Here is a 41252-nt window from a genome sequence, read left to right on the forward strand (position 1 = left end):
ACAGTGGCGGCAACGGCCGACGGACCACGCATTTTGACGCCACGGCCGGAGTAGACCTGGCGCACCCATACAAGTGGGCACACTGATAAAGGATCGAAGACTGATAACCCCTGACAGACCTGGTGTCTGAATCAGCCTTTGGCCCAACAGAGTCTGTGCCCACGGAGGAGGAAACCCCCTATGTCCTCGCATTTTTCATCACCTACGGACGGAAAACCAACAATCGGCGCATGGTCGGAAGTCGGTACGCTTCGTGAGGTCCTGGTATGCGCGCCGGGCCTTGCCCATCAGCGGCTGACACCGAGGAACTGCCACGACCTCCTTTTCGACGAGATGCTGTGGGTCGATCGCGCCCGCCACGACCACCACGATTTTGTCCAACAGATGCAAGACCGTGGCGTGACCGTTTTGGAACTCCACGATCTGCTGCGGGAAACCGTGGAGATCGATGAAGCCAGGGAGTGGATTCTCGAGCGCTGGTTGACGCCGAACTCGGTGGGCCTGGGGCTGGCGGAGGAACTCCGCGGGTGGTTTTCGTCGTTACCCTCGGAGAGACTGGCCACCCTGTTAATCGGTGGTCTTGCGTTTACGGACCTGCCGAAGGAATTTAACCGCTCGGTGACCAGCGCGTTGTTTGGGCACCGTGGGGAGCTGGAGTTTATTCTGCCGCCGCTGCCGAATACCCAGTTCACGCGGGATACGACGGCCTGGATTTACGGCGGCGTGTCGATCAACCCGATGCATTGGGCGGTCCGCGAGCGCGAGACGATCCTCCTGACCGCGATTTATCGTTTCCATCCGCGCTTTGTGTCGCGGGATTTCACCGTGTGGTACGGCAATCCCGACGAGAAGAACGCGCTGGCCACTCTTGAGGGCGGCGACATTATGCCGTTGGGGTCGGGCATTGTGCTCATTGGCATGGGGGAGCGGTCGTCGTGGCAGGCGATTTCGCAGCTCGCGCGGAGTTTGTTCCTCCAGGGTGCGGCGGAGCGGATCATCGTGGCGGAGATGGCCCCGGCCCGCGCCAGTATGCACTTGGATACGGTCTTTACTTTCTGTGACCGGGATGTCGCGACCGCGTTTATGAATGTGGTGGAGGCGATTCGGCCATTCACTTTGTTGCCGTCGGATAAGCCACGAGGTTTCCAGATTTACCGCGAGGAGCGGTCATTTATTGACACCGTGACCAGCGCTTTGGGGTTGGATGAGCTTCGTATCGTGCCGACGGGTGGCGAGGCTTTCGCCGCCGAGCGCGAGCAGTGGGACGACGGCAATAACGTCGTGGCCCTGGAGCCGGGGGTTGTTATGGGATACGACAGGAACGTCCACACCAACGCGCTCCTGCGGGAAGCCGGCGTCGAAGTGCTGACGATCAATTCCGCGGAGCTCGGTAGAGGGCGAGGCGGAGGACATTGCATGACGTGCCCGATTCTGCGCGATCCCGTGGAGTATTAGACGCTTATATTTCGCGTTTGACGCGAGCTGGGTTCCCTGCAGCGAACGTGTGCGAGGGGATATCCCGCGTGACGACGGAACCCGCGCCGATGACGACATTGTCGCCGATGGTGACATTGGGGCAGACGATGACGCCGCCACCGAGCCACACGTTGTTGCCAATGGTGATCGGGCCAGCACTTTCGACGCCGGCCTTTCGCGCGTCGTGATCCTCCATGGGGTGAAGCGGAGTGAGCAATTGGCAGCGCGGACCGATTTGAACGTGATCGCCCAGCGTGATGGGGGCGGGGTCAAGGAATACGGCGTCAAAGTTGATGAAGCACCCATCGCCGATGGTGATGTTGAAGCCGTAATCGCACCAAAACGGGTGTTGGATAAATGACCGTCCGAAGCTTTTAAACAGGTTGCTGTAGAGGCCGTGGCGCTGCTTGATGTCGAGCAGGCTTTGGTCATTTATTTCGGCGAGTTTGCGCAAACAGTCGAAGTGGGCCTGGACGAGTTCAGGGTCGCTGGCGTCATAATCCTGCCCGGCGATCATCTTTTCGCGGTTGGTTGTCATGGGCTCTCACCTCGTCGTTGTGCGTGGATATGTTTTGTGGGCGCTGGTGTTTCTGTGTGGCTGTATCCGCACTAGTGGAGGCCAGTGTAGCCCGTCGTCTAGCTCAGCATTGCCGCTCGGTCATGGGGGTCATGGGGGATTCAGTGGTCAGCGTTGCCAATTTCCGCGCTGAGCCGAGCGACGTGGAGTGCGAGGTACGCTCGTTCATCGTCGGTAAGCTCTGTGTCCAGCCGCAATTCCAGGACGCTGGCCAGCCGGTCCGCGCACAACACGGCGTCGGGGTGTGACTGTCCAAGGCTTTCGCGAAGTATTGACATTCCTTCGTTGAGCTGGTTGCCATTGCGGACGCGAACGAAGAAATATCGCATGTGGGTGATGAACCGAGCTGCGTTGACGGACTTTCGATCCATCGTTATCCCCAGGGATGAGTCCACGATGTCGAAAAGCTGAGAGAACAGCCCCGTCATGGTGTAGGTATCGCTGAGGTCATCGGTATGGAAAGCTGCGTTAACCAAATGCAGCGTTATTGCCGTGGCTTCGGCATGGGGGAGTGGAGGTTGGCGCCGACGAGCTAACCAGGCGTTAGTTTCAGTGAGCATTCGCTCGGCGACGCGGTATTCGTCGGGATATAAATGCCGAACTTCGGCTTCCAACGGGTGGCCGTCATTCGCGTGTGCGTCGGCTAGCCCCTGCCTTGTGACCGACATCTGAATGTGATCCGCCAGAGCAATGACCGTGGCTGATTCCGGATGCGGAACGAGGGAACCCGCCACCCCATCGACCAGATTGGTGGCGAGGTCCACGTAGTCCAGATTTAGCGACGCCAGCAGGCTACCCATGTTGTCGACATTGCGACCGTGTTCGGGAACAAAAACCTGCTTCACCTTGGACTTATCGACGGGTTGCCCGGCTTTCTTTCCGAACCCCAGACCCCACCCGGTGAGAACAACCTCCCCGCCGTCGTCGCGCGTGGCCAGCACGACGTTGTTGTTCAGTACCCTTACGATTTTCACGGTAGCTCCTGCACCTGGCGTGCGTTATTTCCTCAGTGGACCTGTCTCCTTAGTGGTGCTGTCGTTTTATCGTTTGAGGCTCTCACCATTGGTTGCAATGACGTTCTTATACCAGTCAAAGGAATCTTTGCGGTACCGCTGTAATGAGCCCGAACCGTCCGAATTCAGGTCGACATAAATAAATCCATACCGTTTACGAATCTCGGCAGTGGACGCAGAAATCAGATCAATACAACCCCAAGACGTATATCCCATGACGGGAATATCATCTTTAATCGCTTCCTCGACCTGCACGAGGTGGTCGTTCATGTAGTCAATCCGGTACTGATCATGAACCGTTTTTCCATCAGGAGCGGAAGCGTCGTCGACCAATTCATCGACGGCACCGAGGCCGTTTTCCACAATGAAAAGCGGTTTGTGCCACCGGTCCCACATTGAGTTCAGCGCATAACGCAGGCCTTCGGGGTCGATAGCCCAGCCCCACTCGCTGACTTCCAGCTCAGGATTGACGACGCCACCCATAATGTTGCCTTCGCCGCGTTCAGCGTTGGGATCAGCGCTTTCTGCCACCGACATGTAATAAGAGAAGGACACGAAATCGACCGTGTTGTTCTTCATGACGTTGAAATCGTCGTCGGTGGTGTTTAGGTTGATGTTGTTTTCCCTGAACAGGCGCTTAAGCGTGTGCGGGTATTCGCCGAAGACGTGGATATCGCCGAAGCAGGCGTCGAGCTGTGTTTCGTACTGTGCTTTTAAGGCGTCGGCAGGTTTAGGCGTCAGCGGGTAGCGGGGAATGCTGAGCACCATGCAGCCGATCTGGTTATTCGGATCGATCTCGTGCCCGGCCTTCGTGGCCCGCGCGGAGGCCACCAAAATGTTGTGAACGGCCTGGTAGATATCGGTATCGGGGACATCCTCGCGGGAGGCTTCGATGGCTCCACCGATGAATGGCTGGTGAAGGATGGAGTTGACCTCATTGAAAGTGAGCCAGTACTTCACGCGGCCCTTGTATCGGTTGAAAACAGTCCGCGCATATTTTTCGTAGAAGTCAATGAGCTGGCGGTTCTTCCACCCGCCGTAGGAGCGTGCCAGATTGAGGGGCGTTTCGTAATGAGAAAGGGTGATTAATGGCTCAATGCCGTGCTTTTCTAATTCGTCCAGCACTTTGTCGTAGAAAGCGAGCCCTTCTTCGTTTGGCGTATCGTCATCGCCGTTAGGAAAAATGCGAGACCACGCGATAGAGAAACGAAAGACTTTAAATCCCATTTCGGCGAACAGAGCAATATCGTCGGCATAACGATGATAAAAATCGATCGCATTGAGTTTGAGATTATCGTCGGTAGGTTCCTCGGTAGGAGGCGCCATCAGGCCCTGTGGCAGGACATCTTGAATGGATAGCCCCTTACCGCCTTCGTTATATGCTCCTTCAATTTGGTTAGCCGCTGTGGCCCCACCCCATAGGAAACCTTTGGGAAAAACGGATTGGTTTTCGTGGGATAGAGACATGTGTTTTCCTTTCGATGCTGTGTCTCAAAGGTGTGCGTGTTCTGTTTTTACTGCTGCGGTCAATCCGCCGTCGGCCTACGGCGTGACGGTAAACAACACATCGTGGCTCACGGAACGACCAGCGGAAACGTCGAGTGAAACGTCGGCGAGCTTTCGTGAGTTGGTGACCACAACCACCGTCGTGTCGTCGTAGCCGGATTCGGTGATGGCCCCAAGATCTGCCGTTCCCAAAGGCTGCCCGGTTGTCACATGGTCCCCCCTCGACACGGATGTCGTGAAACCTTCACCGTTCATTTTTACCGTATCGACGCCGACGTGAATAAGAACCTCGACGCCCGATGCCGACCGGATCCCGTATGCGTGACCTGAACGCGGAGCAGCAATCACGGTCCCCTCCATCGGAGAAGTAATGACGCCGGACGACGGCTTGATGCCAACGCCTGTTCCCATCGCGCCCGAGGCGAACACTTTGTCCGGAACATCTCTGAGATCAATGACAGTTCCTTCGATGGGGGAGACCACTGCAGCCGACGCTCCGACGTCGGTGGTGGGGGACTCTGTGGAAACTGCCGGAGAAACTGTGGAGCCCGGGTGCTCCGTCGGATCTGTTTCGTGCTTATCCGAGTGAGTTGGTTGTGCAGTAGGTCCCTGCGCGACCGGCTGTGGTTCATGTCCCGGGGCAGCGCTGGGCTGATCGAATTTCTTCTCAGCGTATGGAACAAGGAGCCAGCTCGTGATGAAAGCAATCGTGATTGCTGTTCCGGAACCGATGAGCTGCGCCGTGAATGAACCGATGCTCGTAGTAGCGGGTAAAGCCAACAAGGAGGGGAACACATAGGTGCTCAATGCATTCCTTCCCTGCGCGATGATGGCACCGCCGATTGCGCCACCAACACAACCTGCATAGAAGGGGTATTTTAACGGCAGGTTCACGCCGTAGATGATTGGCTCAGTGACCCCCGCAAGGAAACCCGAAATTGTTCCGGCCCCTGCTACTTTTTTACGCGCGGAGTTTTTAGAGCGAATCCAGACTGCAGCTGCTGCAGCTGCTTGGGCGAGTACTGCTGCCATGAGTGGCGCACCCATTATTATCCGACCATCGACCGCGAGCTCATTGAGGAAGATTGGCTGAAAAGCCCAATGTAATCCGAAAATAACCAGGACCTGCCAGAATCCACCCATGATGGCCCCACCTAGCCACGGAGCAACGTGAAACACACTATTCACGCCCTGGGCAATGATTTCCGACAACCACGCCATCGCGGGACCGATGGTGAGCAGCGTTAATGGCACCATGACAGCCACAACAAGGAGTGGGGTAAAGAAGTTGCGGATCGCGCCGGGGAGAGTCCTCTCCAACCAGTGCTGAAGATAGGCCGCTATCCATACCGCGACAATGGGAGCCAAAACAGACGACGTGTACGTCGCTGTTTTCAACGGTATGCCCAAGAAGTGCACGTCGTCCCGGGTCCCAATTTCGACAATGGCCGGATAGACCAACGGGGCGACCGTAGCCATCGCGATGAATATGTCGGCTTTAAACTTTCGGGCTGCTGTCACAGCTAGGAACAAGGGGAGGAAGTAGAAGAAGCCGTCAAATGCAGCGTTGAACACGCGATACGTGTCGGAGCTTTTCGACAACACATCTAAGGTTGTGAACAAGGTCAAAAAGGCCTTGCCAAGACCCAACCCTGCTAGGCACCAGACGATGGGGCTAAATAGCGCAGAGATGAGATCCATGAAGGCGTTGACCGGGTTTTTCTTTCCGGAATCATCGTCATCGATCTCCGCGGCGGAGTTGTCGGTGTCACTCGGGTCAGTATCTCCCTTAACGCCTTTTACCTGCATCTTGGGTTGTGCAATGACTGCTTGGTACGCAAGTGGAACTTCATTGCCGACGACGACCTGATGCTGCCCGCCGGCAACAACTAACGTCACAACGCCAGGTGCGGCTTCGATGGCGTGCTTGTCTACTTTCTCCGCATCGCGGATCTTGAACCGGAGCCGTGTTGCACAGTGGGTGACGCTTCGGATGTTCTCGGGCCCGCCGAGTGCTGGAATAACGTGCTCCGCTAGAGGCACAAAATCAGTTTTTGTGACCATGACTGTCCTTCCGCATGGTGTTTCCTTCCGTAAGGCGCTTCTTCTTTCGCGCATGAAAAAAGACCCGAGACGGGCCACAACGTGTCGACATTGCGTCCGTCTCAGGTCTTGCCCCCATATCCCCTGGGGTAACAATCCTGTGGATCTATGCCCCTAGAGTGCCACACGCCTCACATTGTTACAAGGATTGTGTTGCAGAACACAAAAAGCACTCTGTTCTTTTTACTTGAGCGGTATCTTCGTTTGATGGCAGGGTACTCGGTGGGGCTTGGGGGAGAGAGCGTGACGATCGTCCCTGAACTAGACGTTTTCGCAGGTGATGTGTATTATTTCTGAACGGTGTCTTTCAACGATATGAAAGACGCTGAAATCTGCCTAGTCAGTCGGTTTTAAAAGGCCTGACAAGGCGGTTTTACCTGCATAAACGTAGTCAACCAGATGCTTGCCGAAGCATCGGGAAACGTGGAGGATATGGCCAAGAAGGAAGGCGCCATCGAGGTTGAAGGCCGCATCGTCGAGCCTTTGCCCAACGCGATGTTCCGTGTAGAGCTGGACAACGGGCACAAGGTGCTCGCGCATATTTCCGGCAAAATGCGGCAACACTACATCCGTATTCTTCCCGAGGACCGCGTCGTGGTGGAGCTGTCTCCCTATGACCTGTCCCGTGGACGTATCGTCTACCGCTACAAGTAAGCAGATTTAGACCTATCAGCCTCCTCATCTCCGTAGGGCGGTAGAGCTTCCGCGGCCCGCAATTCAGCGGCCACCGCACAGTTCGAAAGACAATTGCCTCGTCAACAGCGTGTTTGACCAGCTTGTTTCCGCCCCACGAAACAGCCTCTGGCCACGGTGGCCGGAGCCTTGTCACAAGCTTCAATGCGCTACTCGGCGCCGACCGAGCACCATTGACCAATCGTCAAGGACGAATGGGGAGAAAACCACCGTGACAACCGGAAGGATTTTGCCATATGGCACGCCTTGCAGGAGTTGACCTCCCGCGCAACAAGCGCATGGAAGTCGCTCTTACTTACATCTATGGCATTGGACCAACCAGTGCTAAGCAGCTTCTTGAGAAGACAGAAATCTCTCCTGACCTGCGTACCGACGCTCTGACCGACGATCAGGTCGCGAAGCTTCGTGACGCTATCGAGGCCGAGTACACCGTCGAAGGTGACCTCCGCCGCCAGGTTCAAGCTGACATTCGTCGGAAGATCGAAATCGGCAGCTACCAGGGTCTCCGCCACCGTCGTGGCCTGCCCGTTCGCGGTCAGCGCACCAAGACGAACGCTCGTACCCGTAAAGGCCCGAAGAAGACGATCGCAGGAAAGAAGAAGTAATTTATGCCTCCGAAGACTCGTTCCGGCGCACGCCGTTCTGGCCGTCGCGTCGTCAAGAAGAACGTGGCCAACGGCCACGCCTACATCAAGTCCACTTTCAACAACACCATCGTGTCCATCACGGACCCCAACGGTGCTGTTATCTCTTGGGCTTCCTCCGGACACGTCGGGTTCAAAGGATCCCGTAAGTCCACCCCCTTCGCCGCACAGATGGCCGCAGAATCCGCAGCTCGCAAGGCTCAGGAGCACGGCCTGAAGAAGGTTGAAGTTTTCGTCAAGGGCCCGGGGTCAGGTCGTGAGACCGCCATCCGTTCCCTGCAAGCAGCCGGCTTGGAAGTCAATTCCATCTCCGACGTCACGCCTCAGCCGCACAACGGCTGCCGTCCGCCGAAGCGTCGCCGCGTTTAAGGGAAGAGGAGAGATAAACAATGGCCCGTTATACCGGTCCCGCAACACGTAAATCCCGCCGTCTCCGCGTCGACCTCGTCGGTGGAGACGCCAACTTCGAGCGCCGCCCCTACCCTCCGGGACAGGCTGGCCGCGCCCGGATCAAAGAATCCGAATACCTGCTCCAGCTGCAGGAGAAGCAGAAAGCACGCTTCACCTACGGCATCATGGAAAAGCAGTTCCGCCGTTACTACGCCGAAGCACACCGTCGCCCCGGCAAAACCGGTGACAACCTGATGGTCCTCCTGGAGTCCCGCCTGGACAACGTCGTCTACCGTGCTGGTCTTGCCCGCACGCGTCGCCAGGCACGCCAGTTGGTTTCCCACGGTCACTTCACCGTTAACGGCAAGAAGGTCAACGTTCCGTCCTTCCAGGTTTCTCAGTACGACATCATCGACGTGCGTGAGAAGTCCCGGAAGATGGTCTGGTTCGACGAAGCACAAGAAGCTCTTGCCGACGCCGTTGTGCCCGCATGGCTTCAGGTTGTTCCGTCAACCCTGCGCATCCTCGTGCACCAGCTGCCCGAGCGCGCTCAGATCGAGGTTCCGATCCAGGAACAGCTGATCGTCGAGTTCTACTCGAAGTAACAGCATCGCCGCTGTCGGCTATGTCGCTGTGGCCTTCATCGGTTACAGCGTTCATCGTCGCCACGGTTTATTCCACTTGTCCCTTCCAGGCGTCATATAGCGGTCGCCACCAGGAGGAATTACATCCATGCTCATTTCACAGCGTCCACAGTTGACCGAGGAATACATTGATTCCTCGCGCTCACGGTTCGTCATCGAGCCGCTCGAGCCAGGTTTTGGTTACACCCTTGGCAACTCGCTGCGTCGTACGCTGCTGTCATCCATCCCGGGTGCAGCGGTCACTAGCGTCCGCATCGAGGGCGTCCTTCACGAATTCACGACGGTTCCCGGCGTGACCGAAGATGTCTCCGACATCATCCTGAACATCAAAGGTTTGGTTCTCTCGTCGGATTCCGACGACCCCGTAACCATGTACATTCGCAAAGAAGGACCGGGCGAGGTCACCGCGGGTGACATCATGCCTCCGGCCGGTGTGGAGATCCACAACCCGGACATGCACATCGCCACGCTGAATGAGCAGGGCAAACTCGACATCGAGCTCGTCGTTGAGCGTGGGCGCGGATACGTTCCCGCTGCTCAGGCGACCGGCGAGATCGGGCGTATTCCCGTCGACCAGATTTACTCACCCGTTCTCAAGGTGAGCTACAAGGTTGAAGCAACGCGTGTTGAACAGCGCACCGACTTCGACCGCCTGGTTATCGACGTCGAGACCAAGAATTCCATCACTGCCCGCGATGCGATGGCATCTGCTGGCGGAACCCTGGTTGAGCTCTTCGGACTCGCCCGCGAACTGAACACCGCTGCTGAAGGCATCGAGATTGGCCCCTCCCCGCAGGAGAGCGAGCACATCCAGGCCTACGGCATGCCCATTGAGGACCTGAACTTCTCCGTGCGCAGCTACAACTGCTTGAAGCGCGAAGAAATCCACACGGTCGGTGAATTGGCATCGCGTACCGAGTCCGACCTTCTGGACATCCGCAACTTTGGACAGAAATCCATCAACGAAGTCAAGGTCAAACTTGCTGGCCTGGGCCTTGCGTTGAAGGATGCGCCCGAAGGCTACGATGTGTCGGAAATCGAAGGCTATGACGCCGAAACAGGCGAGTGGATAGACACCGAAGGCGAAGACATCGCCGAGTAACTAGCGGTATCGCCTACTCTGACCTCCGCAGCATTGGCAAAGTCGCCTGATCCCGGGTTAGTCCCGGAAGGACGTTTGCCCGAGGCGGACGAGTAGAAAAGTCGCTCACAATTTATCGTCACGAGGAGAATATTCCATGCCTACCCCTAAGAAGGGAGCCCGGCTCGGAGGATCCCCATCCCACCAGCGGAAGATCCTCTCCAACCTGGCAGCCCAACTTTTCGAACACGGCGCTATCCGCACGACAGACGCCAAAGCTAAGTTGCTGCGGCCCTACGCCGAGAAGCTCATCACCAAGGCGAAGTCCGGCACTCTCGCTGATCGTCGCAATGTCGCGAAGTTGATCCCGAACAAAGAGATCATCTCCGTACTTTTCGACGACATTGCGCCGAAGGTTGCCGACCGCAACGGTGGCTACACCCGCATCATCAAGCTGGAGAACCGCAAGGGCGACAACGCCCCCATGTCGCAGATCTCCCTGGTGACCGAGGAACTCGCCTCCAGCGAAGCCAGCCGCGCCACCCGCGCTGCAGCTTCCAAGAAAGCTGAAGAAGAAGCAGCTTCCGAGGCGGAGTAAAACGCGCAAAGAGATCGCCGCGACGTGTTTGCGGTGAGTCTAATCCAGCGCTTTATACAGCAGTGACCTGCATGGATACGATTCCACGCAGGTCATTTTGCTATATCTTAGGTGTCTGGTTTCGTGGACTATTATGTCGGGTCGAATTCAGCCTATTGTTGCGGATGGTGCCGTGCCGGTTGGTTTCGATCTGCGGCGTTCATTGTGGCGTGGTGTTCTGGATTTTCCGTTTCCATTGCTCGCTGCCGACCTATCTTTGTCGTCGGCTGTCGACCAATAATTCTTGCCACCAATTAATACGGTGCCGATTAGCAAGACGAGCCACGAGAGCATAGTCCACGAAAAGAGAATCACTCCCACCATATGACTAGGTGAAGAAATAAAGGGATTCATGGGAAGAATTGATGCAAACCCTGCACCTAGGACCGCGCCATCAACCCAACCCCAATACTTGATCGTCGCTAAAACGGGGACGAAGAATAGGGTGTAATACTGCTGTCCTAAACTTCCGGCCAAGATAGTAGCGAGGAGTAGCGCGGTTGATGTTATCGGCACAAACACCTGGGGCTTAGATGCGTAATACTTCCGAGCTAGATAAACGGCGAGAAGCGCCGCAACGACAACTATCGCGCGAAGGAGAAACACCGCGATCCCCGGCCAGTGCTGAGCTAAACCTACGCCCACGATAGATAGGTTTGCATACTCCCGGGGTGTTCTTATGTACGGCATTAATGTCGTGCGGTAAACGTCAGCGTCTTTAACAAGGATATAGCCGAGAATATTAAAGACTATGGGCACCGCCACTGCGATTCCGAGCGACTTCCACATTCGTTGCACGACCACGAGGAGGAGTAGGACAAAGAAAAATGGTTTGATCAAACCGAGGAATCCGATAGCAAGACCTGTGTGAATTGTTTTTTCTTTAATAAGGCCGCTTAGGGCGACAGTAAGAAGAAGAAAACAGATCCCGTTAACGTTGGAAAATATCAGAGTATTCGTAACGTTTTCAGTAAAGTATGCCGTCGTCACCGCTGCTGGAAACAGAAAACCACCTAATGTGTGTTCCGCAACACGGAAAAGAAGAGCTATTCCGACGATGATGGCGGCGGAGTTTGCCAGAATAAACCACCACCGGGATGTTTCTACATCACTCGATATCAACCCCACGGGCGAAAGAAGAACCGTGGCGCCAGGAGAATACAAGTAATGAGGGTCCCGTGTCGATAAATCTTCGATGTACACCGGCTGCCCGTGGACGAAGTTAACTAACGCTCTGTGGAGGTTAGAGAAATCGTCCACTCGGTCCGGAGTGTTGAATGGCTTGATAAAACTCCGCCACAGTACTGTTACCAGGCAAAACGCCCAGGCCGCGACCGTCGGACCATGGATATTCTGAAGTGGACTATGGGCGTGGGGCCGAGGTTTACTCTTCCAGTCATAGTTCGACTGGTGTTTGCGACGGGGTTTTTGCACGGAGTGCCGGTGGTTCGCCCCGTTATCAACGTCTGCTGTGCGGGACGCATGCCTAGCATGAGTTGACGTGCAGGACGTCGCGTCTGTCGGGACATACCGGGGCATTGTGCAGTCTCCTCACTCCGGACAGCGCCGGATATCCACACATCAGTCGTCGAGTATTAACGGCGAATTATTATTCTCCTATTCTTTATATTCTTTACTGACGGTCTAGTATTACGGCAGATTGGGCCCGCCTTATTTATGTTCGCTACACTTACCTGCGCTTATGCTCCACATTCAGTCCGATCACTATGTGTTGCCTTATATGCGGGCGAGTCATAGTCGCACACCGCCGTCTTGATCACTGAATCGGTTGCCACACCGTCCTCGACGGTGAACGTGATCGGCGTCCCGGGCTTCAACATGTCATCGTATTTATTGCCTTGGGGCTCGATGCTCTTCACCGTCGCCATGATCGTCCCGTTGGACGCGTCGCCGTTTACCGAGTCTACCGTGATCGTTGCGTCGTAATCCTTACCCATCGCCCCGTAGTAACCGGCGAACTTTCCCGTCCCATCAGGTTGAATCTTTAGGCTACGGCCATGTCCAGACCAATCGCCGGCAGCCCATCCGGCGGGTCCGGCGGCCGCCTTATCCGCAGCCTCGGAATCCTGTTCGCTCGGAGTTGCGGCTTTGTCGTCGGAAGTGGGATCGGCGCTTGACGTCGTCGATGATGATGTTGCTGAGCTGGAGTCAGCGGACGAAGACCCGTCGCTCGAACATGCTGCCAGGCTAAAGCCCGCCGCAGCGATGACGCCGATGGCGGCACAACTCGTAAAGCCTGAACGACGGCGATGAGTATTGTGCATGAAGAAGTGTCCCCCTTGGTAGGAATAGCAGTGATGGGATAGGGCACCACATAGGCGTGATAGCCAGGTCTATCGGGCTAGCTTTTGGTGATGCCATTGGAGTTCAGTACTGTCCCGCGTCAATTATGGCATCGTGGAGGGGGCTCCAGGGTCACAATCCGATCACAATGAGATCGGGCGCAATGAGATCGGGATCGGGGCTGAGCGCACGCCTGAACGCGCGCATCAACCGTCAGAAGTACGTTCGCCTATGCTCCGCATTCACTTTGATCACTGTGTGTGGACGTGTACGCGGGCGAGTCATAGTTGCAGACTGTCGTCTGGATGACTGAGTCTGTCGCAACGCCGTCCTTCACCGTGAACGTGATCGGCGTCCTGGGCTTGAACATGTCGTCGTATCGAGTTCCTTGAGGTTCACTGCTATCTACTGTGGCAGTAATGGTGCCGTTCGACGGATCACCTGTCGCCGAATTAACGGTGACTGTTGCGTCGAAATCCTTCGCAACAGCACCGTCGCGACCGATAAATTGGCCAGTCCCATCCGGCTGGATCTTTAGGGTTCGACCATGCCCAACCCAACTGCCAACAGCCCATCCGATCCCTTGGCCGGTAGCAGCAGCTGCTCCGCCCGCGTCGCCGCCCCCCTCATTCGCAACAGGAGGTTGCTGTCTTTGTGGATTGTCGGCACGTTCGTCGGGCGTCGGCTCGGCACTTGTCGACGTCGCCGTCGACGATGACGACGAAGTACTGGACGAGGAACTCGATGAAGATGACGACGAGCTACTCGACGATGAGACAGAACTGGAGTCAGTGGACGAAGACCCGTCATCTGAACATGCTGCCAGGCTGAAGGCTGCGGCAGCTGTGACGCCGATGACAACAAAACGTTTGAACCCTGATACGTGGCGATGGGCGGTGGGCATGGATCTGTGTCCTCCTTGGAAGACCTAGCGGAGATGAGACAAGACACCACACAGCCATATAGCCACGGCTATCGGTTTAGCCTGGGTGATGTCCATGGCACGTTGAATACTATGTTGTGTTAATTATTGCATCGCGGGGGCTTCTTCGAGGTCACAATCCGATCACAAATGGGGAGCAAGGGGAGGGGCCGAGTGATGTAGTGCCCGGACCACAGTACGTCCTGTGCCCTGTTAATTGGACTGCTAAGCGCCACACATGGGCATTGTCCCGTACGCGGCTTTATATTCAGGTAGTTTCGAGTTGCAGAAGGGTGAGGATCCCCCGGATTTCGCCATACCATTTTCGACGTCGAAGGAGTAGATATTTCCGGTGGTATCCGGGCCTGCACCTTCGCTACTTATAACCTTGAAGGTCATGACCCCTTTCCCGCCATCTCCGGAGGAATTAATAAATTGAAGAGTAGATTCACTAGATCCCGAGGTAACCGAACTCTCTGATAAACGTCCAGTGCCATCCGGATTTATTTCGAGGAGTCGTCGGTGCCCCTCCCAGCGACCAACCACCCATGAGGGGACATCAGCGGCCGCTTGATTCTCAGCATCCGCGTTGTTTTCTTCTGCCTGCGAGTCGGCCTCTGAGTTATCAACATCGGGATCGGGCTGATTGTCCTCCGAACCGTCAAGAGTCGGGTTCATCGACTTACTAGCAGTACTGCTGCGGGTACTCGATGGAGCAGAAGTCGTCTTTGTCGACGTGGTTGTCGACGTCGCTGTTGATGAGCTGTTGTTATTGTCATCGTTCGAATTACAGCCGCCGAGTACTGTGCCCAGGGCAGCGCTCAGACAAAGTGTGGCGATCTGTTTGCGCGCGCCGAACCTTTGTTGAGTGGGCCGCGGTGATGTCGGGAGCAATGAGGGGAAATTCATAGTTTTATCATTACTCACCCAATGAGCAGATGTGAAGGAATAGAAAATATGAGTTCGGGCACCAAGACTCATCGCCAAGCCCCATCAGTGCTGGTTTATGAAGCATCTAACAGATTGCAGCCTCAAACAGATACAGTGTCAGCGTGATTCCGAATGACAACGCGACCGCACAACCGGAACCGGACCATACCGACACCACGAACGACCTGGTTCGTCTTCGCCTCGACATTGCCTATGACGGCACCGACTTCCATGGGTGGGCTCGTCAAAACGATGTTCGCTCGGTTCAGGGGGATATTGAGCAGGCTTTCCGGACGGTGGTGCGTCAGCCGGTCCAGCTCGTTGTCGCTGGTCGGACGGATGCAGGGGTTCACGCCTCGGGCCAGGTGGCACATGTTGATATTCCGCGCGACATCCTGAGCACACGGAGCATCCACAACGATCCGTCGACATTGGTGTCACGCTTCGCCCGATTGCTGCGTCCCGACGTCCGCATCCGCGCGTGTTCGTTCGCCCCCGACGGTTTCGACGCGCGTTTTTCCGCGCTCCGTCGCCATTACGTGTATCGCGTGACGACGAATCGCGCCGGGGCCTTGCCGACGCGAGCACGTGACACTGCCGTGTGGGGCCGGCCAGTGGACCTCGAAGCGATGAACAACGCGGCTGAGGTGCTCGTCGGCCTCCACGATTTTGCTGCGTTCTGTCGCGCACGTCCCCATGCCACAACCATCCGTGACCTGCAACATTTCTCATGGCATGAGGTATCCACGGCAGCGGAACCAGACGTCTACGAGGCACGCGTGACGGCCGACGCGTTTTGCTGGAACATGGTGCGTTCCATCGTCGGTGCGTCGTTAGCTGTGGGGGAGGGGAAGCGGCCGGATGGGTTCATGGAGGACATGCTGGCCCATGATTCGCGGCACCCTATGGTTCCTGTCGCTCCGGCGAACGGACTGACGCTAACGGGCGTCGATTACCCTGCTGACGATGAGTTAGCTGCCCGCGCGGAGCAGACTCGGGGTATCCGGTCGCTCGATTAGCCGCAGGAGGTCGGACGCGTCCATAACAGTGTGGGCCTCCCGCCATCGCTGCGAATCCGGCCGTCGGACAATATCAATAATCGTCTCCGCCGAACCGTGCGTGATCACCCACGTGATAGAGGCGTCGCTGCAGTCCCAAATCTCCAGGTCAGCGTCGCGTTGGGGATGAAGAACACTCTTTCGTGCCGACGATTGACGCTGCACTGCGTCGAAAATCGAAGTGCGATCGCATTCCCCGCTCTGGTTATCGGACGTTGCTTCACCATCAGGAGGAACAACGATCGTGAATTTGGTTGATACCCACTCGCCGGGCGAATCAGTGATGACAGTGACGCGACGACCAGCTGCTCGAACACAGTCGGCCAAACGTTGGGCAGCCCTACACTGTAAAGAGCGATCGCCAGCCGGTTCGGCACTGCTCGAAATGATGGCGATCCGGCCGGATGAATCGGGAAGGACCACCGAACCAGTCGCAACGCTAGCCGGACTATGTAGAGGCTGGTTGTCCGAACTGTTCTGATCATCCTCAGCTAGTGCGCGGACGTCGCGAAGGTAGCCATCCCAACCGGGTTCCTGGCCAGCGTCGGGAGAAACCCAGGCTTGCCACCCGCAGCTGTGAATATATGAGATGACCTGCGACGAATCTGCGGTGGGTAGCTCCACAAAGAGTCGCCACGTGGTGGTTGGTCGAGTGGAAGAGTGGTCCCAGCCAGCGATAACGTCGGCACCAGTATGTGCCGTCGAGCTCAGTGTGATCGGGCACCGTACAACACGGTGGAGGACTGCGAGCATCACGGGAGCGGAATACGCATGAGTGAGGGGATAGAGTTCGATAATCGTTGAGTCCTGGCCGACAGAGTTAGATGTGCCGTAGCCTGCACGCGTCGATCCTGTGGTTGAGTCCCACGGCCATCGCCAGAATAACCCGATAAATATCGGCCCGACGCAGGCGATGACAACGAAGAAATCCCCCATATATGCCCCCAAAAATAAGAAAGATGGCCGCCGTTGAGCGACCACAACAATCTTATAAGAGATTCTGGAAAGCCGAAAGGCTATAAGAACTTCCTGACTTTTGAGAAAATTTCGGGATAGTGCGAATCAATTCGCTTTGCGGACAGGGCAATGGAGCCACCGAGCATCGCGAGGCCCACAATCAGGGAGTATGCAGCGGCGAACCACGCCCCGGTGAGACCGATCAGTGGAACAGCAACCGCCGGGCCAAGAATAATGGTGAATGCGGCCAGTGCAATAAGCATTGCCACGAAGGCCGGGCCAGATTGCCGTCCGTTGTTTCTCATTGTATTAACGCCGGGTTTGACAGCAGGGAAGGGGTTATAGGCGGAGAGGAATAAGCCGACCGCGGGTCCTGCAAAAACTCCACCGAGGCACGCGCCCGCAATAATCGCTTTCTGGTTGGGGGTGAAATCCGCGAAAAGCACCATGATGACCAGGCAGGGAACCAGCAACAGGACATCGAAAATAATGACCGCAATAGCGCGAGCAGTAACGATATCTTTTCCGCGTGTTCCAGCTGCCATGTGGACCCAGTTAGCTGGACCATCCATACCGATATCATTCGAAGCGAAGTTAGAGCTACCGACAATCGCGATATACAGGGAACCTACAACTAAACCATTGTTTCCAGTGGCAATCCCCATAATTAAGAATATGAGCGCCATGATCGGGAAACTCAAAATTGCGTATTTAAAGCGATTATCTCTCACCCAGTATTTCAACTGACGTGAGAATAATGCTCCGACGACGGTGTGGGGAACTCCACGGAGGTAAAAAGAGTCTCGTGGAGAAACATCTTCAGATTCTCCCGACGTATTGGCGGCGGACGCGAAATCACGATCGACTGACCGCGACCATAGATATAGGCCGGCGATAATGAAAACAACTGTGAGGACGGTCCGGATAACGAGGCTAATCCACGCGTGCTGAGCGGCGTCGTCTATCATCGCCGGGCCTGACGCGAGGGGTGTCCAACCCGCAATACGAATAACCCACTTAAGAATAGTGTCGGTTACCGAGGAGGCGAAGCCAGAAGCGAAAACCTGAATAACAACGAAAACAAAGAGGAAGAGAAATGTGCCAATGAAATAGAGCCAGTTTCGGCGTGAACGGTTACCTCCACTAGAACTCGATGTCACAATCAGGGCTTGATTAATAACGAGGAGACACGAAATCCCCAAAATTAATCCGACAATGCCAATGGCCGCCGTGAACCATTGTCCTGTCGCATTACCAGCCATAATGACCGCGACCATCGTGGCTATGGTGACACCGATGGCAATAATCGCACGACTTTGAACAACGATGGTGGGCAGTAACGCTCTCACCAGCGACGAAGGTTTAAGAGGGAATTGCGCTAACTTAGCTGGCTGAACCGTATTTTCCCCAGCCGGCCATATGAAAGCCAACACAAGCAGGGTTGTGGCCCCGAGTGCCGCGAAGGCAGTCCATGGATTGTCGGCGATAGGTCCACTCATATCGCCCGCCGAGTGTGCGCCGACCGCAGCTGCTGAAAACCGGCCCGTTCTACGGGCAATATCGACGCAAGAGCTAGCCGTAAACGCGACTCCCCCTATCGCGTACAGCGTCGTCATAATGACAAGAATCCATTGACTCGCGCCCTCATACCAGGACTTTTTCCATAACCGCATATGCAAGCGGAAAACCGCAGAACGGATTTCCTTATCGCTAGCGTGAAATGGTTGAGACGGCGACGCGGATTGAGCACCCGTCGATGGAGAACCCGCTACAGGCTCGGCGTTATTCGGATAAATCGGCTGACTCATGATGCTAACCACCCCAAACTTCCTTCAGCGAGTCTTCCGCCACCGACGAGGTTGAGGAATGTATCGGTCAAACTCGATCCATTGCGCACCTCATCGGTTGTTCCGCTAGCCAAAACCCTGCCATTTTGCATAATCGCAACGTGATCGCACAGCCCCTCAACAACTTCCATCACATGCGAGCTCATAATGACCGTTCCCCCGGCTTTGACGTACGTCGTCAAAATCGATCGAATAATTTGAGCCGACACGGGATCAACAGCTTCGAGGGGCTCGTCGAGAATAAGAAGTTCGGGGCGGTGAATAAGTGCCTGAGCCAGAAGAATCTTTTTTGTCATGCCGGCCGAATAATCGGCGACAATTTTATTTGCGGATTCTTTGAGATCGAGAACCTCGAGTAATTCATTAGCGCGTTTCTCGACGATTCCCTCATCCATTCCGCGCAGAGCACCAGAAAATTGGAGAAGTTCTTTACCTGACAAACGATCAAAAGTGGGTAAACCATCAGCCAAGAGTCCGAATGTTGCTTTTGCGGCTGCGGGCTTATCCCACACATTAATTCCATTGACCCATACCGAACCTTGATCCGGGCGGAGGAGACCGGTGGACATCGTGATCGCTGTGGTCTTTCCCGCACCATTAGGGCCGACGAGGCCATAAAAACTCCCGCGAGGAATGTCCAAATTCAATTGATTAACAGCTGGTTTTCCGCGGAAAGCTTTGTAGAGGTTACGAAATGCCATAGCGCACGATGTCGGATCATCCGAGAGCGGCGCGACATGGGGTTCATGGGGTGATGGGGTAGGGGTATCGGAAGCAGGGCCATTATCCGGTAGATTCTCCATGCCAGCCACATTAGCTGAAGATGAAGTTCTGTCCTGGCAATGATGTAGGTTATGGAGTGCGCAGCGAAACCTGCCGACTACGCAGGATCTGCAGAAAATGGGGGATTACGGGGGAATCATGGCAAGTTCGAACCACGATGGGCCGGGTCACGACGACCACCAGCGGGGACGTGCATCTGCTGGTGGCGGTAAGGACTATCAGCAGCCGACGTCCAGTGCACAGTTAGCTGGATACCGATTTGTTCGTAAGCAGCTGGAACAGGCCCTGGTTTGTGCGGATACCCGCATGGTTCACGACGTTCCCGGGAGCCGACGCCGAGCCCTGGCGATCGGTGTTGTGCTGAGCGTTCTTGGTATTGCCGGTGCTGGGATTATGGCGATGATGCGGCCCGACCCCGCGATTGGAGACCACACGATCCTCATCGCAGCAGATACCGGCCAAATGTTCGTGCGCGTTAATGACACACTCCATCCGGTGACGGATCTGGCCTCGGCGCGGCTCGTGGTGGGCAAAGCGGAAGAAGCCCACCGAGTATCGAGCAAAAATCTAGCTTCCCTGTCGCGCGGGGAGTTCATCGGGCTCCGGGGGCCGTCGGATTTGCCGCCGCAGGGCAATGCGGAATCGACGGAGGGATCGTGGGGAGTATGCCATTCGCCGGATAACCCCCGGTCATCGAATAAATCTCGGTCGGCAGATGGCCTTCGGTCCGCGGATAAGTCTGGTGCTCAGAAGATGCCGTCGCGCGCTCCCGGCGCATCGTCCTTGGTGAAGAAAGCTGCCTACAACGAGGGTAAGAGTGCTGATGACGAGGGGGCCGACGACGTCGAGAATGACGTCAAACCTGGTCAGAATAGTCGGGGTACGTTATCGGTGGCGGTGGCCGAGTCCATGCCACTCGATGCTCGCTCGGCGATCCTCCGGGCAGAAAGTGGGATGTGGTTGATCAGCCCGGATTCGTCCGACGGGCACCCGTATCGGCGCTCACTTCTTGCCAAGCGCGGTTCCATCCCCGAGCCGGCAGTTTCGCGGGCATTGGGCATTTCGTCATCGATCATTCGGGATGTCCCGGATTCCTTCGTCGAAGCGATCCCCCGCGTCGATGATGTTCGTACTATTCGATCATCCATGCCGGCCGGCGGCGAGTCTGGCTTACGGCGACCCTTCAACACCATCGGTACCGTCATCATCGCTGATCAGCATGGTTCGTCCACGGGGCGCTCGGCAGATCCTTCATCGACGCACCGACAGACCGTCGATAATCGCCCATCCCATGAATCTGGGGCCACTACACGCGACGATGCAGCCGCCGACGATGGTGACGTTTACGTTGTGCGTGACCACGGAATTGCTCCTTTAGCTCCCGTGCATGCTCGTTTGCTGCTTTCGCGACCAGGCGTGGTGGTTGAGCGGGTGAGCCCGGCGGACATATCAGACATACCGACGGCCGACGAACTGAACTGGGGAACCATACCGGGGGAGAAGCCGGAGTGGGCTCCGCGAGAGGGGCGGCTCTGTGCGGGGACGGTAACAAGCCCACGCGAGAAGCAGCGACCCGCAACCGATACCGAATCTGCAGAGGTGGGTGACGCCGATATCCTGACGTGGTCGGAGGCGACAACCTTCCCGCATGGTGCAGTGCCTGTCGTTCAGGCGGAGCAGGCGGTGGCCGTCGGCAAGAAAGAGGAGGAACGGCTCACGCCTCGAACTGCCGATTATTACTCCGGGCCGGCTCACGCGGTGGCCGTTGATACTGGCTCGGGGTATGCGATCGTGAGTTCGGATGGCCGGCGCTTCGCGGTGGATTCGTTGGAAACACTGCAGATCCTGGGGTTTCGTACTCCCACAGTGGCACCGTGGTCGGTAGTCCGGCATCTTGCTGAGGGAGAAAACCTATCCCGCGATCGCGCGTCAAAAATTATTGTCGCCGCCGAGCAGCCATGACCGCGGCACCCACTGCACACAGAATCGTGAGCGGGATCGCAATCACCGTCATCACCATGCGGCGGTGGGAACGATGAGCAGCAGCGGCGGGCATGGTGATGTCAGGATCGGATGCTTCCCGAGACTCCGTGGGGATCACACCACCAGACTCTGCGTGCCGACGCGCCATCCCCACCGCCCGAGCAGGATGAACCATCCCCGCCTGAGACCCAGCCCCAGGCGTTGCCGTCGCCGCAAGAATCTGACGAACATCAGACGGACTCAAATGCGGAGCAACCTCGAGCATCAAGGCCACCGTGCCCGATACGAGCGGGGCTGAAAAGCTCGTCCCGACAAAAGGCTGAGGCGTTGGTTCCTCCGCCATGGCAGGATTCCGCTGAATCTCCGCAGGATCAGTGGCCGCCATAATCGGCGATGACCCCAGCTGAGGGCCCATCACAGGGCCACCGGGGGCCGTAATATCGCCGCCGGCGAGGGCATAATCCGCCCGCCGATGACGATCACCGCCAACGGCCCCCACCGAGATCACCGTCGGTTCATGGGCAGGATAAGCATTCATTCCATCGTGACACGGGCCCGTGGAATTCCCCGCCGCCGCGACCACCGTCACCCCGGCGCTCTCGGCACGATCCAGCGAACCACGAAGATGCTCGATCCCCTCGGGCTCCATCCGTGGATCTGTGCAGGCAGCGACCGAAATATTGATCACGCGTGCGTGCGCGTCGACACTCCTATTAATTGCGTCCGCAACACCAGTTAAGGTACCCGTTTTCGGGGACCCGGTCGAAGGCGACGCAGGCTGCCCGCCTTCAGCATCGCCAGAGCGCGGACGTGGCTGGGCGTGAGCACTCGTCTGTCGTATGGACAACAATTCAGCATCCGGAGCTACCCCACGTGCACGTCCGTGACCAGCGATAATCGTCCCGACGATTGTTCCATGCAGATCACAGTCCTCAGTGCCATCGGTGTCGCCCAAGAGATCCCCGCCGCCAACCAGCGTCGGGAGATCGACATGGCGATTTACCCCCGTATCAATGACGGCCACCGTGATTCCCCGACCCGTTGCCAAACGCTGAGCCTCGGCCAACGAAGGTAAGGAATCCACAGGGGTGAGCATATCCGTGGCGAAACCACGCCGGGATAACTCGATTTCCGTTAGACCGCGTGAACATTGGGTCTCACGAGCGCCGACGTCGGCAGCGTATGACCGCGGAGGACCGTATGACCAGGGAGAATCGATGATCGTCGGCGATAAAACCCCGATCGTGACGCATACGGACGCGAGGGCACGTCGTGAAGAAGAACCAACTTTCTGGCTGGTAGATGGGGCGGAGATAGAGAAGAAACGGGCCGAGTTGGTAGCCTTCAGAGAGTGTGGCATGGCGATTACCCCAGCCCACGAATGACGGTGAAAATCCCAGCCACCCACAACGCGAGAGGGATCGCCGCAGCCGTCATGATGGCTTCCATAATCTCAATCGCCTTCTGAATCGTGGGGTCCGTTACTCTCCATTGGGGCAGGACGGGAATAACTAACAGCAAGGCGAAAACAGACGTTCCGGCAGCTAGAGCCACCGTGTGCATCGTCCCGACGGGATAATCAGCCAAAAACAGAGTCAGTGACGTAATGGCGAGGCACACGAGCGACGTTGCTCGAGCCAAAGCCTGGACTGAATATCGCGCTTGCAGGCGCGCGCGAAGCCCCTCGGCGATGGCAATCACCAGAATGAGCGACGCTGTTCCGGCCGACGGAGAGGACCACGCGAGGCACAGAGCAGAAAGAATGATGACGGCCGCGCAGCCTGTGGACATGCCCGTATGAATGGCATGTGCCAGGTGGACACGGTGTGGGCGATCGGGGAGAGGCGGGCTATCGGCCTCATCGAGCTCACTCCCCGTCGACGGCACAGGGTCCGGACGAACCCCAGCGCAGCGAAGTGCGAGCATCCCGGTCCACGAATGGATGAAAAGTGCGAGCAGCAGCCAGACGCAAAACACGACTTGAGGGGTCACGAAGGAGAAGAACGTTAACCCCAGCGGGAGAACCATGATCCCGGAAAACATGAGGAGGGCGATGGCGGGAATGATGTCCGATGATTTATTAATCGCGCCGGGATTTTTCCCGATTGAATTGCCCGCCACTGTTGCGGAATTTTTCTTAAAAACGCTGAGATGAAAGAAAGCTACTGCTCCGCATACCAATGCTGTGCAGAGACAGCTGAGGGATACCGCCATCCAGGGAGATGACCAGCTCAGAGTGCCCAGCGCCCACGCAGCAGCCCACCACAATGCTGTTGACTCAAGGACGTAGGAACTATGCGGGGGAGAATTCCGAGTCCACAAGGATGCATATTGCCCGTCAGTTTGTGATGAATAGTTTGTATCCTTTTTTCCGCTCCCATTGATACCCGATGTCTTTATTGTGTGGTGGGTCTTAATGTAAGCAAGAAATACGCAAAAAGAAGAGGAGAGTAAAGCAACAGCGACGAGGCACCACCACGGGAATAGTGACGAATAAGCGAAAAGAGATAAGAAGTACCCATGCCCATCCGGGGAGTTCAAGGGTGGATTATGTCGGGTGATCGACGTAATTTCGTCCCAGAGTCCCCAATTCTTGGAAATCACATTGACCAGTTGGGGAATAAGGGACAATGCCACCAACGCCATAATCGTGATGGGTAAGATTCCGCGGTTAATGATGTGTCCGAAAAAGTGATTATCACGGGATTGAGATAGAGCTTCCGCTGTGGCGATGTGAATATCGTTCCCGGACCACGGACGCGTGGTTAATAAGAGCGTATCGCCAGGTTGAACCCCATAATCCGCCAATGATGCGTCATACTGAATAGCTCGGCCGTTACTGGTTATGAGCCGCCACGGTGTTGGTGGGGCAGTGGTATCAAGAACCCGTCGTTCCCGAAGAGAATCCACAAGGTCACAAATTAATTCTGTTGCCGGTTGGTGCGTAAGTACCGTGACATCAAGACAATGCCGGTGGAGAGGTTCGTGGATATCGTCGTCGATTAATAGGTTACTGAATAACGAGTTATGCGCTGAAAAGTCAGTAGGATAAACAGATAATTGACGGCCATCATTGCTTGCCGATTCATTTCTTTCAACGTTTTCGTTCTGTTGAAATCCCAAACTGGCGAATGATTCATCGGGTAGTTCAAGAATGATGCGTATTCGTGTTCTCGTTAGATCAATTCGTGGGCTCGTCGTTACTTCGTTGTTTTCCCCCGCCTGATATGCGGTTGACCTGCGAAAATCGCGTGTGTTTGTGTATGGCATGTATCCCCCATTTCCCCCGAATGCTATGCCGGATAACAAGTTTCGCATATACTACCCACATTGCACAGTCTGAGGGGATCCATGCTGTGTATATCGTGATCAGCCGCAGGTGGCTAGGGGGCAGTCAGTGGGGAATTCATCCGCGCAGTCGGTGGTGCGTCGTTCACCCGAGCATGCCGACGGGAACAATGACTCCTCCGCAGCGACGTCGATACAGACAGTCGTTCCTTATGCCGACAGATGGTGCCCGGAGCTTCCAGAATCTCGTGAAATCCCGGTCGATCAGCCGCCAGAGGCCCCGCGTTCCCCTCAGCAGCCGCTTTTTCGTCGGCTCTTGCCTTTAGTGATGGTGGTCGCGGTGCTCGGGATGGTCGCCATCATGGTTGTTTCCGGAAACGCGGCCAACCCTATGACCTACCTTTTCCCGCTGATCATGGTTGCGTCCATGGTAGGGATGGTGACGGGGAATCAGGCTCAGTCTGTCGACGAACGACGCCGTGTGTATCTGAGGCACATTGATCGATGTCGGCGTGAATCTAGGGAAGACGCTGAACAGCAGCGCTCCATGATGGAGTTTGTGGATCCCGATCCCCACACCTTGACGCTTTTTGTGGGAAGTGACCGCATGTGGGAGCGGGGTCGGTACGACGACGATTTTGCCCATGTGCGCATCGGAACCGCGTCTCAACGTGCGCGAACCCACGTGAGTATTGGGGAAACCAATGCTGTGGAAGATATTGATCCGATTTGTGCCCTGGCCTTGCGCCGCGCGCTCAGAGAATCATTGGTGCTCTCAGATGTTCCTGTGTGCCTGGCGCTGGGTGACTTTTCGACGGTGTACATCGGCGGGGCAGACGGTCGGAAAGTCGTTCGCTCGCTGCTGGCCCAGTTAGTCACTCTGCATGGTCCGGAGGCTGTGCGGATTATGGTGTGCGGCCATCCGCGATCGTGGCCATGGCTGCCATGGATTCCCCATTCGGACGGTCAGGAGGCGTTCTCCGATCCCGAGGAAGTCGTGACGGCCTTGGACGAATTGTGGTCGGATATGTCTGGAGCCTCTGCCTCTCGCGATGACTCCGGGCCTCAAGTTGTTCTCATTATCGACGGTGCCGCGCCTCTCACCGTTGCCCATCACCCGGCGGTGACCAGCGTGATTGTCGTCGGCACGCCTGACGAGGATGTGATGCCGGAAACCCAGCGCCAGCAGCGTCGACATGTGATGGACCAGTGGGAGGCTCACGCTGCGGACGAGGGCATCGCACTTCGAGCTGATCATGGGATGATCTCGGCATTAACGACGTCGGGCCTGGATACATTTGCTCAGGCCGATACGCTTTCTGAGCAGGAACTTGATGTTCTCGCCCGCTCGATGGCGCGGTACACGCGGCCGACGGCTGACGTGCTCGCTGAGCACTCCTCGGGAGGAATCGACGAAGTAGAACTTGTGCTCGGTGTGGCGACACCTTTTCTGGTCTCACCGTCGTCGGCATGGACTGAAAAGCGGGGAGCGGAGCGTCTTCGCATCCCATTGGGCCTCAACAGTGACGGTGACCCGTTCTACCTGGACATCAAAGAATCTGCGGAGGGTGGATCGGGGCCGCATGGTTTATGCGTCGGTGCGACCGGTTCGGGCAAGAGCGAATTGTTGCGAACCTTGGTGCTTTCGCTTGTGGCGTCGCATTCACCTGAGCAGCTCAACCTCGTTCTTGTTGACTTCAAAGGTGGCGCAACGTTCATAGGCATGGAACGGTTGCCCCATGTTGCAGCGGTGATCACGAACTTGGACGACGAATCCGCGCTCGTTGACCGTATGGAGGACGCTCTCCAGGGAGAATTGACCCGGCGCCAAGAATTCCTTCGCGCGCACGGGGTGTCGTCCTCGGTGGAATACGCCGATATGCGGCGTCAATATGCTGGCCGCGGAACTGGTGATGACAGTGATTATCCGCCTCTGCCGGCACTCGTCATCATTATTGATGAATTCTCGGAATTATTGAGTGCGCATCCTGGTTTCATCGACACCTTCGTGGCGATTGGTCGATTGGGGCGCTCTCTGGGGGTCCACCTTCTTTTAGCGACGCAGCGACTGGAAGAAGGACGATTGCGGGGGCTCGACGCTCATCTGAGTTACCGCATCGGGCTCCGCACATTCTCTGCAGGGGAGTCGAGGATTGTTCTTGGCGTCAACGACGCCCACACTCTTCCCAAGGAACCCGGTTATGGCCTCGCCCGAGTGGGTGGGGATTCCATTACCGCATTTCGCGCCACCTATGTCTCCCGACGCTGGAATGGTTCGGTTGCATCGGAGGCTGCTGGTTCCTCCGGCGGGGTGGCAGCGTCGCCACAACCATCAACGATTCTGCGCATTGCCATTGACCGTTTGAGTATCGACGGACCCTGCGCATCGGAGGTGGCACGCTTTGTACCTGCCCGAACGATATGGCTGCCGCCCTTACCTGACATCTTAACCATGTCCGAATTGAATACTCGGACTCGTCGTCTCACACGTGACCACACCTGTTCCAACGAAGGTCTTCAGATAACGATCGGCCTGATCGACGCACCACGGACCCAACGTCAAATCCCATGGGCCATTGACCTGCGGGGATCAGCCGGACATATCGGCATCATTGGTGGCCCGCAGTCAGGAACAACAACCGTGGCACGAAGTGTGGTCACGACGTTGGCGTTGTCCCGTACCAGTGATCAGGCGCAGTTTTATGTCCTGGACATGGGCGGATCCGGCCTAGGAACTCTGGAACGATTGCCGCACACGGTTGCCGTGGTTCACCGTCATGAACATGACCGCATCCTTCGTCTGGTCAATGAAGTCGCTGTGTTAGCCGAGGACCGTCGGGAGGAATGGCTCCGGCAGGGGTGGGCCGGCGTCGATGCTGCCCGCGAGCATGGGCTCAGCGACATCTTCGTGGTCATCGACGGGTGGCACGTCATAACGACAGATTTCCCCGACGTGGCCGATGCTCTCGGGCTCCTCATTGCAGACGGCCTCTCGGTAGGAATTCATGTCATTATTACGGCCAATAGATGGTCCGCACTGCGGCCCCAGATCCGTGACTTACTCGGAACGAAAATTGAATTATCGCTGGGAGACCCCCTGGAGTCACTGATTGATAGGAAATTATCTGAACGGATACCCAGCCGCCCAGGTCGCGCAATCGTGAAATGGAAAGGGACCAGCCTTCATGCCTTGGTTGTTCATTCAACGAACCAAGACATTGCCGAGGTGACGCGCATAGCAGCGCAACGAGGGGACACTCGAGTTCCCGCGCTACGGGTTCTTCCCGACGTCCTCACACGTGAGGAACTCGACCCCGTTCTTCCTCCAGCGATCGCGATGGGCCGCGAGAGCGTGCGTCTATCAACGTGGTCGTGGTCAACGGTGGCAAGCCCGGCCATGCTCATCGTCGGAAAAGGGGAGAGTGGACGAACAGAGACGCTTCGCTCGCTCATCCACGGAATTACAAGCGCGTATAAGCCGAAGAATTTCGGGAAGCAACCGGCGACGGATGAAGACGCGAAAGCCGATGGCTCTGCAGCTGATGCGACGAGCACTGTTGATGCAACAAGCACGGATGATGTGCCAACCGCGGCCATTGTCGTCATTGATCCACGACGAACCTTGCTGGCAGAAGTCCCGAGCGATTATGACGCTGGATACGCCTCGACACCCTCCGCCGCAGACACTTTGATTGCCCAGCTGACCACCACCATGAACATGCGTCTGCCTGGTGATTCCATCACTCCGCAGGAGCTGAAGAACAGATCGTGGTGGTCCGGCCCAGAGATATTTCTTCTTATCGACGATTACGACCTTCTCACGATTTCGCCGTCCGTTATGAGTGGATTTGTCAGCGTGCTTCCACATGCTCGTGACATTGGGGTGCATATTGTTGTGGCGCGACGGGCATCAGGAATGATGCGCGCAGCTCACGATCCTCTGCTCGCAGGAATGCGTGCCATCAACGGGGTAGTCGCGCTGCTATCCGCAGATAAAGACGATGGCCCATTATTCGGGGTGCCATTGCGGCCAGCTCTTCCAGGCCGAGCGCACATCGTTGTTAACGGGACGACCAGCGAAATTCATTTCGCACGCGCGCAGCTTTCACCGGAGGACAGCGCCGAAGAAGAGGACAAGAAATGTAGTCCTGCCGGCACTGACACGGATGACACGAACGCGGATGATACGGACTTAGCCGACGACATCACGGCAGACAGTAATAACACCGAACAGAAATAGCACCGAAAAATTAAACGGGGTTGAGACACAAGGGGGAACTACGTGACTGTGAGTACGACGACAAGGAACTACGCGTCACCAAGCTTTACGCCGACGATGCCTCCAGATAATCATCAGGCTCGTATAAAAAGACACACCGAGTCCAGCCGAGGTCAGAGCGTCCCGGACGTTGTCTCCATCGGTCGTAACAGCCGAACCGAACAACGCATTGTTTTGTGCCCGTCATGGTGGGGTCTACTCCGTCGGAAACGATGGGCTGATAACTACATCGACGATGATGCACAGCGATACCAACATCCGGATACTGACCCTTCCTTCGCACGCTCGGCGTTAACAGAGAGCGCACCTACCATCCTCCCGATGTCCGACGCGCTCTGTAGCATTGAGCCTGCTCTCCGCCCTATTTCGTTCGTCCTCCACATCGCAGGGCAATACGCGGGGCTAACAGCACTGACACTTCCCGCCGACGAAGCAATGACCGACCTCGTCCCCATCGGTGACGGAAAGTCCTTCATGGACCCCCTGATCGCCGTCGTGAGCGCAGAAATTGAATCTGCCGTGGAGACCGGCCGAGTCCCGAGTTCGCGTGAGCGAGACCTGATTGGACCCGAGGGCGTCGAAGTCCTTGTTGTTGCTACAGACACCGCGACGAATAAGCCCGGTCGGGGCGCTGAACTTGTTGAATATGCCCTGGAGAAGCTGAACGAGGCGTCCATTCCGGCGATGCGAGTCGGCATCGAAGAGATAGAGATTTCGGCGCGTATGGCCGGAGTTCTCTCGCGCGATTCGCACAACGATGTTCGCCCTATGGGCAACGAGGCCCACCGCGCGGGGAACGAAACGCACCGTGATGGGGATGACACCGCGTTGCCTCGGGGAGGGCGAACCCAACAGAGCCCACACAACAGGGTGCGGACGGATAAGGATGTTTCACCAAACCCCACGAAACGAAAGGCAACCGACCTTCGTCCGCCGCGCCGGGATTATCGGCGTGGAGGGTTCCTACTCCGCCACCGCAATGCGCTCGCGGTCACCATGTGCACCCTTGTCCTCATCGGGACAGCTCTCGCCGTCACACTGCGCAGCGGCGGAAATCATGAGCAAACGAATCAAGCAGAGGCCAACTCTCAACACATTGATGGCGACGAGCGGGCAGAGGGGAACGATGCAACCGGGGGACAAACAGCACTATCCGCCACGCCAGCAAGTAGCGACCACCACGATCAGCCAGGAGGAATCGTCGATAACGGAATTGTCCGGGCGGCCCTGACTTCTGGATGGATACGGTCTCACTCGTCGACGCCGGAGCGCCTCATTTTGGAAGATCCTGCGGATGAAGACATACGGATCCTGGTCTCAGGGCATCCCGTCCAACCAGACGTGACCGACGCACACCTCCGTGAACACGTGGAATCAATGGTCCAAACCCGCGCTGAGTTTTCCAACTACGCGCCCGAATCCGCGTGGCGACAAGGTGCCGTGAGCTACGAAGAACGCCCAGAAGGCGGATCGGTGGTTCAGTGGACGACATTTTTGCAAGAAGGAAAACAAGTCAGCGTCGGATGCCAATGGAAAGGGGAGCTCACCGCGAAACGCACAGCGGCATGCTCGACCGCCGCGCGCAGTGCGGAAGTCATGCCCTCATGATGCGGAAATCCATTCCAGTAGGCGTATTTGCCCAGCATATAGGGTCAAGGCAGTTAATCGTGGGTGCGAAAAGGCACCCGCCAGAAAAAATTTTAAATAGGTGGGAACCGATCGACGACTAATGAGTCTGTACTCATACACCGCCACAACACCACGGAAAACCTCGGGATTGTAACGAGGCCGTGGGGGCGGAATCCGATATCAACACATTTCACTAAGACGGGGGAACCAATGAGCGGGCTTTTTGCTACCGAACACGAACTGATGACCACGACGGCTGGGAAAGTGGATGCCGTCAATGACCAAGTCCAAGCAGAACTTCAACGCCTACAAGGCACTGTCGACGGCGTAGCGGGAGCGTGGAAAGGAAACGCCAGCGTCGCCTTCGGCGAACTCATGGCCCAATGGAACGACGCCGCGCTTCGGCTCCGTGAAGCGCTGAGCTCCATATCAGACAACATTCGCGCGAACGCCTCGGCATTCGCCACCACCGAAGAACAGAACGCCGCATCATTCACCCAGCTAGGCGGCTTGTCTTTATAAACCTTCGCGCCGTCACTCTGACCAACCACGAAAAACATAAGGAAGAAAGAGAACAGCACTATGAGCACCGATATGATCCACTACAGCTTCGGCGACATCGCGGCAGCCAGCGGAGACATCACCCAAACATCAGCACGGATCAACGGCTTACTCGATGAGCTCAAAAGCCAGCTGGCACCCATGGTCAGCACCTGGACCGGTGAATCTGCCTCTGCATATCAGGCAGCCCAGCAACAATGGGACACCGCCGCAGCCGACCTCAACCAAGTCCTTGCCACCATCGCAAGGGCAGTGGCAGACAGCAATGATTCCATGAGCGATATCAACCGCTCGGCTGCAGCATCCTGGAGTTAGCGTAAAACCGTTAGCGTAACTCCCAAGGACTCACAGGTGGGTTGACGAGGGCAGCGTGGAAGCCGTCAATGGAGAAATTCACCAATTCATGCAGTGATTATTCATCATCACAGTTGAACTGCACGAAAACGGTAAATAAAATTCAAGGAATGAATTTTCTGCGTTCAGTGCGGTCCAGCTTCCCGCGCACAGCGACCCACCGTCGGTCAACGGCACCGGGACAGTCAGCCGCGGGCACACAACGGCCCTACACGCTGGCCCGCGCTGTCGCCACACTGGGAACGTGCGCAACCCTCGTCGGCGTCAGTGTTGCCGGATGTACCTACAACTCCGAAGGAGCGGGAACATCCGACGACCCCACCGAAACGATCTCAGTTCCTAAAGACGACGCCATCGCCAACTCCGTACCCGCAGCGCTGAAACAAAAAGGCACCTTCACCGTGGGAACGTCGGCGGACTTCGCCCCACTCGAATTCATCGGAAACGATGGGAAAACCATCGAAGGCGCCGAAATCGACATGGCCAAAGCCGTCGGAGACCTCTTCGGACTCACCACGCAATTCACCAACGCAAGCTTCGACAGCCTCGTAGCATCCGTCGGCACCAAATACGACGCAGGATTTTCATCGTTCGATGTGAAACCCGAACGCCTCGAACACACCAACATGGTCACTCTGTACACATCGGGGACCAAATACTCCGTCCTCAAAGACAACCCGCGGGACATCGACCCCAGCGACATTTGTGGTGACTCCGTCGCCGTCCTCACCGGCTCCGTCTACGAGGAAATGGCCAACGACAAGAACGACGAGTGCAAACACAACGGCAAAAAGGGAGTCACGATCCAGTCGTACAAAAACTCTGCAGACGTCGCCACCGCCGTCGCCGGAGGAAAAGCTGACCTCTGGTTCTCCGACTCGCCCGTCGTCGACTATGCAGAGAAGCAATCCAAAGGGCGCGTCCAGCCGATCGGAAAAGTCGTCGACTCCACTCCTAAAGCCGCGATCGTCGCCAAGAATGACACCCAACTTGCCGACGCCATCCATGCCGCCATCCAAAAGCTCATCGACGACGGGACGATGAAGAAAATCCTGGCCAAATGGGGAACCGAAGATTCCTTCATTTCCGAATCGCAACTCAACCCCAAGCCAGATGATGACGCATAAACCCCAGCGCGACAGTCAACACGCCAGACAGCGCACGACTACGAGCCGCTACGCCAGCCACCGCGCCACCATCGTTGCGGCACTGACGCTCGTTATCGCAGGAGTGCTATCCGGCTGCACATATAAATCCGAAGAAAGCCCAACTGGAAATAACGCAATAGAGTCCACAATCGATGCCCTCACCACCAACGATGACATCGCGAAGACAGTGCCTGAGCCGATCAAGTCTCGTGGAACGCTCATCGTTGGGACCTCGGCCGACTACGCGCCCGCCGAATTCGTCGGCTCCGATGGCAAAACCCTCGAAGGATTCGAAATAGACCTCACGCGGGCACTCGCGCGCGTGATGGGTCTCCACGCAGACATCCGCAACTCAACTTTCGACAGCATCATTCCGTCCGTCGGCACGAAATTCGACGCCGGAATCTCCGCATTCACCATCAATGAAGAGCGAATGAAACAAGTGAACATGGTCAGTCTGTACGACTCCGGGCGAGCATTCGGGGTCGCCAAAGGAAATCCCAAAAACGTCGACCCGGAGCACCTGTGTGGGCACTCCGTAGCTGTGCAAACAGGGTCCCTGCACGAAGAAGTCGTGACCGAAGAAGCGTCCCACTGCGGCAGCGGCGAAAAGCTGACCATCCAAAGCTACAAAAACCAAACCGACGCGTCCACGGCCGTCGTGGGAAGAAAAGCCGACGTCATGGTGGCAGATTCGCCGATAGTCTCCTACGCAGTGAACCAATCCCAAGGGCGCCTCGACACCGTCGGCACTATCGTGAACCGGGCGCCCAAGGCAGCGATCGTTGCGCAAAACAATCGACCCCTGGCAGAAGCCATTCGAGCCGCCACGCAAGAGCTCATTGATAATGGCACCATGAAAACAATCATGGACGCGTGGGCCAACAAGGGATCCGACATCCCCGAAGCCCAAATAAACCCGCCCGTGTCTTCCTGACACCTGACGACAGACCGACCGACCCAGAGGAGCCCATTGCTACCGCTCAACCGCGAATTCTCCCACGTCGCCCGCTCCATGACCCGAGACCTCCTGGGATACATCAGCCACGACGACTTCATCAGCTTCGCCGGCGGAGCCCCCGACCCCACACTCCTGGACACATCGGGCATCACGGAATGCGTCCGCACGGTGCTAGACGACAGCGGGCCCGATGTCTTCCAATACTCCGTCACAGAAGGCGAACCCGAACTCCGGCAAGCAATGGCTCGGGAAATGCAACGCCGGCACCTGCCCGCCCGCGCGGACAACATCCTCATCTCCACCGGCAGCCAAGAAATACTGTTTTTACTCGCCCGCGTCATCATCAACCCAGGGGACACGGTCCTAGTCGAAGCCCCCACCTACCCCGCGGCCATCCAAGCATTCACCATGGCCGGAGCGCGAGTCATCCCCGTGCCCTGCGACGATAACGGCATCATCCCCTCAGAACTCGAGCGCGCACTACGGGACTACGACCCCGTCATCACCTACCTCATCCCGGTCTTCCAAAACCCCACCGGCCGCTCAATGAGCGAGCGTCGGAAAGAAGAGGTACGGCGCGTTCTCGCAGGTCAACGAAGTTTACTGGTCGAAGACGACGCGTATTCGCCCTTAGCCTTCGACGGAAACGCGCGCGAACCGCTCTGTCACGCCTACGAGTCCGAATCCGGCGCGGTTTACCTGGCCAGCCTGTCGAAATTCCTGTCGCCAGCATTCCGTATCGGGGCCGCACTGATACCAGATTGGCTACTCCAACCAATGGTGGTTGCCAAACAAGTATCGACGCTGCACGGGTCCGTGATCGACCAGCGCGCTGCCGCACTGTGGCTCGACAGGGTAGAACCGGACGGCGTCTCCTCGCGCGACCGCGCCCTGGGAACGATGCGGGCAACCTATCAGGCCCGATGTAATGCCCTGCGTACACAATTACTCGACATCGTTCCCGATGGGACGCATATCACCGACCCCGATGGCGGCATGTTTGTGTGGATAGATTTCCCGGACGAATTACGTCCACAGGTGAATACGCTGTCGCTCATCGACGACGCAATAGAACACGAGATCGCTTTCGTCCCGGGCACGGAATTCTTCCCACACGACTCCCAGCCGACTTCGGTCTATCGGAACGTCGAAAGAAAAGACAGTACGACGATCGACGCGGACACGAAACTGGAAGGGCAGCTTTCCATACGGTTTTCCTTCGCGGGGAATAGCATTCCGGTGATGAAGACGGGGATGGAGCGGTTCGCCACAGTGCTGCAGAATGCTCTGCGTTAGGGGGAGAGTGGGCGCCGCGCGAGGGAGAGCGGACTCCTCCCATAACGAGCGTCGGCCACCCCGCATAACGAGCGTCGGCTAGCAATGCCCGCTCACTTGAACTGCTCACACCTATTCCGGTACTCTCAACTATCTGTGTGTCGAGTTGTCGATGCAGCGTTGATTCAGTGATAGGAACTACGATTTCCGCGCTGTTGACGCTGATACAACGCCACATTGGCAATGTGACACGAGTCGCGGGTCTCCACCGGCCGCCGCGGCAGCAGACTGACGGTAGTTAGCCTGTTCAATTATGTGGCTGGCAGTTCCAGACAGACTTTCAAGGAGTCATGTTGTCTACTTTCCACCCGAAGAGCGGTGACATTACCCGTAAGTGGTACGTCATCGACGCCGCCGACGTGGTGCTCGGCCGCCTCGCTGTTGAGGCTGCTGACCTGCTGCGCGGCAAGCGTAAGCCGATTTTTGCACCGAACGTTGACTGTGGCGACCACGTCATCATCATCAACGCCGACAAGGTTCGCGTTTCCGCAAACAAGCGCGAGCGTGAGTTCCGTTACCGTCACTCCGGATACCCGGGTGGTCTGACCACCATGACCCTGGGTCGTTCGCTCGAGGTGCACCCGGAACGCGTCATCGAAGAAGCTATCGCCGGTATGATGCCGCACAACAAGCTTTCCCGCGCATCTATCAAGAAGCTTCACGTGTACGCAGGTAGCGAGCACCGTCACGCTGCCCAGAAGCCCGAGAACTACGAGATCAAGCAGGTGGCACAGTAGTGAGCGAGAACACCGAAAACCAGATTCAGGACGAGGCCAACGAGGCCGACTTCATCGCCGCTCAGGCAGCGAGCGAAGAGTTCGTTTCCACCATCGGCGATTCCGTCGCCACTGAGGTTGAAGAAGAAGCAGTTGCTGAACCCGAGCAGCGCGACTTCCCGATCCAGACCGTGGGGCGTCGTAAGCGCGCCGTTGTTCGCGTCGTTATGACCGCCGGCTCCGGCGAGTTCACTTGTAACGGTCGCGCCCTGGAAGACTACTTCCCGAACAAGCTGCACCAGCAGCTCATCAAGGCTCCTCTCACCCTCATTGAGCGTGAGGGCCAGTTCGACATCAAGGCGAACCTCAAGGGCGGTGGCCCCTCGGGTCAGGCCGGCGCTTTCCGCCTGGCGATTGCCCGTGCGCTGAACGCCTACAACCCGGCTGACCGCAGCGCCCTCAAGAAGGCTGGCTTCCTCACCCGCGATGCTCGCGAGGTTGAGCGCAAGAAGGCTGGTTTGCACAAAGCTCGTCGCGCTCCGCAGTACTCCAAGCGTTAAATATCGCTTTACCCGGCTTGTTCCGGGTTGCGTTCGACGCACACAACCCCTTGTCCTGCCACACAATTCGGCAGAGCAAGGGGTTTTCCTATATCTATATCGACGACGACGTACGCGCCGTTGGCTTAAATAGACCGCTTGGCTCGCTGGGCCAGCGCCGGCGACAGTGTGAAGCCAGCGCCTTCACACATCTCAGTCGCCGCTACCGACCGTGCACTGGCTGGCGGGCTTCTTCCCCTTCGGGAACGCCTGTGTCAGGGCGTCGGCAAAACGTCGACCTTTTTCCTTGGCACCCACGGTATTCGGATGGATCCCGTCGTCAATGAACCAGTCATCTTGAACCTCACCGGCCCAATCGTAAAGACGCAGGTTGGGGTACTCCTTGCACATCTTCCGCAGCGCCTCGTCGTAATGCTGCATACCCGAGTTAGCGTAGGCGGACTGGGCAGCGTTCACGGTCTTCACCGTCGGCCACAGCACGTGCTTTTCGTCTTTGACAATGTCCATAATCGTGCGGATACGGTCCTCTGCCGACGTCTGATTGCCAGCGGTGACATTAGCGGCGTCGTTCGTTCCAATCGCCATCACCCAGCACGCGTCTTTGTAGTGGTGGCTCTCCATGTTGGTGACGACTTCCGTGGCGTTCGGATCATCTTTATACCGCTCGATGACAGCCCGCGCGCCCTTGATGTCCAGGTACACATCCTTCGCGCCCACGCGCTTGTATTGCGCGCCCACACGGTCCGCCGGATCCGGCAGGTAGTCGGGCGAATTAAGCGCGATAGAGGTGGAATCGCCAATATGGATCACCGTTGAGCAGTCAATCCCAGTATTCCGCCCCTGAGCAGCGGCTTTACCGTTCTTATCGCCTGCCGACGCTGCGTCGGGGTTGTCGGCACCGTTTCCCTGCCGATTACCGTTGTCTCCGCCGACTTTGACAGCCCCGTCGGTACCACTGCCGCCGATCGCAGCCATCGGATCGTTGGACGACGAGCCATTAGACCCGTCGGCAAGAGCTTTAGGCAATCCGGCGGCGAGAATCGCGAGAAGGATGACCGAGGCAACCCCGGTGAGGACCGGCGGCGTCCCCCGTCGGCGAGAGACTGCCGGGCTCGCTGCGGTGCCGGAGGCGTTTTCCGACACGTGGCCTGACCACCACTTACGTGCCAGCGCAACAACTCCATGCCGGCGGATCGGGTCCTCGATCAATGTCCAGGACAGGGCAGCCAGAATGACAGATATCGCGGACAGTACAGGCCCAGCAATAATCAAGTGATTTTCGACGAACCCATCGGGCGCGAACGCAATCACAGGCATGTGCCAGAGGTAGATGCCGTAGGAGCGCTCGCCCAGCCAGCGCAGAGGCGGAAGACCAACGATGCGGGTCATCCACGAGTGCTCGTCGGCAAGGGGCAACAGTGCCGCAGCGGTGGCCAGGGCGAGAACTGCGAATCCTCCCTGGTAGAGCCACATGGCGTTATCGTCGGTACGAACCATCATGACAATGACGACGGCCAAGCCGGCCAGCCCGACGAGGTCAAGAAGATGTCGGGCGAGTGCGTTGGAACGCCAGGACCGTGAAGCTTGTGTGCTGTCGGATCCTGAAGCGTTGGAGGCGGCGACGCCGGGCTTCCACACGAAAGCCAGAGACGCACCAATCAGCAGCCCTAATGCGCGAGTATCCGTTCCTTCGTAAACGCGAGTGTGATCGACGCCGGGCTCGACCAAGTAAGCCATCCACGCGCCCGATATGGCAGCCAAAATCAAGCACGTAACAGCAGCGAAACCATGCGAATGCTTACGACGCTGCCACAGGAAAGTGATGGCGGTGAACACAAACGGCCACACGAGATAGAACTGCTCTTCCACCGCCAGCGACCACATGTGACTGAGCGGTTGCGGCCCACCAAACATGTCGAAGTACGAATCACCTGCGACGATTTCGTACCAGTTGTTGTAATAGAACAGCGCGGAAAGTGCTTCCCAGCCACGCTTCGCTAAACTCCCGTGGTCGAGGAACGCGGTGAGCATCATGACCGTAATCAATACGGTAATAACCGCTGGTAACAGCCGGCGGAAACGTCGAAGCCAGAATTGACCAAACTTAATACGACCATCACGGTCCCATTGCCTGACCAGGATCGACGTGATCAAATACCCCGACAGGGTGAAAAAGACGCCGACACCGAGTAGCCCTCCGTCGGAATACGGAACCGACAGGTGGTAGAGCAGAACAGCGATGACAGCGATGGCGCGGAGGCCGTCTAATCCAGGGAGATAGGTGGATTTTCCTACGGGGCGTGGCATACAACTTCCCGGTACGTCGATAAGTGAACAACAGGAGCAAGGCGGATCCGCAAGAGTACAGCGGCGCCGATGACATAGCGTATATCGTGGCGCGCGATAACGGGGAACTAGCTACATATCTAGTCACGGATATCGGGTTACCGGCTACATATTGGTAGTGGATCGACATCAAATCGAAATGGGCGGGCGGCATATCGCCCACCAACAGGCGACTTATCCACAGTTTGTGGGTGCACGCGTAGTTATCCACAGCCTGTTTTTGCACAGTGCGGTGTTATGGGACCTGTCCTATTAGACTGTTGGCTCAGTTATAAAGCATCCCGGGCGTAAGCGCTCCAACTCGGGCTGCCGGATTGCGGTAGCTAGGGTTGTGAAGCGCACACACCGAAACGCCAATGCTGAACAGTGGGAAAGGGTAGACCAGATGGGACGACGTTACTTCGGCACTGATGGTGTTCGTGGTCTTGCAAATAAGACGTTAACTGCGCCGTTGGCAATGAAGTTGGGGTCCGCTGCGGCGAAGGTGCTGACCGCCAACCGGAAGGGTGGCCGTCGGCCTGTCGCTGTTGTGGGGCGTGACCCGCGTGTGTCGGGGGAGATGTTGTCTGCCGCGTTGTCGGCAGGGATGGCAAGCCAGGGTGTCGACGTCCTCCGCGTGGGCGTCATTCCAACCCCTGCTGTGGCGTTTCTGACCGATGATTATGGCGCTGACATGGGCGTTGTCATTTCCGCAAGCCACAACCCTATGCCGGATAACGGAATCAAATTCTTCGCGGCGGGTGGGCTCAAACTTGACGACGCGGTCGAGGCGGAGATCGAAGCCACCATGTTGGAGTTGTCTGAGACTGGTCCGACGGGGGCGGGGATTGGTCGTATTGTCGAGGAATCTCCCGACGCTTTGGAGCGCTATTTGTTCCACCTCGCGGGGGCTGTGCCGACGCCCTTGGATGGAATTCGGGTCGTGGTGGATTGCGCTAATGGTGCTGCGTCGACGGCTGCGCCCATGGCGTATCAGGCCGCTGGCGCCGATGTCGTCCCCATTTTTAATAAACCCAACGCCTTCAACATCAATGAAAATTGCGGATCGACGCATATCGATGTTTTGCAACGCGCTGTGCTGGAACATCACGCTGACCTGGGGCTCGCGCACGATGGCGATGCAGACCGCTGTTTGGCCGTCGATTCCGAAGGCAATGTTGTCGACGGCGACCAGATCATGGCGATCCTCGCGATCGCGATGAAAGAAGGCGGGGAACTGAAAAAGTCGACCCTCGTCGCAACGGTGATGTCGAACCTTGGTCTCAAACTTGCGATGAAAGAACAGGGTATTGAGGTCCGGACGACGAAGGTCGGCGACCGCTATGTGCTCGCAGACCTGAATGCCGGTGATTACAGCCTGGGTGGTGAGCAGTCCGGACACATCGTCATCCCCGAACACGGGACGACGGGCGACGGGACACTCACCGGTCTGAGCGTGATGGCACGGATGGCTCAAACGGGGAAGACCTTGTCCGAGTTGGCGTCGGTGATGAGGGTTCTCCCGCAGACGTTGATCAATGTGCCGGTCACCGACAAAGCGGCCATTACCAATGACGAGGCTGTTCGGACGGCGATTACTGAGGCCGAGGAGGAGCTGGGCGAATCGGGTCGCGTGCTCTTGCGTCCATCTGGCACCGAGGAACTTTTCCGCGTGATGGTGGAGGCCGGCGACGGTGCCACGGCGCGGAAAATCGCTGGTCGGTTGGCTGCCGTGGTCGCAAGTGTGTAACTAGTGGACGCGCTGCGACCGTGTGATCTATAGCACTATGTGCGGATGATGTGAGGGGTGGGCGATGTCGCAGCTGTCTGGCATAATTTTGCGGTGGGGATCATGGCATCAGCCATGAAATAATCGCTACGAATTTCAGGGGGGATGTAATGGGGGAGCTTGTTGTCTCTGCACCAGAGGCGTCCGCGCGCTCGTCGTTGTATGCGAGTGCGGGGCAGGATGTCGAATCAGTGATCGTTGGCTCGCCAGTGCCATTTATGCCCGTGCATACCGGTTTTTCGTGGGTGCAGGAGGGGTTGGCTATTGCGGGTGAGCTGGACCAACTCCGGGAGTTGTCCCGTCGGGCGTGTGAGGTTGCCGCTGCTCAGGGGCTATCAGCGGATAGTGTTGTGTCCCAAATTGTCGGGGCCGATGATGCCAGTAGCGCTGCATTCGCGAACTTGGACCCTTCGGCGGAAGCGGTGGTGGTGCGATGAGCACCCTGTCCCAGCAAGTTGAGAGTGCGGCAGAGTATTCGGCAGCAAGCCATGCTCTCATGTTGGGAGCCGCTTTTTCCGGAGTGTTGTATCACCCGGTGGTGTCTGGGAACCAATTAAAGATTGATGTCATGCGCGCGTCGGGTGTGGAATGGGATCCTTTGCGGGAGAGTGCCGACACCTTACGGCGCATGATCCCGTATTTTATGGCCGTGCGCAGCAGTGGTGGCCGGGCATCTGATTCACTTGTCGACGTCGCTGAGGGGTTGATTAGCGAGGCGGTGGACAAGGTCGGCGAGTGGCTCATTTCTCTTGCCGACGG

35 protein-coding genes are annotated in these 41252 nt (G+C 57.1%); 21 read left to right on the forward strand and 14 right to left on the reverse strand.

Annotated elements, in window-relative coordinates:
• Positions 1–180 precede the first annotated feature (180 nt).
• Positions 181–1455, forward strand: a complete 1275-nt coding sequence (gene arcA, locus Q3981_RS05175; protein WP_303124377.1) for an arginine deiminase — start codon at positions 181–183, stop codon at positions 1453–1455.
• A 4-nt stretch (positions 1456–1459) separates the two neighbouring features.
• Here arcA and Q3981_RS05180 read toward each other — a convergent pair whose 3' ends face one another.
• The 4 genes from Q3981_RS05180 to Q3981_RS05195 form a co-directional block, all read right to left on the reverse strand.
• Positions 1460–2014 carry a sugar O-acetyltransferase gene (locus Q3981_RS05180; protein ID WP_303124378.1) on the reverse strand — a complete coding sequence of 185 codons (555 nt, stop codon included), beginning with the start codon at positions 2012–2014 and terminating at the stop codon, positions 1460–1462.
• Positions 2015–2154: 140 nt separating this feature from the next.
• A complete protein-coding gene (locus Q3981_RS05185) occupies positions 2155–3027 on the reverse strand; it encodes a CAT RNA binding domain-containing protein (RefSeq protein ID WP_303124379.1) in 873 nt (290 codons plus the stop codon).
• 66 nt (positions 3028–3093) lie between these two features.
• Positions 3094–4533, reverse strand: coding sequence for a glycoside hydrolase family 1 protein (locus Q3981_RS05190; protein WP_303124380.1), 1440 nt, complete (start codon positions 4531–4533; stop codon positions 3094–3096).
• 75 nt (positions 4534–4608) lie between these two features.
• On the reverse strand, positions 4609–6636 hold the full coding sequence (locus Q3981_RS05195) for a beta-glucoside-specific PTS transporter subunit IIABC (protein WP_303124381.1): 2028 nt from the start codon (positions 6634–6636) through the stop codon (positions 4609–4611).
• 471 nt (positions 6637–7107) lie between these two features.
• Here Q3981_RS05195 and infA point away from each other — a divergent pair, with 471 nt between their 5' ends.
• From infA to rplQ, 6 genes are all read left to right on the forward strand, one after another.
• Positions 7108–7329 (forward strand): translation initiation factor IF-1, encoded by a 222-nt coding sequence (gene infA / locus Q3981_RS05200; protein ID WP_012732387.1) that lies wholly within the window; start codon positions 7108–7110, stop codon positions 7327–7329.
• Positions 7330–7604: 275 nt separating this feature from the next.
• Positions 7605–7973, forward strand: a complete 369-nt coding sequence (rpsM, locus tag Q3981_RS05205; RefSeq protein ID WP_012732386.1) for a 30S ribosomal protein S13 — start codon at positions 7605–7607, stop codon at positions 7971–7973.
• 3 nt (positions 7974–7976) lie between these two features.
• Positions 7977–8381 carry a 30S ribosomal protein S11 gene (gene rpsK / locus Q3981_RS05210; protein ID WP_012732385.1) on the forward strand — a complete coding sequence of 135 codons (405 nt, stop codon included), beginning with the start codon at positions 7977–7979 and terminating at the stop codon, positions 8379–8381.
• A gap of 20 nt (positions 8382–8401) precedes the next feature.
• Positions 8402–9007, forward strand: a complete 606-nt coding sequence (gene rpsD / locus Q3981_RS05215; RefSeq protein WP_012732384.1) for a 30S ribosomal protein S4 — start codon at positions 8402–8404, stop codon at positions 9005–9007.
• Between the two features lie 127 nt (positions 9008–9134).
• Positions 9135–10148, forward strand: a complete 1014-nt coding sequence (locus Q3981_RS05220; protein WP_012732383.1) for a DNA-directed RNA polymerase subunit alpha — start codon at positions 9135–9137, stop codon at positions 10146–10148.
• A 136-nt stretch (positions 10149–10284) separates the two neighbouring features.
• The gene (gene rplQ / locus Q3981_RS05225) at positions 10285–10725 is read left to right on the forward strand and encodes a 50S ribosomal protein L17 (protein ID WP_046202896.1); all 441 of its coding nucleotides are present in this window, start codon (positions 10285–10287) and stop codon (positions 10723–10725) included.
• A gap of 147 nt (positions 10726–10872) precedes the next feature.
• Here rplQ and Q3981_RS05230 read toward each other — a convergent pair whose 3' ends face one another.
• The 4 genes from Q3981_RS05230 to Q3981_RS05245 form a co-directional block, all read right to left on the reverse strand.
• Positions 10873–12024: a glycosyltransferase family 87 protein gene (locus Q3981_RS05230; protein ID WP_303124382.1), complete on the reverse strand. Its 1152-nt coding sequence runs from the start codon at positions 12022–12024 to the stop codon at positions 10873–10875.
• A 440-nt stretch (positions 12025–12464) separates the two neighbouring features.
• On the reverse strand, positions 12465–13049 hold the full coding sequence (locus Q3981_RS05235; RefSeq protein ID WP_303124383.1) for a hypothetical protein: 585 nt from the start codon (positions 13047–13049) through the stop codon (positions 12465–12467).
• A gap of 248 nt (positions 13050–13297) precedes the next feature.
• The gene (locus Q3981_RS05240) at positions 13298–13972 is read right to left on the reverse strand and encodes a hypothetical protein (RefSeq protein WP_303124384.1); all 675 of its coding nucleotides are present in this window, start codon (positions 13970–13972) and stop codon (positions 13298–13300) included.
• A gap of 243 nt (positions 13973–14215) precedes the next feature.
• A complete protein-coding gene (locus Q3981_RS05245; RefSeq protein ID WP_303124385.1) occupies positions 14216–14899 on the reverse strand; it encodes a hypothetical protein in 684 nt (227 codons plus the stop codon).
• A gap of 206 nt (positions 14900–15105) precedes the next feature.
• Here Q3981_RS05245 and truA point away from each other — a divergent pair, with 206 nt between their 5' ends.
• Positions 15106–15939 (forward strand): tRNA pseudouridine(38-40) synthase TruA, encoded by an 834-nt coding sequence (gene truA / locus Q3981_RS05250; protein ID WP_303124400.1) that lies wholly within the window; start codon positions 15106–15108, stop codon positions 15937–15939.
• On the opposite strand, the gene Q3981_RS05255 is transcribed toward truA, so the two are convergent.
• From Q3981_RS05255 to Q3981_RS05265, 3 genes are all read right to left on the reverse strand, one after another.
• The gene (locus Q3981_RS05255) at positions 15892–16914 is read right to left on the reverse strand and encodes a hypothetical protein (RefSeq protein ID WP_303124386.1); all 1023 of its coding nucleotides are present in this window, start codon (positions 16912–16914) and stop codon (positions 15892–15894) included. The genes truA and Q3981_RS05255 overlap by 48 nt on opposite strands.
• A gap of 80 nt (positions 16915–16994) precedes the next feature.
• On the reverse strand, positions 16995–18743 hold the full coding sequence (locus Q3981_RS05260; RefSeq protein WP_303124387.1) for a hypothetical protein: 1749 nt from the start codon (positions 18741–18743) through the stop codon (positions 16995–16997).
• Positions 18740–19585 (reverse strand): ABC transporter ATP-binding protein, encoded by an 846-nt coding sequence (locus Q3981_RS05265; protein ID WP_303124388.1) that lies wholly within the window; start codon positions 19583–19585, stop codon positions 18740–18742. Before Q3981_RS05265 ends, Q3981_RS05260 begins: the two co-directional genes overlap by 4 nt.
• Before the next feature lie 118 nt (positions 19586–19703).
• Between Q3981_RS05265 and eccB the strand changes: the two genes are divergently transcribed.
• Complete coding sequence (gene eccB, locus Q3981_RS05270; RefSeq protein WP_303124389.1) at positions 19704–21527, forward strand: type VII secretion protein EccB; 1824 nt, start codon at positions 19704–19706, stop codon at positions 21525–21527.
• Here eccB and Q3981_RS05275 read toward each other — a convergent pair.
• Positions 21502–22908 carry a S8 family serine peptidase gene (locus Q3981_RS05275; protein WP_303124390.1) on the reverse strand — a complete coding sequence of 469 codons (1407 nt, stop codon included), beginning with the start codon at positions 22906–22908 and terminating at the stop codon, positions 21502–21504. The two genes, eccB and Q3981_RS05275, sit on opposite strands and share 26 nt — an antisense overlap.
• 5 nt (positions 22909–22913) lie before the next feature.
• Positions 22914–24866, reverse strand: coding sequence for an EsaB/YukD family protein (locus tag Q3981_RS05280; RefSeq protein WP_368410092.1), 1953 nt, complete (start codon positions 24864–24866; stop codon positions 22914–22916).
• A 79-nt stretch (positions 24867–24945) separates the two neighbouring features.
• Between Q3981_RS05280 and eccCa the strand changes: the two genes are divergently transcribed.
• From eccCa to rpsI, 9 genes are all read left to right on the forward strand, one after another.
• Positions 24946–29076 (forward strand): type VII secretion protein EccCa, encoded by a 4131-nt coding sequence (eccCa, locus tag Q3981_RS05285; RefSeq protein WP_303124392.1) that lies wholly within the window; start codon positions 24946–24948, stop codon positions 29074–29076.
• A gap of 48 nt (positions 29077–29124) precedes the next feature.
• Entirely contained in the window at positions 29125–30723 is a 1599-nt protein-coding gene (locus Q3981_RS05290) for a type VII secretion-associated protein (RefSeq protein ID WP_303124393.1), read from the forward strand.
• A 231-nt stretch (positions 30724–30954) separates the two neighbouring features.
• Complete coding sequence (locus tag Q3981_RS05295; protein ID WP_012732365.1) at positions 30955–31266, forward strand: WXG100 family type VII secretion target; 312 nt, start codon at positions 30955–30957, stop codon at positions 31264–31266.
• A 60-nt stretch (positions 31267–31326) separates the two neighbouring features.
• Entirely contained in the window at positions 31327–31620 is a 294-nt protein-coding gene (locus Q3981_RS05300; protein ID WP_221923187.1) for a WXG100 family type VII secretion target, read from the forward strand.
• Positions 31621–31769: 149 nt separating this feature from the next.
• The gene (locus Q3981_RS05305; RefSeq protein WP_303124394.1) at positions 31770–32786 is read left to right on the forward strand and encodes an ABC transporter substrate-binding protein; all 1017 of its coding nucleotides are present in this window, start codon (positions 31770–31772) and stop codon (positions 32784–32786) included.
• Complete coding sequence (locus Q3981_RS05310) at positions 32773–33744, forward strand: ABC transporter substrate-binding protein (RefSeq protein WP_303124395.1); 972 nt, start codon at positions 32773–32775, stop codon at positions 33742–33744. The genes Q3981_RS05305 and Q3981_RS05310 overlap by 14 nt, the downstream gene beginning before the upstream one ends.
• Before the next feature lie 36 nt (positions 33745–33780).
• On the forward strand, positions 33781–35064 hold the full coding sequence (locus tag Q3981_RS05315; protein ID WP_303124396.1) for a PLP-dependent aminotransferase family protein: 1284 nt from the start codon (positions 33781–33783) through the stop codon (positions 35062–35064).
• A 332-nt stretch (positions 35065–35396) separates the two neighbouring features.
• Positions 35397–35840: a 50S ribosomal protein L13 gene (gene rplM / locus Q3981_RS05320; protein WP_041629580.1), complete on the forward strand. Its 444-nt coding sequence runs from the start codon at positions 35397–35399 to the stop codon at positions 35838–35840.
• Entirely contained in the window at positions 35840–36379 is a 540-nt protein-coding gene (rpsI, locus tag Q3981_RS05325) for a 30S ribosomal protein S9 (protein ID WP_012732358.1), read from the forward strand. Before rplM ends, rpsI begins: the two co-directional genes overlap by 1 nt.
• Before the next feature lie 192 nt (positions 36380–36571).
• Here the strand turns inward: rpsI and Q3981_RS05330 are convergent, their stop codons facing one another.
• The gene (locus Q3981_RS05330) at positions 36572–38686 is read right to left on the reverse strand and encodes an acyltransferase family protein (protein WP_303124397.1); all 2115 of its coding nucleotides are present in this window, start codon (positions 38684–38686) and stop codon (positions 36572–36574) included.
• A gap of 424 nt (positions 38687–39110) precedes the next feature.
• Here Q3981_RS05330 and glmM point away from each other — a divergent pair, with 424 nt between their 5' ends.
• The 3 genes from glmM to Q3981_RS05345 form a co-directional block, all read left to right on the forward strand.
• Positions 39111–40454 carry a phosphoglucosamine mutase gene (glmM, locus tag Q3981_RS05335; protein ID WP_046205094.1) on the forward strand — a complete coding sequence of 448 codons (1344 nt, stop codon included), beginning with the start codon at positions 39111–39113 and terminating at the stop codon, positions 40452–40454.
• Between the two features lie 149 nt (positions 40455–40603).
• Positions 40604–40930 carry a hypothetical protein gene (locus Q3981_RS05340; protein ID WP_303124398.1) on the forward strand — a complete coding sequence of 109 codons (327 nt, stop codon included), beginning with the start codon at positions 40604–40606 and terminating at the stop codon, positions 40928–40930.
• Positions 40927–41252 (forward strand): hypothetical protein (locus Q3981_RS05345; protein ID WP_303124399.1); only part of this gene is annotated, 326 nt, incomplete at its 3' end. The genes Q3981_RS05340 and Q3981_RS05345, both read left to right, overlap by 4 nt.

Source organism: Corynebacterium sp., assembly GCF_030530965.1.
GTDB lineage: Bacteria > Actinomycetota > Actinomycetes > Mycobacteriales > Mycobacteriaceae > Corynebacterium.

Coding starts and splice junctions, on each gene's coding strand:
- Q3981_RS05190 (WP_303124380.1), bottom strand. CDS start 4,533: ATGTCTCTATCCCACGAAAACCAATCCGTTTTTCCCAAAGGTTTCCTA.
- Q3981_RS05310 (WP_303124395.1), top strand. CDS start 32,773: ATGATGACGCATAAACCCCAGCGCGACAGTCAACACGCCAGACAGCGC.
- rplQ (WP_046202896.1), top strand. CDS start 10,285: ATGCCTACCCCTAAGAAGGGAGCCCGGCTCGGAGGATCCCCATCCCAC.
- Q3981_RS05300 (WP_221923187.1), top strand. CDS start 31,327: ATGAGCACCGATATGATCCACTACAGCTTCGGCGACATCGCGGCAGCC.
- eccB (WP_303124389.1), top strand. CDS start 19,704: ATGGCAAGTTCGAACCACGATGGGCCGGGTCACGACGACCACCAGCGG.
- Q3981_RS05330 (WP_303124397.1), bottom strand. CDS start 38,686: ATGCCACGCCCCGTAGGAAAATCCACCTATCTCCCTGGATTAGACGGC.
- Q3981_RS05255 (WP_303124386.1), bottom strand. CDS start 16,914: ATGGGGGATTTCTTCGTTGTCATCGCCTGCGTCGGGCCGATATTTATC.
- Q3981_RS05220 (WP_012732383.1), top strand. CDS start 9,135: ATGCTCATTTCACAGCGTCCACAGTTGACCGAGGAATACATTGATTCC.
- Q3981_RS05235 (WP_303124383.1), bottom strand. CDS start 13,049: ATGCACAATACTCATCGCCGTCGTTCAGGCTTTACGAGTTGTGCCGCC.
- Q3981_RS05265 (WP_303124388.1), bottom strand. CDS start 19,585: ATGGAGAATCTACCGGATAATGGCCCTGCTTCCGATACCCCTACCCCA.
- Q3981_RS05275 (WP_303124390.1), bottom strand. CDS start 22,908: ATGCCACACTCTCTGAAGGCTACCAACTCGGCCCGTTTCTTCTCTATC.
- Q3981_RS05195 (WP_303124381.1), bottom strand. CDS start 6,636: ATGGTCACAAAAACTGATTTTGTGCCTCTAGCGGAGCACGTTATTCCA.
- Q3981_RS05280 (WP_368410092.1), bottom strand. CDS start 24,866: ATGCGAAACTTGTTATCCGGCATAGCATTCGGGGGAAATGGGGGATAC.
- infA (WP_012732387.1), top strand. CDS start 7,108: ATGGCCAAGAAGGAAGGCGCCATCGAGGTTGAAGGCCGCATCGTCGAG.
- Q3981_RS05240 (WP_303124384.1), bottom strand. CDS start 13,972: ATGCCCACCGCCCATCGCCACGTATCAGGGTTCAAACGTTTTGTTGTC.
- glmM (WP_046205094.1), top strand. CDS start 39,111: ATGGGACGACGTTACTTCGGCACTGATGGTGTTCGTGGTCTTGCAAAT.
- rpsD (WP_012732384.1), top strand. CDS start 8,402: ATGGCCCGTTATACCGGTCCCGCAACACGTAAATCCCGCCGTCTCCGC.
- Q3981_RS05295 (WP_012732365.1), top strand. CDS start 30,955: ATGAGCGGGCTTTTTGCTACCGAACACGAACTGATGACCACGACGGCT.
- Q3981_RS05305 (WP_303124394.1), top strand. CDS start 31,770: ATGAATTTTCTGCGTTCAGTGCGGTCCAGCTTCCCGCGCACAGCGACC.
- Q3981_RS05180 (WP_303124378.1), bottom strand. CDS start 2,014: ATGACAACCAACCGCGAAAAGATGATCGCCGGGCAGGATTATGACGCC.
- rpsM (WP_012732386.1), top strand. CDS start 7,605: ATGGCACGCCTTGCAGGAGTTGACCTCCCGCGCAACAAGCGCATGGAA.
- rpsK (WP_012732385.1), top strand. CDS start 7,977: ATGCCTCCGAAGACTCGTTCCGGCGCACGCCGTTCTGGCCGTCGCGTC.
- arcA (WP_303124377.1), top strand. CDS start 181: ATGTCCTCGCATTTTTCATCACCTACGGACGGAAAACCAACAATCGGC.
- Q3981_RS05340 (WP_303124398.1), top strand. CDS start 40,604: ATGGGGGAGCTTGTTGTCTCTGCACCAGAGGCGTCCGCGCGCTCGTCG.
- Q3981_RS05245 (WP_303124385.1), bottom strand. CDS start 14,899: ATGAATTTCCCCTCATTGCTCCCGACATCACCGCGGCCCACTCAACAA.
- Q3981_RS05260 (WP_303124387.1), bottom strand. CDS start 18,743: ATGAGTCAGCCGATTTATCCGAATAACGCCGAGCCTGTAGCGGGTTCT.